At 36.3% G+C, this 57,671-nt stretch carries 52 protein-coding genes and 1 pseudogene (2 of these 53 cut by a window edge); 40 read left to right on the forward strand and 13 right to left on the reverse strand.

Annotation, left to right across the window (positions count from 1 at the left end):
- The 15 genes and pseudogenes from MHH71_RS17295 to tagU form a co-directional block, all read left to right on the forward strand.
- Nucleotides 1-920, forward strand: partial view of a polysaccharide biosynthesis protein gene (locus MHH71_RS17295; protein ID WP_033799243.1) — the 3' portion only. It extends 901 nt beyond the left edge of the window; the window shows 920 of its 1,821 coding nt (coding positions 902-1,821); the start codon falls outside the window, past its left edge; its stop codon occupies nucleotides 918-920.
- An 80-nt stretch (nucleotides 921-1,000) separates the two neighbouring features.
- Complete coding sequence (locus MHH71_RS17300) at nucleotides 1,001-2,470, forward strand: MOP flippase family protein (protein WP_033796574.1); 1,470 nt, start codon at nucleotides 1,001-1,003, stop codon at nucleotides 2,468-2,470.
- 14 nt (nucleotides 2,471-2,484) lie between these two features.
- Nucleotides 2,485-3,759 (forward strand): hypothetical protein, encoded by a 1,275-nt coding sequence (locus tag MHH71_RS17305; protein WP_003202190.1) that lies wholly within the window; start codon nucleotides 2,485-2,487, stop codon nucleotides 3,757-3,759.
- Between the two features lie 21 nt (nucleotides 3,760-3,780).
- Nucleotides 3,781-5,049: a glycosyltransferase gene (locus MHH71_RS17310; protein WP_018764980.1), complete on the forward strand. Its 1,269-nt coding sequence runs from the start codon at nucleotides 3,781-3,783 to the stop codon at nucleotides 5,047-5,049.
- Between the two features lie 19 nt (nucleotides 5,050-5,068).
- Nucleotides 5,069-6,184, forward strand: coding sequence for a glycosyltransferase (locus MHH71_RS17315; RefSeq protein WP_240516930.1), 1,116 nt, complete (start codon nucleotides 5,069-5,071; stop codon nucleotides 6,182-6,184).
- Between the two features lie 16 nt (nucleotides 6,185-6,200).
- Nucleotides 6,201-7,430, forward strand: a complete 1,230-nt coding sequence (locus MHH71_RS17320; RefSeq protein WP_006096599.1) for a glycosyltransferase family 4 protein — start codon at nucleotides 6,201-6,203, stop codon at nucleotides 7,428-7,430.
- Nucleotides 7,431-7,442: 12 nt separating this feature from the next.
- A complete protein-coding gene (locus MHH71_RS17325) occupies nucleotides 7,443-8,738 on the forward strand; it encodes a nucleotide sugar dehydrogenase (protein ID WP_033799242.1) in 1,296 nt (431 codons plus the stop codon).
- Nucleotides 8,739-8,756: 18 nt separating this feature from the next.
- Nucleotides 8,757-9,368 carry a sugar transferase gene (locus tag MHH71_RS17330; RefSeq protein WP_033799726.1) on the forward strand — a complete coding sequence of 204 codons (612 nt, stop codon included), beginning with the start codon at nucleotides 8,757-8,759 and terminating at the stop codon, nucleotides 9,366-9,368.
- On the forward strand, nucleotides 9,365-9,988 hold the full coding sequence (locus MHH71_RS17335) for an acetyltransferase (RefSeq protein ID WP_018781229.1): 624 nt from the start codon (nucleotides 9,365-9,367) through the stop codon (nucleotides 9,986-9,988). Before MHH71_RS17330 ends, MHH71_RS17335 begins: the two co-directional genes overlap by 4 nt.
- A 31-nt stretch (nucleotides 9,989-10,019) precedes the next feature.
- On the forward strand, nucleotides 10,020-11,180 hold the full coding sequence (locus MHH71_RS17340; RefSeq protein ID WP_006096595.1) for an aminotransferase class I/II-fold pyridoxal phosphate-dependent enzyme: 1,161 nt from the start codon (nucleotides 10,020-10,022) through the stop codon (nucleotides 11,178-11,180).
- Between the two features lie 54 nt (nucleotides 11,181-11,234).
- Complete coding sequence (locus MHH71_RS17345; protein WP_139358566.1) at nucleotides 11,235-11,363, forward strand: NAD-dependent epimerase/dehydratase family protein; 129 nt, start codon at nucleotides 11,235-11,237, stop codon at nucleotides 11,361-11,363.
- A 251-nt stretch (nucleotides 11,364-11,614) separates the two neighbouring features.
- A pseudogene (locus MHH71_RS17350) lies at nucleotides 11,615-12,040 on the forward strand (hypothetical protein); the annotation flags it as partial.
- 8 nt (nucleotides 12,041-12,048) lie between these two features.
- Nucleotides 12,049-12,678, forward strand: coding sequence for a class D sortase (locus MHH71_RS17355; protein ID WP_006096593.1), 630 nt, complete (start codon nucleotides 12,049-12,051; stop codon nucleotides 12,676-12,678).
- Nucleotides 12,679-12,841: 163 nt separating this feature from the next.
- Complete coding sequence (gene galE, locus MHH71_RS17360) at nucleotides 12,842-13,870, forward strand: UDP-glucose 4-epimerase GalE (RefSeq protein ID WP_006096592.1); 1,029 nt, start codon at nucleotides 12,842-12,844, stop codon at nucleotides 13,868-13,870.
- Nucleotides 13,871-14,135: 265 nt separating this feature from the next.
- On the forward strand, nucleotides 14,136-15,044 hold the full coding sequence (gene tagU / locus MHH71_RS17365) for a polyisoprenyl-teichoic acid--peptidoglycan teichoic acid transferase TagU (protein WP_003202214.1): 909 nt from the start codon (nucleotides 14,136-14,138) through the stop codon (nucleotides 15,042-15,044).
- Between the two features lie 315 nt (nucleotides 15,045-15,359).
- On the opposite strand, the gene MHH71_RS17370 is transcribed toward tagU, so the two are convergent.
- Nucleotides 15,360-16,124, reverse strand: a complete 765-nt coding sequence (locus tag MHH71_RS17370; RefSeq protein ID WP_003202215.1) for a LicD family protein — start codon at nucleotides 16,122-16,124, stop codon at nucleotides 15,360-15,362.
- Nucleotides 16,125-16,414: 290 nt separating this feature from the next.
- On the opposite strand from MHH71_RS17370, the gene MHH71_RS17375 reads away from it, so the two are divergent.
- The 9 genes from MHH71_RS17375 (at nucleotide 16,415) to MHH71_RS17415 (ending at nucleotide 26,652) form a co-directional block, all read left to right on the forward strand.
- Nucleotides 16,415-18,262 (forward strand): NTP transferase domain-containing protein, encoded by a 1,848-nt coding sequence (locus MHH71_RS17375; RefSeq protein ID WP_018764991.1) that lies wholly within the window; start codon nucleotides 16,415-16,417, stop codon nucleotides 18,260-18,262.
- Between the two features lie 14 nt (nucleotides 18,263-18,276).
- Complete coding sequence (locus MHH71_RS17380) at nucleotides 18,277-19,251, forward strand: DMT family transporter (protein ID WP_033799241.1); 975 nt, start codon at nucleotides 18,277-18,279, stop codon at nucleotides 19,249-19,251.
- Entirely contained in the window at nucleotides 19,248-19,943 is a 696-nt protein-coding gene (locus tag MHH71_RS17385; RefSeq protein WP_033799240.1) for a CTP--phosphocholine cytidylyltransferase, read from the forward strand. Before MHH71_RS17380 ends, MHH71_RS17385 begins: the two co-directional genes overlap by 4 nt.
- Before the next feature lie 251 nt (nucleotides 19,944-20,194).
- Nucleotides 20,195-21,187: a UDP-glucose 4-epimerase GalE gene (galE, locus tag MHH71_RS17390; RefSeq protein ID WP_006096589.1), complete on the forward strand. Its 993-nt coding sequence runs from the start codon at nucleotides 20,195-20,197 to the stop codon at nucleotides 21,185-21,187.
- Between the two features lie 111 nt (nucleotides 21,188-21,298).
- Nucleotides 21,299-21,970, forward strand: a complete 672-nt coding sequence (locus tag MHH71_RS17395; RefSeq protein WP_003202224.1) for a response regulator transcription factor — start codon at nucleotides 21,299-21,301, stop codon at nucleotides 21,968-21,970.
- 11 nt (nucleotides 21,971-21,981) lie between these two features.
- Nucleotides 21,982-23,412 carry a HAMP domain-containing sensor histidine kinase gene (locus tag MHH71_RS17400; RefSeq protein ID WP_006096588.1) on the forward strand — a complete coding sequence of 477 codons (1,431 nt, stop codon included), beginning with the start codon at nucleotides 21,982-21,984 and terminating at the stop codon, nucleotides 23,410-23,412.
- A gap of 66 nt (nucleotides 23,413-23,478) precedes the next feature.
- A complete protein-coding gene (locus tag MHH71_RS17405; RefSeq protein WP_006096587.1) occupies nucleotides 23,479-24,261 on the forward strand; it encodes a DUF3919 family protein in 783 nt (260 codons plus the stop codon).
- Nucleotides 24,258-25,292, forward strand: coding sequence for an ABC transporter substrate-binding protein (locus MHH71_RS17410; protein WP_033799239.1), 1,035 nt, complete (start codon nucleotides 24,258-24,260; stop codon nucleotides 25,290-25,292). The genes MHH71_RS17405 and MHH71_RS17410 overlap by 4 nt, the downstream gene beginning before the upstream one ends.
- Before the next feature lie 19 nt (nucleotides 25,293-25,311).
- The gene (locus MHH71_RS17415) at nucleotides 25,312-26,652 is read left to right on the forward strand and encodes an MFS transporter (RefSeq protein ID WP_006096585.1); all 1,341 of its coding nucleotides are present in this window, start codon (nucleotides 25,312-25,314) and stop codon (nucleotides 26,650-26,652) included.
- Between the two features lie 347 nt (nucleotides 26,653-26,999).
- On the opposite strand, the gene MHH71_RS17420 is transcribed toward MHH71_RS17415, so the two are convergent.
- Nucleotides 27,000-27,284 (reverse strand): hypothetical protein, encoded by a 285-nt coding sequence (locus MHH71_RS17420; protein WP_033799238.1) that lies wholly within the window; start codon nucleotides 27,282-27,284, stop codon nucleotides 27,000-27,002.
- A 619-nt stretch (nucleotides 27,285-27,903) separates the two neighbouring features.
- On the opposite strand from MHH71_RS17420, the gene MHH71_RS17425 reads away from it, so the two are divergent.
- From MHH71_RS17425 to MHH71_RS17450, 6 genes are all read left to right on the forward strand, one after another.
- Entirely contained in the window at nucleotides 27,904-28,350 is a 447-nt protein-coding gene (locus MHH71_RS17425) for a hypothetical protein (protein WP_006096583.1), read from the forward strand.
- A 221-nt stretch (nucleotides 28,351-28,571) separates the two neighbouring features.
- Complete coding sequence (locus MHH71_RS17430) at nucleotides 28,572-29,762, forward strand: efflux RND transporter periplasmic adaptor subunit (RefSeq protein ID WP_003202236.1); 1,191 nt, start codon at nucleotides 28,572-28,574, stop codon at nucleotides 29,760-29,762.
- Entirely contained in the window at nucleotides 29,759-30,439 is a 681-nt protein-coding gene (locus MHH71_RS17435; protein WP_033799324.1) for an ABC transporter ATP-binding protein, read from the forward strand. The genes MHH71_RS17430 and MHH71_RS17435 overlap by 4 nt, the downstream gene beginning before the upstream one ends.
- Nucleotides 30,436-31,635, forward strand: a complete 1,200-nt coding sequence (locus MHH71_RS17440; RefSeq protein ID WP_018765168.1) for an ABC transporter permease — start codon at nucleotides 30,436-30,438, stop codon at nucleotides 31,633-31,635. The genes MHH71_RS17435 and MHH71_RS17440 overlap by 4 nt, the downstream gene beginning before the upstream one ends.
- Before the next feature lie 267 nt (nucleotides 31,636-31,902).
- A complete protein-coding gene (locus MHH71_RS17445; protein ID WP_006096925.1) occupies nucleotides 31,903-32,598 on the forward strand; it encodes a Yip1 family protein in 696 nt (231 codons plus the stop codon).
- 214 nt (nucleotides 32,599-32,812) lie between these two features.
- Nucleotides 32,813-33,286 carry a sigma-70 family RNA polymerase sigma factor gene (locus tag MHH71_RS17450; RefSeq protein WP_006096926.1) on the forward strand — a complete coding sequence of 158 codons (474 nt, stop codon included), beginning with the start codon at nucleotides 32,813-32,815 and terminating at the stop codon, nucleotides 33,284-33,286.
- 62 nt (nucleotides 33,287-33,348) lie between these two features.
- On the opposite strand, the gene MHH71_RS17455 is transcribed toward MHH71_RS17450, so the two are convergent.
- Nucleotides 33,349-33,840: a competence protein ComK gene (locus MHH71_RS17455; RefSeq protein WP_003209016.1), complete on the reverse strand. Its 492-nt coding sequence runs from the start codon at nucleotides 33,838-33,840 to the stop codon at nucleotides 33,349-33,351.
- 340 nt (nucleotides 33,841-34,180) lie between these two features.
- Between MHH71_RS17455 and MHH71_RS17460 the strand changes: the two genes are divergently transcribed.
- A complete protein-coding gene (locus MHH71_RS17460) occupies nucleotides 34,181-34,579 on the forward strand; it encodes a DUF4359 domain-containing protein (protein ID WP_033799325.1) in 399 nt (132 codons plus the stop codon).
- Nucleotides 34,580-34,599: 20 nt separating this feature from the next.
- Here the strand turns inward: MHH71_RS17460 and MHH71_RS17465 are convergent, their stop codons facing one another.
- On the reverse strand, nucleotides 34,600-34,815 hold the full coding sequence (locus MHH71_RS17465) for a DUF2922 domain-containing protein (protein ID WP_003203134.1): 216 nt from the start codon (nucleotides 34,813-34,815) through the stop codon (nucleotides 34,600-34,602).
- 28 nt (nucleotides 34,816-34,843) lie between these two features.
- Entirely contained in the window at nucleotides 34,844-35,068 is a 225-nt protein-coding gene (locus MHH71_RS17470) for a DUF1659 domain-containing protein (protein WP_003203136.1), read from the reverse strand.
- A 109-nt stretch (nucleotides 35,069-35,177) separates the two neighbouring features.
- Between MHH71_RS17470 and MHH71_RS17475 the strand changes: the two genes are divergently transcribed.
- A complete protein-coding gene (locus MHH71_RS17475) occupies nucleotides 35,178-35,663 on the forward strand; it encodes a VanZ family protein (RefSeq protein ID WP_033799326.1) in 486 nt (161 codons plus the stop codon).
- Nucleotides 35,664-35,744: 81 nt separating this feature from the next.
- Here the strand turns inward: MHH71_RS17475 and MHH71_RS17480 are convergent, their stop codons facing one another.
- Both MHH71_RS17480 and MHH71_RS17485 read right to left on the reverse strand, forming a co-directional pair.
- Nucleotides 35,745-38,501, reverse strand: a complete 2,757-nt coding sequence (locus MHH71_RS17480; protein ID WP_033799327.1) for a DEAD/DEAH box helicase — start codon at nucleotides 38,499-38,501, stop codon at nucleotides 35,745-35,747.
- The gene (locus MHH71_RS17485; protein WP_006096931.1) at nucleotides 38,485-40,104 is read right to left on the reverse strand and encodes an SWIM zinc finger family protein; all 1,620 of its coding nucleotides are present in this window, start codon (nucleotides 40,102-40,104) and stop codon (nucleotides 38,485-38,487) included. The genes MHH71_RS17480 and MHH71_RS17485 overlap by 17 nt, the downstream gene beginning before the upstream one ends.
- Nucleotides 40,105-40,257: 153 nt before the next feature.
- Between MHH71_RS17485 and MHH71_RS17490 the strand changes: the two genes are divergently transcribed.
- From MHH71_RS17490 to MHH71_RS17500, 3 genes are read left to right on the forward strand one after another with little or no spacing between them, the layout of a single operon-like run.
- Complete coding sequence (locus tag MHH71_RS17490; protein WP_033799328.1) at nucleotides 40,258-40,749, forward strand: zinc ribbon domain-containing protein; 492 nt, start codon at nucleotides 40,258-40,260, stop codon at nucleotides 40,747-40,749.
- 5 nt (nucleotides 40,750-40,754) lie between these two features.
- A complete protein-coding gene (locus tag MHH71_RS17495; RefSeq protein WP_033799329.1) occupies nucleotides 40,755-42,293 on the forward strand; it encodes a zinc ribbon domain-containing protein in 1,539 nt (512 codons plus the stop codon).
- Between the two features lie 12 nt (nucleotides 42,294-42,305).
- Nucleotides 42,306-43,685, forward strand: a complete 1,380-nt coding sequence (locus MHH71_RS17500; protein WP_006096934.1) for a zinc ribbon domain-containing protein — start codon at nucleotides 42,306-42,308, stop codon at nucleotides 43,683-43,685.
- Between the two features lie 58 nt (nucleotides 43,686-43,743).
- Here the strand turns inward: MHH71_RS17500 and MHH71_RS17505 are convergent, their stop codons facing one another.
- Nucleotides 43,744-44,037, reverse strand: a complete 294-nt coding sequence (locus MHH71_RS17505; protein ID WP_006096935.1) for a DUF3910 family protein — start codon at nucleotides 44,035-44,037, stop codon at nucleotides 43,744-43,746.
- A gap of 245 nt (nucleotides 44,038-44,282) precedes the next feature.
- Nucleotides 44,283-45,179: a cell wall-binding protein EntA gene (locus tag MHH71_RS17510; RefSeq protein ID WP_003209025.1), complete on the reverse strand. Its 897-nt coding sequence runs from the start codon at nucleotides 45,177-45,179 to the stop codon at nucleotides 44,283-44,285.
- Between the two features lie 656 nt (nucleotides 45,180-45,835).
- On the opposite strand from MHH71_RS17510, the gene opuD reads away from it, so the two are divergent.
- Both opuD and MHH71_RS17520 read left to right on the forward strand, forming a co-directional pair.
- Entirely contained in the window at nucleotides 45,836-47,350 is a 1,515-nt protein-coding gene (gene opuD, locus MHH71_RS17515; RefSeq protein WP_006097495.1) for a glycine betaine transporter OpuD, read from the forward strand.
- Nucleotides 47,351-47,604: 254 nt separating this feature from the next.
- Nucleotides 47,605-47,739 carry a hypothetical protein gene (locus MHH71_RS17520; protein WP_003205060.1) on the forward strand — a complete coding sequence of 45 codons (135 nt, stop codon included), beginning with the start codon at nucleotides 47,605-47,607 and terminating at the stop codon, nucleotides 47,737-47,739.
- Nucleotides 47,740-48,095: 356 nt separating this feature from the next.
- On the opposite strand, the gene MHH71_RS17525 is transcribed toward MHH71_RS17520, so the two are convergent.
- The 4 genes from MHH71_RS17525 to MHH71_RS17540 form a co-directional block, all read right to left on the reverse strand.
- On the reverse strand, nucleotides 48,096-49,307 hold the full coding sequence (locus MHH71_RS17525; protein ID WP_006097494.1) for a NupC/NupG family nucleoside CNT transporter: 1,212 nt from the start codon (nucleotides 49,305-49,307) through the stop codon (nucleotides 48,096-48,098).
- A 663-nt stretch (nucleotides 49,308-49,970) separates the two neighbouring features.
- Complete coding sequence (locus tag MHH71_RS17530; protein ID WP_006097493.1) at nucleotides 49,971-51,683, reverse strand: C40 family peptidase; 1,713 nt, start codon at nucleotides 51,681-51,683, stop codon at nucleotides 49,971-49,973.
- A gap of 210 nt (nucleotides 51,684-51,893) precedes the next feature.
- The gene (locus MHH71_RS17535) at nucleotides 51,894-52,778 is read right to left on the reverse strand and encodes a D-amino-acid transaminase (protein WP_006097492.1); all 885 of its coding nucleotides are present in this window, start codon (nucleotides 52,776-52,778) and stop codon (nucleotides 51,894-51,896) included.
- Between the two features lie 430 nt (nucleotides 52,779-53,208).
- Nucleotides 53,209-55,137 carry an LTA synthase family protein gene (locus MHH71_RS17540; RefSeq protein WP_018781256.1) on the reverse strand — a complete coding sequence of 643 codons (1,929 nt, stop codon included), beginning with the start codon at nucleotides 55,135-55,137 and terminating at the stop codon, nucleotides 53,209-53,211.
- A 923-nt stretch (nucleotides 55,138-56,060) separates the two neighbouring features.
- On the opposite strand from MHH71_RS17540, the gene MHH71_RS17545 reads away from it, so the two are divergent.
- The 3 genes from MHH71_RS17545 to MHH71_RS17555 form a co-directional block, all read left to right on the forward strand.
- The gene (locus MHH71_RS17545; RefSeq protein WP_016112579.1) at nucleotides 56,061-56,426 is read left to right on the forward strand and encodes a YkvA family protein; all 366 of its coding nucleotides are present in this window, start codon (nucleotides 56,061-56,063) and stop codon (nucleotides 56,424-56,426) included.
- Between the two features lie 50 nt (nucleotides 56,427-56,476).
- Nucleotides 56,477-56,971, forward strand: coding sequence for a metal-binding protein (locus MHH71_RS17550; protein ID WP_003209033.1), 495 nt, complete (start codon nucleotides 56,477-56,479; stop codon nucleotides 56,969-56,971).
- Nucleotides 56,972-57,353: 382 nt separating this feature from the next.
- Nucleotides 57,354-57,671 carry the 5' end (the start) of a lactate permease LctP family transporter gene (locus MHH71_RS17555; RefSeq protein ID WP_006097488.1) on the forward strand. 1,344 nt of this gene lie beyond the right edge of the window, so only the first 318 of its 1,662 coding nucleotides appear in the window; it begins with the start codon at nucleotides 57,354-57,356; the stop codon falls past the right edge of the window.

Consider the following 57,671-nt stretch of genomic DNA (forward strand, 5'->3'; position numbering starts at 1 on the left):
CAGGTAAAATTGTATTACTTGGTCACGGTGAGAACAGCATTTATACAATTGAAATGGAATTGCGTTCACTATATAAAGATTCCATCGAAATTACAACAGAAATTGCAGATGTGCAAGACCGTAATAAAATGTTTGAAGTGATGAAGAAGCATAACCCATACATTGTGTATCATGCAGCGGCACATAAACATGTTCCACTTATGGAAAGGAACCCAGAGGAAGCTGTAAAAAATAATATTATTGGTACGAAAAATGTTGCGGAAGCATCGGCTACTTTTGGTATAAATAAATTTGTTATGGTCTCTACAGATAAAGCTGTTAACCCAACAAGTGTAATGGGGGCAACGAAGCGTATTGCAGAAATGATTGTGCAACATATGGACACAGTCAGTAATACTCGTTTTGTAGCTGTTCGTTTTGGCAATGTACTGGGAAGTCGTGGTAGTGTTATTCCTTTATTTAAGAAACAAATTCAAAAGGGTGGACCGGTTACTGTTACACATCCTGATATGATTCGTTATTTTATGACAATTCCAGAGGCTTCACGTTTGGTTATTCAAGCTGGATCTTTAGCTAAAGGTGGGGAGATTTTCGTTCTTGATATGGGAGAACCTGTTAAAATTGTTGATTTAGCTAAAAATCTTATTAAACTATCTGGTTATCAGGTCGAGGATATTGGAATTAAGTTTTCTGGGATACGCCCTGGGGAAAAACTTTTTGAAGAATTATTAAAGGATGATGAAGTGCATAAAGAGCAAATTTATCCCAAGATATGCATTGGTAAATCTAATCATGAATTAAGTGCCGAATTACCGTATTTAGTACAATATATTTCTAATTTAGAAGGTAATCATTTAAGAGATTTCTTATTAGATTTAACTAATAATCGTCAAAAAGTAATAGATAAAATGAATATTTAACAGCACTTGGTGGAAAAAAATATGATATTTATTAAAAAATTATTATCTTTGTGTTTAAGTTAGGTGAGAGGATACCTTGTATGATTACAAATTTAAAGCAAAAAGCATTTAGTGGAGCTAAATGGACTACAACATCAGCACTAATTGTTTCTAGTTTACAAATAATTCAATTGGTTATAGTATCTAGAATACTTCCGCCTGAATCATTAGGATTAATGACTACTATTATGGTAGTTGTAGGGTTTGCTCAATTATATTCGGATATGGGAATTACTAACGCTATAATTTATAAAGAGAATTTAACTAAAAAACAATTATCGAGTCTTTATTGGTTTAATATAATGTTAGGGTTATTATTAACTTTAGTTATTATTGGATTTACTCCAGTTATAGCATATTTTTATCATGAACCAAGATTAAGCATTTTATTATGCTTAATAGCAGTAATATTTTTGATTAATCCAATAGGCCAACAATCTATGGTTTTACATCAAAAAGAGCTTAAATTTGATATTCTAGCAAAGATAGAAATAATAGCGGCTATATCAGGTTTTTTATTAACCATAACTCTTGCTTATATAGGCTATGATGTCTACTCATTAGTTATTGGTCAAATATTTATTAACTTTATGAAAATGTGTGGATATGTTTTTATTAGTAAAAATGTATCGAAGCCTATGATGTACTTTAGATTTAGTGAAGTGAAATCTTTCGTAAGTTTTGGTTTATATCAATTAGGTGAAAGAACAATTCATTACATCAATTCTAATCTAGATTATATAATTATTGGAAGTCTACTTGGTTCAAAAGCCCTAGGTTATTATACTATTGCTTTCAATCTTATAATATTACCTATTTCAAAGATTAATCCCATAGTGACAAGAGTGGCATTTCCTATATTTTCTAAGATGCAAAATGATATATCTTTGCTAAAAAAATCATACTTTAAAATCATTCAGATTTTGAGTTGTATAAATTTCCCTTATTTTTTTGGTTTATTTATATCTGCTCCAATTTTAGTTCCTGTTATTTTTGGAGAGAAATGGATGCCTAGTGTATTACTTATTCAAATACTCTCTTTTGTTGGAATAACAAGAGCTATTGTCAATCCAATTGGGGCATTAGTAATGGCCAGGGGAAGAGTAGATTTAGGATTTAAGTGGCACTTTTTTATGCTGTTTTCTCAAGTGCCCTTAATTATCACCGGAGCATATTTTGGTGGAATAACGGGAGTAGCTATGGGATATTGTTGCCATCAGGTGGTATACATAATTACAAATTACACATTTGTGATTCGAACATTAGTGGGTTCTTGTTTGAAAGAGTTTTTAGAAAGTTTTATGAGTTCTATAAAAGCTTCATTAGTTATGATGGGAACTGTATTGGTGATACTGAATTTTATAAAGCAGTTAGATATGACAATTCAGCTAGTTTTAGTGGTTTCGTTGGGAGCCGTGTTTTACATAACGGCTTCTTTGGTATTTCAACGACAACTAATTATAGAATTAAAAGAATTATTTTTAAGGAAAAGGATAAAAAACGTTAGTTAAGAGGTAAATTATACATGCTTACAACATTAGTTTTTTTAGTATTTTTTTATCTTATAGGCACAATCTTAACCTTAAGATTAGGACGTAAAGAGGTTAAGTTATTTCATATTATCTTTATTTTTAATGTCTTAATAAGTATTTTAATGTACTACATATATATAGATAGATATGGAGTACCTTATTATATTGGTGGAAGTGATGATTTAGTTTACGAACAACAAGCAGCATATGCGTATGAAAGTTTAGGTATTTTTGATTATTCTAGTCTTAAAGAAATTTTTTGGATGTCTAACTCGTTAGGATACACATACTTGGTAAGTATATTCTTTCGAATTGCATCTTTTTTTGATGGATACCATACATTAGTTCCTCGTTTTTTTAATGGTTTATTGCTGGCTTTTATTTCTGTATTTGTATATAAAATAAGTATGAATTATATGGGGTTGAAACAAAGGTTTGCTTTTCTAGCAGCAGTAATAGTAGGGTGCTCACCCATAATGAGTTTTAATGCTGCGCATGTTTTTAGAGATATTGTAGTTACTTTCATAATGGTACTTGTAATATACCTTGCATTAGGTTTTTATAAATTTAATTTATGGGAAAAATCTATGGCTATTTGTGGAATGTTTATATTATTTGTAATACTTTATGAAATTCGTTATATGTCGGCTTACTTTTTAGTGATTCAGATAATATTTACAATGTGGGCAGCATACCGTAATTCGAAAAATAAACCATTAAAACTAAAAAATATAATGAGTATTTCTATAATTGTTTTGTTATTTATACTCATTTTTAATACTTCTTTAGTTAATACAATATTTAATTACTATGAAATTTATGCTGATTATAGAACGGAGAGAACTGATGGTTTAGCTCAATACGTTTTTAATGCTCCTTTATATGTGGGTTTTTTTCTAAGAGTTGTATATTTATCTATTACTCCTTTTCCTATTTTTTCATCTGAATTGGAGCGGAATTTTTTAAGTATAGGTACTATTGTGCAATTATTTTTGATGCCTTATGTATTAATTGGAATTAGGAAGTCTTTTTCAAATAGTAATGTAGCAACAATTATGTTTAGCTTTATTGTAGTTTATATTTCTGTAAGCATGTTATCTTTTACAATTAGACATATATGTTTATTCTATCCATTTATGATTTTGTTAGCTTTTTATGGGTATCAGAATGCAAATTTATATTTTAAACATAAGAAAATGCCATTGGCGATAGTTTATTTTATGATTTTAATTGGTATAACAATGTACAGTATTTTGAAATTTTATTGATATTTAAGGGGCTAAAGGGACATGAAGATTTTATTTATAGCAAATCACTTTCCGCCTATAAACAATTCTGCGAGTATTAGAATATTAAATTATGTTAATCATTTGCAGGTGATGGGGAATGAAGTGATGGTACTCACACCAGATTATCCTAAAGATTTTATAAATTATGATGAAGAGCTTTTATATAAAATAAATACAAACATTAAAGTAATTAGAGTAGATATGGGATCAATATATAAAAGAATTTATCCTAAGAAGAGTAGGCAGATTGGTAATGATTCTCCTGCGAAGGCTAGCAAAAAAAACATTTTAAAATCATCTATAAAAAGGAATTTAGCTATTCCAGATTCTTATATTGAATGGAAAAACAATGCCGTCAAGATAGGAGATAAACTAATAAAAAAAAATAAAGTAGATATCATTATTTCAACGCATGAAACCCCTTCTTGTCATTTAGCTGGCTTGAAATTAAAAAAAAATAACCCAGAGGTGAAATGGATAACATATTGGAGTGATCCTTGGACATTTGAATATTATAGATCCAGAGAAAGTTTATTAAAACGTAATGTTGAAAAGTGGTTGGAACGTAATGTTGTTAAAAAGAGTGATAAATTTCTATTTACTACTGAGGAAACAAGGGATTTATATATAAGTAGCTATAGTATACCTAAAAGTAGAACTGCTATTGTTTATAGGGGATTTGAAGAATATTCACGAGAAAACTCAAAGAAATTCATAGGTTTATTAAAAAAGGATAAAATTAATTTAGTGCATACTGGTGAAATATATACTGAGTTGAGAGATACTAGGCCTTTAATTGAAGCATTGAAAGCCTTAGAAGAGGAAGAGAAGGATATTTTTGATCAAATTAATATAGTTTTGGTAGGAGGAGTTGATAATTTAAAGATTAAAAAAGAATTAAAAGATATAAAATGTGTATCTCTTCTATCACGGGTTCCTTATGAAGAGGCGCAAGATTATATGCATAATAGTGATGGATTATTATTGTGGGGCAATAAATATGGTTGTCAGATCCCTGGAAAAGTCTACGAGTATTTCGGAGTTAAATCACCTATTTTAACCATATTGGCTAATAATCAAGATCCAGTTGGTAAATTAATGAAGGACGTCGATAAGGGACCCATTATTTATAATAATGCGCAAGAAATTAAAGAAATGATAAAAGAGTTCGTTAAAAATAAAGATAAAAAAGAATATTGGTATGAAATCATTCCTAAGTATAAATGGGAAAATGTAGCTAAAGATTTGTTTTCTAAGATTTCAGATTAAATAATGGAGGAGAATGCATATGAATCAAGCTAAGAAGGTATGTATAGTTTCTCCTATACACGATTATAAGGATATAAGGGTATACCAAAAACAAGCAAAGACTATAGAAAATAGTGGTTATGAGGTTAGTTTGCTTGCTAGAAAAGATTATGATGAGAAAATAGGTAATATACAAATCTTCGCAATTCCAAAATCAAAAAACTTTTTAAGTAGAATTATCTTGCAACCTAAATTACTTTGTAAAATACTTAAGACAAGGTCTAAAATAGTTCATTTGCATAATCCTGACACGATATTATTAGGATTTTTGTTGAAAATGTTTAATAAAAAAGTTATTTATGATACTCACGAAGATTTTTCAAAAAGAATATTAATTCGGGAATGGATTCCCTATTCTTATAGGAAACTTATTGCTAAAGTAGTTACAGGTTTAGAGTTAATGGCATCAAGGTGTTTTGATGGATTTATTGTTACACAAGAAGGTTTACTTGCCAAATATAAAAATGCATTGTTAATTGAGAATGCGCCAATTCATCAGGGTGAACTAATAACGAGGGCTTATGAATTAAGTAAGCTAATCTCAAAGAGTAACTATATAAGGGTGGTTTACGTTGGTGGAATCAGTGAGCAACGGGGTTTGAGACAGATAGTACAAGCTTTAGAAGAAATAAATAAGACTTATAGTTGCAGATTATGGCTAATTGGTCCAGATTCAAAAGAAATAAATGAGCTTCAGAAATTGAATGGTTGGAAATATGTAGACTATTTAGGAAAGCTTCCTCAAGAGAAAGCTTTTTCATATGTAATAAAATCAGATATAGGTTTATGTACAATATTAGATGTTGTTGATCATGCTGAGACAAGCCCCAATAAGATTTTCGAGTATATGACTTTAGGTATCCCATTTATTGCAAGTGACTTCCCGAAATGGGAAAAGAAAATAGGGTGTAGTAATGCGGGATATTTTGTAGATCCACAAAATATAAACAAGATTGCAGATCTGATATTGAAGATTGGTTCGGATGAAGATTTGAAAAGTTATTTATCTAATAATGGAAAGAAATATATTTATGAAAAATTTAATTGGGAAAGAGAATCAGAAAAACTTATAGAGTATTATAAAAAAATAAATTAGTAGGAGCATAAAAATTATGAGGGTTTTATTACTTCATCAGTATTTTTTAGGAAAAGATGACCCAGGTGGTTCTAGATTTAATCAATTTGTTAAGTATTGGGAAGAGCAAGGACATGAGATTACAATTGTGGCTGGGACTGTACATTACACTACGGGTAAAAAAGAAGAGAAGTATAAAGGAAAATGGATTGTAGCAGAGGAGTATTCCCCGAATGTAAAAGTACTAAGAACATATGTATCTGAAGCTTATAATAAGTCATTTTTTGGAAGGCTATGGGGGTACTTTTCGTTTACAGTTTCTTCATTAACAGCTATTCTTTTCAGGGTGAAAAGTCATGATATTGTAATTGTAACTTCTCCGCCGTTATTTGTTGGGGTTACTGGTATTTTTACAAAATGGTTTAAAAGAATACCGATGATATTTGAAGTTCGAGATTTATGGCCAGAATCGGCTATTGATACTGGGGTTTTAAAGAGTAAGCCATTAATAAAAATGGCTTTTTTTGTTGAAAAAATGTCTTATAAGTTTGCGAATAAAATCAATGTTTTAACTCCTGCGTTTCGTAATGTATTAATTGAGAAGAAACATATTTCTCCAGATAAAATAACTTTTATCCCAAATGGGGCAGATTTAGATATTTTCGAACCAGGTGAAAAAGATAACTGGGTTCGTGAAAAATACAGTTTGCAAAATAAGTTTGTCGTTACTTATATGGGGGCACATGGGCTAGCGAATAATTTAGATAGTCTTTTAAATCTTGCGAAGGCATGCGAAGAATATGAAGATATAGCTTTTCTATTAGTTGGAGATGGGATGGAAAAAGCACGACTGAAAAAAAGAGTTAAGAGTGAAAGGATACAAAATGTTATATTTATTGACTCGCAACCAAAGGCAGTTATTCCTGATTTTTGTAATGCTTCAGATATTTGTACTGCAGTTTTGAAAAAGGTAGATACATTTAAAACAGTATATCCTAATAAAGTGTTTGATTATATGTCATGTGCAAAACCGATTTTACTTGGAATTGATGGAGCTGCTAGAGAATTAGTAGAGGAAAGTGGATGTGGAGTTTATGTTGATCCTGAAGATATTATCCAGTTTAAAGAGAAAATATTAGAATTCTATCATAATAGAGAACGATTAGATGAAATGGGTCTTAAAGGTTATAAATACGTGCAAAGGAAATTTAGTCGAAAAGCTTTAGCACATAAATACATTCAAGAAATTGAAAGTATAATCAAATAGGAGGAAATAGCAATGAGTAAAAATTTATGCGTAGTAGGACTAGGCTATATTGGATTACCCACATCAGCAATGTTTGCAAAAGCTGGTTATACTGTAACAGGTGTAGATGTAAATCCAATTGCGATAGAAATGATTAATCAAGGGGAAATCCACATTGAGGAAGTTGGTTTGGGAGAATTAGTTAAAGAAATGGTTGGGAAGGGAAGATTAAAAGCTAGTCTTCAACCAACTCATGCAGATGCATATATCATTGCGGTACCAACACCGCATAATGCAGATCATACTGCAAACTTAGATTATGTAATTGGGGCGACAAAATCTATTGTACCCTTTGTAAAACCAGGAAATGTAGTTATTGTTGAATCTACAATTCCTCCGAGAACAATTAATGATGTAGTGGCGCCAATTTTCAAAGAACATGGATGGATTGTAGGAGAAGATATTTATCTAGCCCATTGTCCAGAACGAGTGTTACCAGGACGTATATTAATTGAGTTAGTTGAAAATACACGAATTGTTGGGGGAATCAATGATATTTCTACTAGCAAGGCTGCAGAGCTATATCGTAGCTTCGTTACAGGACAGATATTAGAGACTACTGCTGTTACAGCTGAAATGTCTAAGTTAATGGAGAATACATATCGTGATGTTAATATTGCACTTGCAAATGAATTGGTCAAAATTTCTCAAGAGTTAAATGTTGATGCATTAGATGTAATTCGTTTAGCTAATCATCATCCGCGTGTGAATCTACACCTACCAGGACCAGGTGTTGGAGGCCATTGTTTAGCAGTCGATCCTTATTTCATCATCGAAAAGGCACCAGAACAATCCGTACTAATCTCAAATTCTAGAGAAATAAACAATTCTATGCCGATATTTATTACAGATCAAATAGAAAAAATAGTTCCAAGTAATGGGAAGGTTGCTGTTCTAGGCATTACTTATAAAGGAAATATTGATGATGTTCGAGAAAGTCCTGCGATGACAATTGTAGATTTATTAACAGCTAAAGGATATGAAGTAGCGGTACATGATCCACATGTCCATCAACAACAAGTAGTATTTAATCTATATGACTTTGAAGAAGCGATTATAGATGCAGATTGTGTACTTGTTTTAACAGATCATAATGAATTTAAGCATCTAAATGAGACCAGTATTTTAGAACATGCAAAAAAAACTGTTATCCTGGATACACGTAATTGTGTGAAATGTAAAAACTCAGAAATAATTTATATTAATTTTAATAATTTATATGAAATTAAAGGTTTAGAAAGTGTCAAGAAGCAATTAGTAAATAATTAAAGGCGTGTGATGGATATTATGAAAAGGGCTTTTGATGCTCTTACAGCAGTTTTAACTCTGATGTTGTTGTCTTTTATAATTTTAATTGTCGCCCTTCTTGTAAGGTTCAAACTAGGTAGTCCTATTATTTTCAAACAACAACGTCCAGGCTTACATGGAAAACCCTTCTATGTATACAAGTTTCATCCAATGACAGATGCAAAAGATGAAGAGGGTAATTTCTTACCAGATAATGTTCGTTTAACATCATTTGGTAAATTACTTAGAAAGTTAAGTCTAGATGAATTACTACAACTTATTAATGTAATAAAAGGATATACTAGTTTAGTAGGACCTCGTCCATTATTAATGGAATATCTCCCACTGTATACCTCCCAACAAGCTAGACGTCATGAAGTGCACCCTGGTATTACTGGATGGGCGCAAGTAAATGGACGAAATGCAATTTCTTGGGAAGATAAATTTAAATTAGATGTTTGGTATGTGGATAATCAGTCCCTTTGGTTAGATATAAAGATTTTATTTTTAACAGTTGAAAAGGTTTTTAAATCAGAAGGGGTTGGTCAACAAGGTCATGTGACGATGCAGAAATTTACAGGATTAAACTCAAATAAAGAAGTGGTGAAATGAAAAAGATAGCTTTAATTGGTCAAGGTGGGCATGCGAAAGTTATTATAGATATGATTCATGCAAATACAGGTTATGAGATTGTTGCTATATTTGATGATAAATATGAATGTTTAAGTGAGGACCAGGGCATATGTTATGGACCAATCTCTTCTATTAAAGAAATAATAGAAGAGATTGGATTTAAAATTGTGCTTGCGATTGGACATAATGCTGTACGAAAAAGGATAGTTGAGCAGTTAGAATTGAAGGATGGAAGTTATGAGACAATTATTCATCCAACTGCTGTAGTGAGTGAGTCTGCTTCCATTGGGTTTGGAACTGTTATTATGCCTAAAGCAGTTATTAATGCGGATACTATAATTGGAAGGCATGTTATTGTTAATACTGCAGCAGTGATAGAACATGATAATCAGATTGGTGATTTTGCACATATTTCTCCAAATGCGACGTTAACGGGAACAGTCTTTGTTAATGAAGGTACACAAATAGGTGCAGGGGCAATTGTTATCCCGAATCGAAAAATTGGCCAATGGAGTATAATTGGTGCAGGAGCAACAGTCATTCATGATATACCATCTTCTTGTACAGCAGTAGGTTCGCCCGCAAGAGTTATAAAATAAGTTACGTTACCATAAGGAGTGTAATGGAAGCATGGAAAACAAAAGAATCTTTTTATCACCACCACACATGAGCGGAAATGAACAAAAATATGTAAATCAAGCATTCGAGCAAAACTGGATTGCGCCACTAGGACCTAACGTAGATGCATTTGAACATCAAATTGCAGAGTATATTGGAGTGAAAAGTGCCGCTGCTGTTAGCGCAGGTACTGCAGCAATCCATTTAGCACTTCAACTGTTAGGTGTTAATAGAGATGATACTGTATTTTGTTCTTCATTAACGTTTGCAGCAAGTGCAAATCCAATTGCGTATCAAGGGGCCGAACCAATTTTCATAGATTCAGAGCCTGATACATGGAACATGTCTCCAGTTGCACTTGAGAAAGCTTTTGAAGATGCAAAAGCTTCAGGAAAACTTCCGAAAGCAGTAATTGTTGTTCATTTATTTGGACAAAGTGCAAAGATGGATGAAATTATGGATATTTGTGATAAGTATGGTGTACTAGTTGTGGAAGACTCTGCGGAATCACTTGGAACAACTTATAAAGGGAAGCAAACTGGTTCATTTGGTAAGTTTGGTATTTTCTCTTTCAATGGTAACAAGATTATCACGACTTCTGGTGGTGGCATGCTTGTTTCTAATGATGAAGTGGCGATTCAAAAAGCACGCTTCCTTTCGACACAAGCACGTGATCCAGCAGTTCATTATGAACATAGTCATATTGGTTATAATTATCGTATGAGTAATATTGTGGCTGGTGTAGGACGAGCGCAGTTGGAAGTATTAAATAATCGTGTGCAAGCACGTCGTGATATTTTTACTCGCTATAAAACAGCTTTAGGTGAATTACCTGGAATTACATTTATGCCAGAATTCGAAGATGCAGTTCCAAATCGTTGGTTATCTACATTATTAATTGATGAAAAGGTAACAGGTGTTACGTATTTAGATGTGATTGAAGCTTTAGCGGCACAAAATATTGAAGCGCGTCCAGTTTGGAAGCCGCTTCATAGACAGCCTGTCTTCGCAGGTTCTAAATATTATACTCATGGTGATACAGATAGTATTTCTGATAAGCTGTTTAGTCAAGGTTTATGTTTACCTTCTGGTTCAAGTATGACAGTGGAAGATCAAGAAAGAGTTATCGCTACTGTTAAAGAGGTATTAGCAAAGCAAGTTGTAACGAAATAAATTATAAAAAGTGCATTCTTTTTTTGAATGCACTTTTTTATTTTAAGTAGGTAAGTGATACTGGTAATCGGCGGTGCGAGTTATATCGGGAGTCATGTTGTGAAAGAACTGCTATCACAAAAACATCGAGTTGTTATAAGGGATTTTACCACCGTTACTAACAATGATCACGTATCAAATTAAACATTTTGTTTTTTCATCATCTATATCAGAAAATGTTTAGTCTTTAGACCTTGTGTAAGAGGTTCATCTTGAGAAATTGTAATTAGGTTGTCTTACATAGGATTGCTTATGATATATTTAAATTAATAAATTGTTATAAAAAGGAGAAATAGCCATGAATTTCAAAGGTGTCATGAAAACAGGCTCATTAGCCGCTGCACTTGCTCACGGTTGAACAGCATTCGCTACACCGGCTGCACATGCAGCAAGGGTTAATGAGCTTAAAAACTGAGCAAAAAGTAGAAATGCTTCGCTTATTCTTGGATAGTGCGAAACTTGCATATCTACAAGTAACACTTGTAGATGAAAAAGGAAATTCGTTGGATCTTTTAAACTATACAATTAGTAAGGGTAATAACTTATTAATTCAATTAAAAGATTTAGATGGAAAGTTACTTGCGACAATTGACCCAACGAGAGGAATGGTACAAGCAGCTAACTTTAAAAGCTTGGTAAATTCATTGAAAGTTGCGATGGAAGCAAAGCGTGAGCTAAATGCAACTGGTCATTTTGTTCCAATGCCAAATACAGCATCTAATGAACAAACTTACATGCTAATTGGGGGATTAATTGTACTTCTAGGTGCAGCTGCATTAGTTCCAGCAGTACGATTAGCTCGTAAAGTAGAACAAGCGTAATACGCCCTATGGAAAAAAGAAAGAAAGTACATAAGCGTAAGTCAAAATGGAGATGGGTAATCATCGGGATTCCTGTTTCCGTTATTTTGTTAGGTCTTGGGATTATTGCTTTTTTCGGCTGGGAGCTTACAAAGCAAACAACATTGTTAGCTCATATAGTTGTTACACCGTATAAGCCTGCAGAGGCTGAAAAAGAGTTTAAACAAATTTGGTCTAAAATTCCTGATCCAGGAGAGAAGCTTGGTGAATTGAAGTTTCCTTCTCTTGCTTATGAGGTTCCTGTTGTAGAAGGGACGCACCCGAGAGAGCTGAAATCAGGAGTCGGACATTTTGCTGGGAGTACGTTGCCAGGACAAGGCGGGAATGTTGTGTTAAGCGGACACCGGAATACGAGTTTTCGTAAGCTGGAAGATGTGAAGAAAGGTGATCAAATCAAATTTGCAACGCCGTATGGTGAGTGTGTTTATGAAATAACAGATTTCAAAATTACGGGAGCGAATGATGAGACGATTATCGTTCCAACTGATTATGAGACATTAACGTTAACGACATGTTATCCGTTTGAGCATATTGGTGATGCTCTGGATCGCTTTATTGTGTATACGAAGCTTGTGTCTAAGCCGGATTTAGAGAAATAGTCATGCCCAATTCCCTTTTATGCAATTGGGCTTTCTTGATGCAAAATGAAAAATAGGAAGTACATAGATATAATGTGTTGGAACTCATTCTGTTTGGAATTCACAAAGAGAAGTAATGAAAAGCTAATAAATAAGAAATAAATAACCCTGGGAGGTCTTCATTATGGCGATACTTGTAACAGGTGGAGCAGGATATATCGGCAGTCATACATGCGTGGAATTATTAAATAATGGTTATGATATTATAGTAGTTGATAACCTTTCTAATAGCTCAGTAGAATCGTTGAATCGAGTGAAAGAAATAACAGGAAAACAGTTTAAATTTTATGAAGAAAATCTTCTAAATCGTGATGCAATCGATGTGATTTTTAAAGAAAATATAATTGAAGCAGTCATTCATTTTGCTGGCTTAAAAGCAGTTGGAGAATCAGTAGCAATTCCGCTTACTTATTATCATAACAACATTACAAGTACATTAATATTATGCGATGTTATGCAGAAGCATAATGTAAAGAAAATGATTTTTAGTTCATCAGCAACGGTATATGGTCTTCCTGAAACATCACCAATTACAGAAGAATTTCCTTTAAATGCAACAAACCCATACGGTCAAACAAAGTTGATGATTGAACAAATGATGCGTGATGTAGTTGTAGCTGATTCTGAGTGGAGTGTTGTATTACTTCGTTATTTCAATCCATTTGGTGCACATGAAAGTGGGCGTATGGGGGAAGATCCAAATGGAATTCCGAACAACTTAATGCCATATGTAACGCAAGTAGCAGTTGGTAAGTTAAAAGAACTAAGTGTATTTGGAAACGATTATCCGACAAAAGATGGTACAGGTGTCCGTGATTATATTCACGTTGTTGATCTTGCGAATGGACATGTGAAGGCTCTTGAAAAAGTATTACATACAACAGGTGTAGATACATATAACCTTGGTACAGGTACTGGATATAGCGTGCTAGAGATGGTACAAGCATTCGAGAAAGTTTCAGGAAAGTCCGTTCCATATAAAATTACAGAGCGTCGTCCTGGAGATGTTGCTGTATGTTTTGCAGATGCATCTAAAGCGAAACGTGAATTAGGATGGGAAGCAAAGCGCGGGCTTGAAGAAATGTGCGCGGACTCATGGAAATGGCAGTCGAATAATAAGGATGGCTACCAAGAAGCAGAATGTATGAAGTGAATATGATCTTGTAAATGCTTTCTTTATGATTTGCTAGACATATCATCAATTTTTTTGAAGAAATAATGTAAACGTGAAAAAGCCTCGTCTTATCCTATGCTAGATAAGACGAGGCTTTTTGTGTATGGTAAGGTATCTAATGAGAAAACATATATGTATGAAATTATAGAATAATTTGGATATAGAAACTAATCCCATGTATAATGGGTGTGGTACTTTATTCCTTAAAAACCTATAAAGCTGATTCAAGAAAGAAGGTTACATAATGAAAAAAATTCTATTTTGGATACTGGGTATTATCGGCGTTCTTGTCATTGCAGGAGGCGGTTATGCGTATTATCTGTACTCATCCGTTTCGGGGACAATAGATAAAGTGTATACGCCGCTTGAACGAGATCATTCTGAGAAACGTTCTACTGATGTGAAGTTAGGAAATAAACAACCTGTTTCTATTTTATTATTAGGTGCAGATGAGCGTGGGGCAGATAAAGGGCGTTCGGATTCGATTATGTTATTAACATTAAATCCGAAGCAAAGTTCGATGGAAATTGTAAGTATTCCTCGTGATACATATACGGAGATTGTTGGGAAAGGGAAGAAAGATAAAATCAACCATGCGTATGCATTTGGTGGAATTGATATGTCTGTGAAGACGGTTGAAAATTTTTTAGATATTCCAATTGATTATTATATTGAAGTAAATATGGAAGGTTTCCGTGATATTGTTGACGCTGTTGGCGGGATCGATGTGAATAATGACTTGGCATTTACGCTTGAAGGTATGTCATTTGAGAAAGGGAACATTCATCTAAATGGCGAGCAGGCACTGAAGTATACGCGTATGCGTAAGGAAGATCCACGCGGTGACTTTGGTCGTCAAATGCGTCAGCGTCAAGTGCTAGAAGCGGTTATTAGTAAAGGCGCGAACATATCATCTATTACAAAACTTGGCACGATGTTAGGTGCTGTTGAGAAAAACGTAAAAACAAATTTAAATCAAGATCAAATGTGGGATCTTCAAAGTAATTATAAAGCTGCGATGAATAAAAAAGAGGAAATTCAAATTCCTGGTGACGGTCATAAGCAGGATGGTGTTTGGTACTATTTCGTTCCTGATAAAGATCGTAAAGATTTGTCTAATAAATTAAAAGCTCATTTAGAGTTAACAAAATAGTAGTTGAGTATAAGGAATAAGCTTAATGATCCTGTAATGGGACATTAGACTTTTTTTGATGTCTCATATATAAGCTGCTAAGAACAGCAAAAGGTGACCTGCTACTTGTTTTCTCTCTCTGTTTTTCCTTGGCATGGGGCAGGAAAAGGGTCTGACCGCTTCTATGCATGGCTGGATGCTCTCTCCCACCTGAAAAGAAGGATTTTATGTCGGTTTTTCAATTTGTATTTATATAGTAAATAATAGGCGCTACCTATCCTTTATGTATAAAGGATAGGTAGCGCCTTATTTTTGTCCAAATCTTATATGTGTAGCCTATCCAACTTTTAAATTTTGCATATGAGCTTTTTGTTTACTTTCTTCTGGTATTTGCATGTAGTCTCCATACATTCCTGATAAGTAGCGATCTGCATCATTTGGAACAGGGAACATGTGTCCATCGAAAATTCCTTCTTTTAACGGGAAGATTTCACTAAGCTCGAAGTTATGCCATCTGTAATAGCCGGTTTCCATTCCGTATGTTACAGTGTTTGTTTTTTTAAGGCCTTTTACATATAGTTTAAAGAATTTCGATTTGTTTAGAATTCTTCTTGCTACATCTGCAGGACCGTTTATTTTTGAAGGATAATTGATTGCGGCAAGTTTTCGGACAATTTTTTCTAACGGCGTTGCCGATTCTGAAACGTAGTCAAATGGGAAAATATCAATGGATATTCCTTTTCGGTGTGTACCATCGCTTTCTTGCCATTCAAAATCATCTAGATAGAGAATTTTCGTCCAGTTATGTTTGCCGTGTGTGTTTACTTTTTCTGTTTCTAGTTTATATGGCTCTGGTAAATGGTTTGGAATAATGCGCAAAAATTTATCGTAATCTTCTCTTAGCATAGCAAGATCTGCATCATCATCCCAAGGGATAAATCCTTTATGTCTAACAGACCCTAGTAAAGTACCGTCTGTGATCCAAAATTTAATATTATGTTCTTTACAGATTTTATGAACCGTTATGAGCATATCCAGCATCACTTTTTGAGCTTGCTCTAAAGGTGTTAACTGTGTTGAATCCAAAATAAATTCCTCCATTGTTCTAATCGATACGACAAATTTTTTATGGTTCAGATTGCATGGAAAGAGATTACAATCATAAGTTTAAGTATACATCAGTGATAAATTGACACGCAACTACAGTCTTTTTATATGTTGTTCCTTATACTTTTATTGATTCTGTTTTTTCGTTAATATTATTCATAAAGGATGTTCTTTACAAAGCATACATTAAATTTACAAAATATTTACGTTTATGTCCATAGATGATATGATAATGACATGTTCAAAAAATGAACGGATGAAATCGGGTGATGGAGGGGAGCTCTATGCAACAAGTATTAAATATATTAGAGGTTATCAATCAAAATCCACAGATGAACCAAAAAAAGATTGCAGAGCAGTGCAATATATCTGTTGGTAAAGTGAATTATATTATGAATGATTTAACGAAGAATCAATACATCTATAGCAAAAAGTCAGGGAAGTACATGAATTATTATTTGTACCAGAAAGGCTTTGAATACATGCGACAGGAGCTAGCGGCTTACCAAGGGAAGAAGCTTAGAGTCCATCGCAAAGAGGGCAAGAAGGTTACGCAAGCTGTTGTTCTTGCGGCTGGTAAGCGTCATGAGTTTGGAAAACCATCTGGTTTGTTAACGGTTGGGGAAAAGCTTTTGTTAGATCGTAGTTTAGAAATCCTTAAAAATAATGGCATTGAAAAAATTGTGGTGGTTGTTGGCTATAAGAAGGAGCAGTTTGAAGGCTGGACAGGTCGTCATAATGTGCACTTTGTGGAAAATCCGAAATATAAGTGGACAGGATCAATGGCATCGCTAGCAGAGGTTCAGGAACTGATTACAGATGATTTCTTATTAATTGAAGATGATATTTTAATCGAAGAGAAGGCACTTGTGCAAGTGTTACATCATCCAGAACCGGACTGTGTACTCATTACAAATGAGAGCGGATCTGGTGATGAAGCGTTTGTTGAGATTCAAGATGGCTATCTGTATAAAATTTCAAAGGACATTCATCAGTTAAATCGTATTGATGGTGAGATGGTTGGGATTTCTAAAATCTCGTATGAAGTGTTCATGAACATGTTAGCAACATTCCGTCATAATCAAAATCCATATGTGAACTATGAATATTTACTTCTTGATGCTGCAAGGTTGTACGATGTCGGCTATGCAAAGTTACCAGATGTTGTATGGGCAGAGATTGATACACCGAAGCAATATGAAGTTGTGAAAAATAAAATCTATCCTCGCTTAGTGAAAAAAGAAGCAGAGTTTAAAGAACGACAAATTAAAAAATATGTTTCGGAAGCACTTTCTATTTCAAAAGATGAAATTACAGATATTCAGCCATTTGGTGGTATGACGAATACGAATTTCAAAGTAAGTGTTGGAAAATCCGAATATGTGCTACGTATTCCAGGAAGCGGTACAGAAGATATGATTAGTCGCCGTGATGAAATGGTAACTTCTAATTTAGCGAGCCAATTAGGAATTGATGCAGAACTTCTATACTTTAATGAAGAAACTGGTGTGAAATTAGCAGAGTTAATTCCAAACGCAGAAACATTAAATCCGAAAACGGCAAAACGCAGTGATAATATGAAGTTAACGGCGAATATATTAAAACAATTACACAGTTCAAATGCCGAAATGAATAATACTTTCAATGTGTTTGAAAAAATAGAGCATTATGAAGGGCTTTTAAATAAAGTAAACGGCTCTAACTTTGATGATTATGCAGAAGTGAAAAACAAAGTAATGCGGTTAAAGGATATGTATGAGGCGATGGATGTTACGTTAACAGCTTGTCATAATGATACGGTTCCTGAAAACTTTGTTAAGAGTGGAGAAGACAAAATATACTTAATCGATTGGGAATATGGCGGTATGAACGATCCGATGTGGGATATTGCAGCACATAGTTTAGAGTGCGACTTTTCTTCAGAAGAGGAGGAGTTATTCTTATCCTACTATTTTAACGAGGAAGTAGAAGAGTCTTACCAGAGAAGAATATTGATGAATAAGATTTTCCAAGATTTCTTATGGAGTATTTGGACGAAGATTAAAGAAGCAACAGGCAGTGATTTTGGGACATATGGAATGGATCGCTATAATCGTGCGAAGAAAAACTTACAGCTCTTCTTAGAGTTGTAGTGGGGGATATAACGATGAGAAAAGTGCAAAGTAAAGGCATATTTTATGGAATATTTTCTGGTTTTGCTTGGGCTGTAGATACGGTATTGATTGGGATTATTTTATCTTCACAACTGATGTTAGCAACAGAACAAGTTGTGTTTCTTGCTCCTCTAGTTAGTACGTTTTTACACGACTTTATGTCCACATTATGGATGATGATCTATATGGCGATAAAGGGTCAACTCAAAACGGCCCTTTCTAAGCTGAAAACGAGAAGTGGACGGTTCGTTATGTTAGGAGCACTTATGGGTGGACCAATTGGGATGACGTTTTATGTATTAGCTGTAAAGTATATCGGGGCTTCTTATACAGCAGCGATTTCAGCTGTATATCCAGCAGTGGGTGCATTTTTTGCATTTGTGTTTTTGAAAGACCGTCTTCGTTCATGGAATTGGCTTGGACTTATCATTAGTATTGCATTTATTATCGTACTTGGATTTACAGGCGATGGATTTGCAACGGAAAACTATATGTTAGGATTTATTTTTGTCCTTATTTGTATCGTTGGCTGGGGCTTAGAATGTGTTATCTGTGCATACGGTATGAAAGATGAAGAAGTATCTCCAGAAGAGGCACTTCAAATTCGTCAGCTTGTTTCAGCAGTCACATATGGACTTGTTATTTTACCTTCAGTTGGAGGGCATTTCTTAACAAAAGAAGTTGTGATGAGCAGCGAGTTTATTTTAATCATTGTGGTTGCATTAGTTGGAACAGCTTCCTATGTGTTTTACTATAAGGCAATTCATGAAATTGGACCGACAAAAGCGATGGCGCTTAACATTACGTATTCTGCATGGGCGGTTGTCATTTCTATGTTAGCATTAGGATCACCGTTTTCATGGAAGTTAATTATTTGTTGTATTGCGATCCTTATAGGAGCTATATTAACAGTTGCAGATATAACTGAATTTACAAAAGCGAAAAAATATAGAGGTGAAGTAACATGAGAGCGATTTTATTAGCGGCGGGTATGGGAACTCGTTTACGTCCATTAACGTTAACGACTCCAAAATCATTAGTAGAAGTAAATGGCAAGCCGATGCTAGAGCGGCAAATTGAATATTTACAGGAAATTGGTGTAGAAGAAATTATTGTCGTAACAGGCTATTTAGCAGAGAAATTTGATTATCTTGTTGAGAAGTATAATGTGAAGCTTGTGCACAATGACAAATATAATGTGTACAACAACATTTATACGATGTATTTAGTTCGTGAATATTTACAAGATGCATATGTAATGGATGCGGATGTTTATTTACACCGTAATATTTTTATAGAGAACCCAGAGTCATCCCTATACTTTAGTGCGAAGAAGGAAGATTTCCGTAATGAATGGATCATTAAGCATGACGAAAATCGTAAAGTATATGATATTGAAATTGGTGATGGTAACGATGACTACATCTTATGTGGTATTTCATACTGGTCAAAAGAAGATGGCATCCATATTGTGAAGAAACTAGAAGAAGTAGTAAATCAAGAAGATTTCAGTGAACTGTACTGGGATAATATTGTAAAAGATAACATTCAAAATTTAAATGTTCATTTGTACAAAATTGGTAGCAATGATAGTTTTGAGATTGATTCTGCCCTGGACTTGAAGAAAGTAGAAGAAAAACTAGCTGTTTTAGCGAAATAATCATTGTTGATGGTTTTATGAAATAATTGGAATTTAACTTGCCCTATAAAATAAAAGAAGATAAGCTATATTTTATAGGTTAAAAAGTACTATAAAGTGAACCTTCCATCAGTGGGGCGCTTTATCCCCAAAATGATGGAAGGTTCTTATCGATCAGGCAGTGCTCCTCTACCTATCTTCTTTGATGTAGAGGTTTTTCTGTCCGCAGATAGCAGGGTAAAATAATTCATTAAAAGTTGGGTGTGGAGAACATGGGTTCTATTTTAGTGTGCGGCGGAGCTGGTTATATTGGCTCTCATGCTGTAAAAAAGTTAGTTGATGAAGGACAATCTGTAATTGTAGTTGATAATTTACAAACAGGTCATGAAGATGCTATTGCAGAAGGCGTGAAATTTTATAAAGGTGATCTTCGCGATAAAAGTTTCTTAAGAGACGTTTTTAAGCAAGAAACAATTGACGCAGTCATGCATTTTGCAGCGGATTCTTTAGTTGGTGTAAGTATGGAAAAACCGCTTCAATACTATAATAACAACGTATACGGTGCGCTATGCTTACTAGAGGTGATGGATGAGTTTAAAATTGATAAATTTATTTTCTCATCAACTGCCGCGACATATGGAGATGTAGATGTTGAGTTAATTTCAGAAGAAACACCAACAAATCCTACGAACACATATGGAGAAACAAAATTAGCGATTGAAAAAATGTTGCATTGGTATAGCCAAGCTTCTAATTTAAAATATAAGATCTTCAGATACTTTAATGTAGCTGGTGCAACGCCAAGCGGTATTATTGGTGAAGATCATCGTCCCGAGACGCATTTAATTCCCCTTGTACTGCAAGTGGCTTTAGGACAACGTGAGAAAATCATGATGTTTGGTGATGATTACAATACACCAGACGGTACATGTATTCGTGACTATATCCATGTTGATGATTTAGTAGCGGCTCATTTCCTTGGACTGAAAGATTTACAAAATGGCGGAGACAGTGACTTTTATAACTTAGGAAACGGTAACGGATTTAGTGTAAAAGAAATTGTTGAAGCAGTTCGCGAAGTAACAAATCATGAAATCCCAGCAGAAGTTGCGCCAAGAAGAGCTGGAGACCCAGCGCGCCTTGTTGCATCGTCTCAAAAAGCAAAAGAAAAATTAGGCTGGAGCCCGCAATATACAGATGTGAAAACAATCATTGAACATGCGTGGGATTGGCATCAAAGTAAGCCGCATGGATATACGAAGTAAGAGTGATTTATAAAAGAGAGTGTATTGTCGTTCAACATATGTTCGATAGTGCACTCTTTTTTTGTATGGGATATTTGCTATACTAAAATGTACTGCGAAAGGAGGGGAACCATGAAAATACTTGTAGTCGATGATGAGTCGAGCATTCGGAATTTAATTCGGATGCAGCTAGAGATGGAAGGATATGAAGTGCTTACGGCCGCTGATGGAAAAGAGGCGCTGCAAAGGTGGGATGAAGAGCCGAATGTATTGATTTTAGATGTGATGCTTCCGGATACGGATGGTTATGAGCTGCTTCGGTTGTTCAGGGAGAAGGACCGAGATATTCCAGTACTCATGTTAACAGCGAAGAGTCAGATGAATGATAAGTTGCTTGGTCTTCAGCTTGGGGCTGATGATTATGTGACGAAGCCATTCAATTATGCAGAGTTGATTCTTCGGGTGAAGAATATGGCACGGCGTGTAATGAAGCACGGGGTACCTAAGGATGATAAGGTCATTCGGGCCGGTGAGTTAGTCATTTATCCGAAGGAACGAAAAGTGCATGTGAATGGAGAAGAAATTGATTTAACGTACCGTGAATTTAATTTATGCCAGTTGTTTGCTTCTAATAAGCAGCGTGTGTTTATGCGCGATGAGCTATTAGAGAAAGTATGGGGCTTTGAGTATAGCGGAAATACGAGAGCAGTTGATATTATGGTGCAGCGCCTTCGGAAGAAGCTTGGAGCAAGCGGAGAACATATTAAGACGATTTATGGCGTTGGTTATAAGTTGGATTGTTAAAAGGTGATAAGATGTCGTTAAAAAGAAATATGGTACTTGGTATAGTAGGATTATTGATTCCGATTTTGTTTCTTCTTTATACGGTGATTTACATTGCACTGGAAAAGAATATGTATCATAATGCAGCAGGTTCTTTAGAGAAGTTAAGTGTAGAAGCACAAATTTACACGATGAATTATTTAGAGAAGGAAGCAGAAGTGGAGACACTAGGGCCGAATTCACTCTTGATTGCTTCTTATTTAGCGAAGCGGATGGATGTTCGTGTGCAGATGATTGGAAAGAATGGAGAGGTCGTTGCCGATACAGAGAAAGGGGCCTTGCTTCATAAGAATATTGATATTGATCAGTCCTTACGAGGAAAGAAGGCATATGTGTTTGAAAATGATGATCCAGCACCACTTCTTTTATTTTCGAGTCCGGTTTATCATGGAAGCGATGTCATAGGGGCAATTCGCTTTATTAATGAATTACAAGATGAGAAAGAAGTTTTAACGAATGTGAGCTGGACATTTCTTGTTACATCGATTTGTTTAGTAGCAGGCGGCATTTTCTTTGCGATTCGTTTAGCGAAGTCTCTTCATAAGCCAATTGATCAGTTAAGACAAATGGCAAAGCGGCTCGCAAATGGGGATTATAAAAGTAAGATTGAGCTAAATGAGTATGTGGAAATTGCCCAGTTATCAGCATCTTTCAATGCAATGGCTGATGCGATTGAGCTGCATATGAGGCAGTTAAAGGAGGAGAAAGAGAAGCAAAAAGATTTCTTGGACCGAATTACACATGAACTAAAAACACCGCTCACTGCAATTATTGGATATGTAGATTTAATTCCGAAACTGCAATCTGCGCGAGATATAGAGGAAAGTCTTCATTATGTTTCGATTGAAAGTCAGCGTCTATTATCACTCGTTGAGGAGTTATTACAATCTTCGAAGTATGGAACGAGTACGTTTGAAGTTTCTCCGACGATTGTGGATATAAAGCAAATTGCAGAAGAGGCAATTTCGATCGTGAAGCCTCGTCTTCAGCAATACGAGATAGAAGTTATAAATGAATTAACAGAGGCACATGTTGTTGCAGACTTTGATAAGACGAAGCAGATTTTCTTGAATGTGTTTGATAATGCGATTAAATATAGTGATGCCACGCAACTGAGGATGAATGTCGCTAAAAATGAAGAGGAAGCGAAAGTCTTCATTCATGATGATGGGATTGGTATGGATGAAGCGATACTTGCAGAGTGGAATCGTTCTCGGGAAGGAAAAGTACTCTCTTCTAGTTATGGAAATGGATACGGTTTGTTCATTTGTCAGGAGATTATGACGAAGCAAGGCGGAAGCATGCGAATTGAAAGTAGTGAGGAAATGGGAACGATGGTGATGATCACGTTCTTATTACCAAGACGCATGGAAGATATAAAAAATTTGAAAGCGATTAAATGATACATTTATGAAACAATTATGCGGTATTTTCGAAACAACGTTTTTTTATCTTGGAGGTAGGCAGAAATGAAAAGGCTATCATTTCAAATTCTCTTGTTTGTCTTTTGCACGATTGCTGCTTTTGTATTGTTTTTTGCCATAGAGAAGCAATTGTATAACCACGTTACAACCTTAGATGACAAGCAGGCTGTTTTAGAAAGAGCAAGTGAATCTCTTCCTACTAAAGTGAAAGTAAGACATGAGAAGTGGGGAGAAGTAGTTGTAACAGATGAAGTTCGTCTGCATGCAATTGTTTCATTCTTTGACCAGATTCGAATGAAGCAAACAGAAGCGAAGATCCACGAACAAGTATTTACTGGAGAAGTAACGTACTTGAATGGACATAGGCGTACTTTTGCAGTAGGTGACTTGTTCCAGTACGAGGCAAATGTATATGGGAAGAATGGTACAGATCCGATGATTTCCGCATTTCAAACATATTTGCTGGGCCTATATTATACGCCAGAGCGTATTAGCGATTTCTTTGCATCAGCAAAGGAAGTTGTTTTGCGAGAAGGTGATGTAGTGCGTACTACGAATCTTACGCCGATACTTGATTCGATTCGGCAAGCAAAGCAAATTACGGACTATGGAGAAATTCAGAAGTTGCTGCAATCGCAGAAGGATCCAATCGCTTATATTACTGCTTATCAAAATGGTAAACATGTAAAGAATGAACGTGAGGATATTTTAACGATTTCTATATATCCTTCTTACTTTGTCGTGCAATATCTTGGCGATAATAATGGGAATGTGATGTATATGAAAGGCTCCCTAGCAAATCTATTTGTAAAGGAGAATGTTTCATGAGAAAGATAGCCTTTTTCTTCTTTTTGCTAGTAATTGGAGGAGCGATGTCTAGTTGCTCTCGAGATACTACCTCTATCAAATATAGTAAAAATGGTCTTCCAATTTTGAAAGATCGCCATCTTGTCGCGTATGTCGCGGCCCGTGAAGAAGTTGGTGAAGCGCTTTTATCATCGTTTTGTAAACCGCGCGGATGTACGTATGAATTTATTCGTCTTTCTACAGAAGAGCTGCTTAGAAGAGTGGAAGAAGAAGCGGGAAACCCGAAGGCAGATATTATCATTGGCGGTACATTGGATGCGCATCAAATGATGAAGCAAAAAAATCTATCTATTCCTGTTACAAGCCAGCATGCAAGTAGCATTTCAAAAGCCGTTAAAGATAAGGATGGCTTTTGGTATGGTTATGAAGTAGAGAAGCTTGCCATCGCGATTAATAAAGAGCGATGGAATAAGGAAATAGCACCGCTAGGACTTTCATATCCAACGAAGTGGAAAGACTTATTACATCCAGCGTATGCCGGAAAGATTGTCATGCCTGATCCGAATGTTTCAGGAACAGCTTATACGTTGTTCCAATCACTTATTGATACATTTGGTGAAGAAGAGACGAAGGGGTATGTAAGGAGCCTTGCCAAGCAAGTTGCAGAGGTAACGGTGAATGGTTATATGCCTGCTGAGTATGTGGCAAGCGGTGAATATATGATTGGTATTAACTTCATGGGAGACCAACGGATGCTTCAAAAACAAGGCTTTCCGATTTTGAGTAAAGTGCCTGAGCAAACGGGGTTATCTGTCAATGCAATTTCGAAACTGAAACATGCACCGAGTGGTATTATAGCGGATTTATTTATTGATTATTGTTTATCAGAAGAAGCAGGGCATATTTTAGAAAAAGTTTCGTTTGGCGTACCAACAATGCTTGCGAAGAATCAGAAAGAAATAGAAGGTCAGCCTGTTAGAAGAACGAACAAAAATGTATCAGATAGTGGAGTAATCGAGATATGGAATAGACAACGTCTCTTTCAAAAGTGAAAAAAGGAGAAGAGATAATATGTTTAATTGGCTTAAGCCTGCACCAGTAATTGAGCGTTTGCCAGCGAATATGATTGACAAAGTATACAGACTACTACGTCTTCGTGTGCTGCTCGGAATTTCAGTTGGATATGCAGCGTATTATTTAGTTCGTAGTAACTTTACGTTATCTAGTACGTATTTAATAAAAGAATATGGTTTTAGTACAACGGAATATGGTTTATTAGGTTCCGTTACGGCGATTGTGTATGGACTAAGTAAGTTCTTTATGGGAAATTTATCAGATAAAGCGTATGCGCAGCGTTTTATTGCGGTTGGTTTATTCTTATCAGCAATTATAAATATTTGTTTTGGTTTTGCATCTTCATTTGGCATGATTTTAACGTTATTAGTTTTCAATAATATTTTCCAAGGAATGGGAGCGCCTCCTTGTAGTACCGTAATGACGAAGTGGTTCTCGAAGAAAGAGCGCGGTACAAAAACAGGACTTTGGAATATTTCACATAATATTGGTGCGATGCTTGTACCACCGCTTGTTGGAATTGGTGTTGGTATTTTCGGTGAAAGTCATTGGCAAGCCGGCGTGTTTATCTTCCCAGCGATAATTGCAATGGTCATTTCAGTTCTTATGTGGGTGAATGCGAAGGATACACCAGAATCTGCAGGTCTTCCACCAATTGATGAATATCGCAATGATTATGAAGATCTTGAGAAGGCAGACAATGCCAACAAAATGTCACCAAAAGAAATTTTGATGAAATATGTAGTGAAAAACAAATTTATTTGGTATTTATGTATTGCGAATGCATTTGTATATTTAATTCGTTTCGGTGTTATTAACTGGGTACCGATTTATTTAACAACGGTTAAAGGATTTACAAAAACAGAAGCGCATGCAGCATATTCAATTTTTGAAGCAATGGCAATTCCAAGTTCATTAATCGTAGGTTTGTTAAGTGATAAGTTATTCAAAGGGAAACGTATGCCACTATGTGTGTTTAGCATGGTTGGTGTTGTTATTGGAACGGTGGTATACTGGCAAGCATCGAATATACTTGTTGTGAGTGCTGCAGTTTCGATTATTGGTTGCTTAATTTATGTACCACAATTTTTAATTGGTTTAAGTGCAATGGAATTAGTACCAAAATTTGCAGTAGGTACAACAGTTGGTATGTGCGGCCTGTTCGGTTATTTAGGAGGAAGCTTAGTTGCAAACGCAGCGATTGGTGTTATCGTTGATCGCTCTGGGTGGGACGGCTGTTTCATTCTATTATTAGCAGGCGGTATTTTATCTACGGTATTCTTATTTATCGTTCAATTTGGTCATGAGAGAAAAGGTCCTAAGAGCAAAATAGCATAATCGTTTATTTAAGGGAGCTGTCCAAAAGTACTACTTTTGGGCAGCTCCTTTTATGTACATCTTATCAGTATAGATTTATATAAAATGAAAGAGATAAGGTGTAGTTTTTGAAACTTAGTAACAGTTTATCAAAAAGGCACTCGTTTTCGGATGCACTTTTTATTTGTGAGCAGTAAGACCTTTACCTTAAGATTTAGAGAAAAGCAAGGAGGATAGGTAGAGGCTTTCCATCATTGAGGGATGAAGAAAACCCTCAATGATGGAAGTTTCGTTTTATTTTCCCCATCTTGGTGAGGGGATTTTTCGATGACAAAAGAGGGGGATAGTTAGCTAAAATAAGAAAGATTTTAAACTATTCTCTGAAGGTTCCCTGCAAAATATAAATTAAGAATTTCACAACTCCATGCTGAATCTGAAACGCCTAGCGCTGGGGACTGAAAGTTAGTAATGATAACGCAATGCTTGTTATCGAGCCAATCTATGCTATCTACAAAATATGTTAAAGGTGCTGCTCCTGAAAAAGGTATGATAACATCAAAGCTTATCTGCTGAAACCCTGCTGCTGCTGCTTGCACATAGAATGCACGTATTTGATTATATGCAGGGCAACAAGTACGTGGTTTTGGTGGCATATTCTATCACCTCACTTTTAAATAGATTTAATATATTAGTATTCAGACAAGCGTGAATTAGCTTGGGCGAATGTATGAATATTTGATTGCAATGCAAAATATAATATATCTTTCTTTACAGCCTTGATTTATCCCGTATTAACGGGTAGTAAGTAATACTCCTACCTCAAAATTCGGTGAAAGAAAAGAAGTTAGGTGGGAGATAAACTGCCCGTAAAAGCCTGATTGGTCGGGCTAATAATCAGTGGGGGATGAAGAAAACCCTCACTGATTAAAGTTTCACTTTATCAAACTGTTATATATTTCAATGTATCTTTATAGTTGGTTTAACGGATATTATATGTGAATGTGACTACTGGAATAGTAATAGTATCAAAATTATTTTCTTGTAATCTTTTTTGATGCACTTATTACATAATGTTATTTCTAGTACATACAGTATTATGGTTATAAATTAATAGATTATATGTGATATCTATTAAGAATGAGTGAACGGATAGAGTGAAAGTACATTATATATAGAAAATTAACATTCATTTTACAATATCTTCAAAAACAAATGTTAAAATTCAGTAGGAGTTAGCAAGACAAATTATATGTATGAAGGAGATGCTGGGAAGTGGGAATTTTTGTATCAGAAGTAGAAACGTTTTTGTTCTGTTCCGCAACAGTCACACAGCGAGATTGTACATTTGATTTTGTCGTTCGTAGTACGCCGATAGGGATTGTAATTTGTTTAGTAGAGGATTATGAAGTAGAGTGGCTTCCGATGAGAATTGAAACCTATTTGAAAGTGAATGGAAGCATGTTTCCAGATGAAGATGCAAAAGAGGAATTTCGTAAACAGTTAAATAGTGAAAATGGCTGGATGTTAGACAAGCAAGGTGATAACCCAGAAGGCATTGTTCAAAGAGCAATGCGAGCTGATGAATATGAAGCGTTTCAAACGGTAGAAAAGAATATTCCGCGCGAGATGAGAAAAGACGTGACAACTCTTCCATTTGAGCATGATTTGGATCAAGCGAAATGGAGTACTTGGAGGAAACGTCCAAACCGCCTTATGTAAGGTGGTTTTTTTAAGTCTTTTCATGTGGCTTTTAAGTTTCTTAAAACTTGCTTAAAAGATAAAACGTCATATTTCTAAACATTGGTATTTTTGTTACAATATAAGTGATAGTGTAAAACTTTGTAAAGAAAGCGTAATAATTTAAGAGATGCGGGTATCGTTTTCTGAAAGTTTTACATAATTGAAGAACTACTATATAAAGATATAAAAGGAGCGAGAATATGTTACCAAATACGGTTCGTACTCCAAACAAAAAGAAGAAATGGATTATCATTGGGGTTATTGCATTAATTGTCGTCGTTGCAGCCGTCAATATTTTTATCATGCAAGGAAAGAAAAAAGGCGCGGCACAGGGAGACGCTGTTAGCTTTGAGAAAGTAACAGAACGTACATTGAATAATACGAAATTGATTTCCGGACAAGTAAAGCCTGGAAATATTGAGAGCTTCTACGCAGATCCGACAAAAGGAAAAGTGAAGGACATTGCGGTGAAAGAAGGACAGGAAGTAGAAAAGGGCGCGAAATTATTCTCTTATGATAATGAAGAAATCAATTTACAAATGAAACAAGCTGAGCTTGATCAAAAAATGGCAAGTATGCGCTATGATCAAGGGAAAAAGAAAATAGATTCAGTAAAGAACCAGATTAAGAAAGCGAAAGATAGCGGTGCTGGGAAAGAGGTAACAGATCCGTTAGAAGAGCAAGTAAGCGAATTAGAAATAGGGCAAAAAACAATTGACCTTGAGAAAGAAAAAGGTCAATTACAATCACAACAATTAAAGAAAAAACAAGATGAACTCACAATTTATAGTAATTTCGCTGGTGTTGTGCAAAAGTTAGATAAAGATGCAGCACAAAGTTCAGCGCAAGCAATGGGTGGACAAGGAAAATCATTTTTACAAATCGCTTCTAAAGATTCATTCCAAATTCAAGGGACATTAACAGAACTTCAAAAATCACAAATTCAAAAGGATCAACCATTTACTGCAACTGCAAAAGCAAATAGTAAGAAGAAATGGACAGGTAAAATTACAGAGGTAAGCGAGTTCCCGACAAGTGCAGAAATGGCGCAAGCAGCCGGTGCTGGTGAGGGAGCACAAAACATGTCTCAGTATACATATAAAGCTAGTTTAGATGGACAAGAAGGCTTATCTCCGGGCTATCATGTATCTCTACAAGTAAACCTAGAAAACAAGAAAATGATTGCTGTTCCTAGTAAGAGCATTGTAGAAAAAGATGGTGAACCATTTGTTTATGTAGAAGAAAAAGGAAAACTTCGTAAACAAAATGTGAAAAAAGGTTCTACTGATGGAGACTGGACAGAAGTTCTTGAAGGCGTAACAGTGGGGCAAAAGGTGGTTAAAAATCCTTCCGACAATGTATATGACGGAATGGAAGTGAAAGAAAAATGATTACGTTAAACAATATTCATAAAACATATTATCAAGGGAAACTGGCGGTACCGATTTTACACGGTATTAGTTTAACGATTCAAAGTGGTGAGTTTGTTTCCATTATGGGACCGTCTGGTTCAGGGAAATCAACGCTCATGAATATTATCGGTTGTTTAGATCGTCCAACAGAAGGCGAATATATGTTGAACGATGTGAATATCTTAACAGCAGACGAGTCAAAGCTTGCTCTCATTCGCAATGAATATATAGGCTTTGTATTCCAGCATTTTAACTTATTGCCACGTCTTTCAGCGGTAGAAAATGTAGAACTTCCGCTTATATATGGCGGCGTGAAGAAAGCGGAGCGCCGTCAGAGAGCTCTTGAAGCACTTGGGAAAGTCGGATTGTCTGACCGCGTGCATCACTTGCCAAGCGAACTTTCAGGTGGGCAAAAGCAGCGTGTAGCCATCGCACGTTCCATCGCAAATGACCCAACGTTCATTATGGCCGATGAACCAACAGGTGCTCTTGATACAAAGTCTGGACAGCAGGTTATGGATATTTTCACAAAGTTAAACGCAGAAGGTACAACGATTGTTATGGTTACGCATGAAGAAGAAGTTGCGGCATATTCTTCGCGCCGAATTGTGTTAAGAGACGGGAAAATTACAGAAGATAGAAGGTGTGCGGTATGAGTTTACTAGATAGTATAAAAATTGCCCTATCTTCTATTCTAGCTCATAAACTGCGCTCAGCGCTTACGATGCTTGGGATTATTATAGGCGTTGGTTCCATTATTACTGTTGTTGCGATTGGGCAGGGCGGAGAAGCAGCGTTAAAGTCACAATTCGTTGGAGCTGGTAATAACGTAATCCCAATTCACTATAGTGCGGATATAAATGATCCGTATGGTATGGAAATGATGGAACAACCAAAGTTAACTGAGGAAGATATTTTTGAAATAAAAAAACTTCCAGAGATTGCGCATGTTCTTACAACCAATTCAAGTATGGAGCCACTCGATATTGAAGATAAAAAAGAGATGGTGAGTATTACAGGATTAGATAGTGAGTACTTCTCAGTAAATAAAGTGAAAGTGTTAAAAGGCCGATCCTTACAAGAATCGGATATTGCGCAAGGTAATAACGTCGTGATGATCAGTAAGAGTATGGAAGAAAAGGTCTTCAAAAAGGAAAGTCCAGTCGGAAAAATTATTGAGATGAAAGGACAACCGATGCAAATTATCGGTGTCTATAAATCAAATAATGAGTTTATGGGAATGGGGCCATCGGAAGCTTTAATTCCAATTACATTGTGGCCAACAATATATGGAAAAGATGAGATTCAAAGTATTTCTGTTCAAGCGAAAAATGTGGATGATTTAGAAAAAGCGGGTAAAAAAGCTGCTGATGTATTAAATAGTCGTAAGCCAAGTGATGCATCTGGTAAATACGAAGTGATGAATTTAAAAGAAATTCAAGAAGGTATTTCAAAAATGACGGGCATTATGACAATGATTATTGGTGGTATTGCTGGTATTTCATTAGTCGTTGGTGGTATTGGTGTTATGAACATTATGCTCGTATCCGTAACAGAACGTACACGTGAAATTGGGGTACGTAAAGCACTTGGAGCAACGCGCAGTAAAATCTTGCTACAATTCTTAATTGAAGCCGTTATGTTAACGCTTCTTGGTGGATTGATCGGAATCGGTCTTGGTTATGGTGGTGCATATATTGTTTCTACATTTGCGAAATGGCCACCGCTCGTTTCATGGGAAGTTGTCGTTGGCGGCGTGTTATTCTCGATGACGCTCGGTATTATTTTCGGATTAATTCCAGCGAATAAAGCAGCGAAACTAGATCCTATTGAAGCACTTCGTTATGAATAGATTGGTAGTGTAGTAGAGGGGCGTTCCTCTACTACACATACAAATAGAAAAAAGATATAAAACCATTTCTTTTAGGTGGGAGAGGGAATCCGCTCGAGGATAGAAGCGGTCAGAGCCTTTTTGGCCCCATGCTAAGTGAAACCAAAGAGAGAACAAGAGTGCAAGTCGATTTTTATATTATTCTAGTGGGCGGTTCACAGTCTCTGGGGAAGAGGAAGTGAACCGCCCGTTAGAACGGGTGAGAAAAATACAAGGAGGTTTTTTAGAATGGAACCGAATGTTAATTCGCAAAAGGTTAGTGGAGAAAAACCATCTTTACTAGGGATGATCACATCTCCTGGCTTACAGTTTGAGAGAATGAAAGCGACTGATAAGGTTTGGGGTATGTTCTTTTTGGTTGCGTTGTTACAAGCACTTGTAAATGGATTATCTACATATGTGGTGCAATCATCGCCTGAGATGATGGAAATTCAGAAGAAATTTGGCACAGGCCAAGAAGAATCTATCGGATATTTAGTTGGTAAGTCAATCGGTTCAGGTTTTATTGGGATAATAATTGGAACTCTTATTGTAGCAGCTGTCTATAAAATCTTTATGATGTTTTTTGGAAATGATACTCCTTACAAAAAATTGCTAGCTATTATTGTATATTCAAGCATTGTTGTTGTTATTGGTGGACTTATTAATTCTCTTTTAGGTTTAATTTTTGGAAGTGGTGCAACTGGGTATACAAGCTTAGCACCATTATTTGACCAAGGTACTACAGGGTATGCAATTGGTAGTGTAGTTGAGATATTTTATTTATGGAATATCGTATTAATTTGGATTGGATTACAAATTACAGCTGGGTTAGGAAAAGTAAAAGCTGCGGTTCCAGTTGTTGTTCTCTTCATTATTAAAGCAGCGTTCTTAAGTTTAATTGTTATCGTATTAGCAAAGTTTATGCAAAGTTTCAATGGATAAGAATATGTGCAGAAAACGGCTCGAGAAGGAGCCGTTTTTTATTTTTGTATGTATTTGAAATACTAGGCCTCGTATTTCAAATTTCCTCTACAGATATTTGAAATTTCCCTATGCGGAATTTCAAATAACTCACCATGAAATCCTCTTTATCTTCTTATATTGTAAAGGTACCGCGGAATAACAAAGAGGTATACCTTTTAGAAATAGGTATAATATGAAACCGGCTACTTTTACAGAAACAGTTACGTTGTATGAAAAAATGATTAAAAATCAAATGAAAAAGCTTTATCTGTACCGGGATTATGAAGAGTACTATCAATGCGGTTTAATTGGACTTTGGATGGCATATGAAAAGTATGAGGAGGAGAAAGGGACTTTTTCAGCTTATGCACTTGTAACAGTACGTGGATATTTGCTAGAGAAATTAAAGAAAGAAAATCGATTTCAAAAGCGGCATACATTCGCCGGACAGGAAATGTTACAAAATGTATGCGGAGCAGAAGTGTCGTCAGAAACTCAGGATTATATGAGTTTGTTAGATGAGAAAGAGAAACATATTATTTACGAACGTTTTTATGCAGGAAAGAAGATACATGAAATTGCGGAAGAGATGGAGATGACATATCATCAAGTGAGATGGGTATATCGGCAGGCGCTGGGGAAGATGCGCAGCAGTATAAGAGAGTGAAAAAAAGAAAAATGGAAGGCAGGAATATTCTGTGTCTTCCATTTTTTTATAACAAATTTGTACTAGCAAGGAAGTAATGGTTTGTCTAGGAGGCGCATGACTTTATAAATATCTCGAAATTGTTGTGAATCTTGCATGTTCATGCGGCACAAGAGAAATCCAGCTTTCAAAAATTGTTGTTGCATTTGATAAAAACTAGTAGCAACAATTATGGTTGTACCATTATAAAAATGAAGTTTGGATTGCTTGCGATTATTATAAATTTCTATTTTGTTTATATGACTATAGAAAACCCAAATACAGTCTGGAGATGCAGGAGATTTCGTTGGAATGGCGCAAATATAATGACGATGATCAATTGGGATCGGGATATTTTGTTTAAAGTAATAATTTTCTTGAATCGCATCTCGCCTTCCTTTATAGGTAGAATGGTTATGTAATAGGCAAGATAGCTGTACCAATTGTAATGATGTTTTAGATGAAAACTTAATATTTCCGTCATTTTCTGTTATTTTAGTACGGTGAAAAGGATGGGCGTAAGGCTCAAGTATCATTGTAGAACTAGAGATAGTATCATGACTAACTAGGTCGTCCAAAGGAAAAGCCTCCTTAAAAGTATTTGTTTACATATTTTAGTATATAGATGGAATATAAAAATAATTTTAAATATTTGTAAATGTTTGTAAAGTTTACTTTATTTTGTAAATAGTAAGCTTTCTATATAAATTCATTTTAATTTTTCGACATATAAGCTGTTTTGCATACAAAAATGAATCTACACTCTTTTCCTCCTTAAGAAGAAAGGGTTTCTATCGCTTTTTCAATTTAGGTTTATATAATTTGCATCGCTTGTACATATATATGAAAATAGAAACAGTTAGGCGGTGATAGAATATGAAACGGAAGTATATAATTATGGTACTTGTTGTCCTTCTTTTCGTATATTTAGCAAATAGCAACCCGAGTAAAGGGGAGTATACAGAATGGGCAGCAAAGCAATTTATGAATCGCAACGATATTAGTAAGAAGTTAACAGAGGTTGAAAAAGAAGACCCAGATGGGCTTGTTGGTGAACTTGCCACAATTGGTAAGAAGTTAGCAAAGAAATATGTAGAGCCACAAGTTGACGTGTTGATTAACCATTATACAAAGCGAAGCGATTATATTTTCTTCTCGACGTATAAGACGGAATTTACAATTGGGAAAGAAAATTATAAATATGTTTCAATCGGATTCTCTCATATTTTTATTCCGATTGAGATGCCGAAGAAAAAAGACGAAGCTGCAAATTGATGCAGCTTCGTCTTTTGCGTTTAAGGAGCAACTGTTACTTCTGATACTGTCTTTTCAACAAGGCGTGCCCCTTTTTTACGAGTGTTCCCACTAAGTGATAAGAAAATTGCAGAGGAGAGAATTGTGTCCATCACTTGGCTTATGGTTTGTTCATTCACAGGTGTAATAGGATTGTCGATAGAGAAGACGACTGTTTTTCCATCCTCTTTTAAGAAAATCAGTTCGAGTACTGTCATTGTCATTTACCTCCTTGTCACTAAATTTTTACGGATTTGAGATGTCAGATGTACTTAAAAGTTGAACTGCATGAAGCTTTAATCCTTGTAATGAAGCAAGGGCACGTCCCACTTCATGGACCTGTGCTACATCAGCATTTGGCTTTACTCGTTTAAATTGTTTGTTTTTCAAAATAGTTTTCCCATTTTTGTCTGTGCCACCGTTTAGGACAAGGCGCAAGCTTAAGTCAGTTACAATCGTTTCAATCGCCATTTTTTCACCCCCTTTTCGTCATATATATAGGAGGCAACGGTCATATTTTGGCGTGAAATTTTTTATTTTTTTTGGTACGCTTAGAAGAATAAGAGAGGAGTTTCAAAAGATGAATCGTAAATGGTTAGTTTGGATTCCCGTTTTACTATGGATGGGGATTATTTTTTATTCTTCAGCACAGCCGTATAAGAAGCAGGATATGCGTTCAGATATTGAGAAGTATATTCCGTCTCAATTTGTAGAAGAAAAATTCTCCGGTGTATCGATTGACTATGGCGGGGGAACACCGGTTAGCATTGAAAATAAAGGCGTTGGTGGTTTTGTTGAGTTTTTCCTTCGTAAAGGAGCTCATTTCACAGTATTCTTGATTCTTGGTGCGCTTTCGTATCATGCATTGCACCGTTCTGGTTGTTCAAGAATGCGTTCCTTCGTATTCGCACTTCTGATTGTCGCTGGATATGCAACATTCGATGAAATTCATCAATCGTTTACAGGTGACCGTACACCGATGTGGCAAGATTCAGTTTTAGATACGTCGGGCGGACTGACAGGAATTATAATAAGCAATTGGTTTTGGCATAGAAAAAGGAGCTAACCCTTCGGGATAGCTCCTTTTTTGTGAATATATCGACGCCTCGATAATATGCGACACAGCATCTCATTATTAAAATGGATTTTATATACCGAGTAATTCCTTCAACTCGTCTGTTGAGAGTTCTGTCATCCAGCTATCACTTGTGATAATAGCGCTACTCAGCGATTGTTTACGTTCTAGCATTTCATCAATTTTTTCTTCAAGTGTACCTGTTGTAATAAGTTTATGGACGTGTACAAATCGCTTTTGACCGATGCGATATGCTCGGTCTGTCGCTTGATTTTCTACAGCTGGATTCCACCAGCGATCATAGTGAATGACGTGGTTTGCGGCAGTTAAATTTAGACCTGTGCCGCCAGCTTTTAATGAGAGGATGAAGATGTCATATGTTCCATTTTGGAACTGTTCGATCATCTTATCACGTTCTATTTTCGGTACACTACCGTTTAGGAAGAGAACACGCTGACCGAATTTCTCTTCTAATATTTTTTGTAACATATTCCCCATTCCAATATATTGCGTGAAAATTAAGCAGCTTTCATTTTGATCTTTTATATTTTCAATAAGATCCATTAATGTTTGCGTCTTCATGGAGCGCTGCACAATATCTTTCGGCGCTTCTTCTTTTAAGTAAAGAGCGGGATGATTACAAATTTGCTTTAGCTTACTGAGCATCATTAAAATAAAACCGCGTCTTTCAATGCCTGTTAAGCCTTCAATGTTTTGTAGTGTATCTTGTACGAGTTGTTCATATAGTGATGCTTGCTCACCTGTTAGCGGACAGTATTCTTTTTGTTCTTGTTTGTCCGGTAAGTTTAATGCGACTGTTTGATCTTGTTTTGTCCGGCGCAGTAAGAACGGTGAGATGAATCTTTGTATTTGCTGAATTTTCGCTTCATCACGATCTTTCTCAATGGGTGTTACGAAGCGGCGCTGAAATTGTCCTAGGCTACCAAGATATCCGTGGTTCAAGAAGTCGAAAATAGACCATAGCTCTGCTAACCGGTTTTCCATCGGCGTACCTGTTAAAGCGATTTTGTGATTTGCTTGCAAATTACGAACCGCTTTCGATTGTTTCGTTTGCGGGTTCTTAATATTTTGCGCCTCATCCAGGATGATCGCATCCCAGCACTGCGCGTTTAACTCTTCTTCATCAAGTTGTGCTAATGCATAAGAAGTTAATACGACATCCGTACTCTGAAGAAAGTCCTTAAATGAATCGCCTTTCGAACGGTTGCTTCCATAATGTAATTGAACCTGTAAATGCGGCGTGAAGCGTTCAAATTCCTTCTGCCAATTTCCAAGAACAGACGTCGGTGCTATGATTAGTGCCGGACCTGTTTGGAGGCTTCTTTCTTTCACATATAATAAGTAAGTAATCGTTTGGATACTTTTTCCAAGACCCATATCATCCGCTAACAACGCTCCAAATCCGAGCTCTCGTAAATATAAGAGCCACTCTACACCGTGTTCTTGGTATGGGCGAAGTGTGGCTTGCAAGGAAGATGGTATTGGAACTTTTGGAATGTCTCCGATATGCAATAATTTTTGGAAGAGCTCTTCGTAATAGCCATCTAGCTCAATTTCAATGTCTGTAAATGGATTATCTTCTTCTACAATTTCTGCTTCGGCAGAGTTTGATAAGTGCTGCTGCAAAACATCCTTCATTTCAAGGCCATATTTATCTGCACGTTTCATTAGTTTTTTCACTTCTTCAATAAAGGCAGGGTCGAGTCTCATCCATTGTCCATTTAAATTGAAGAGTCGTTTGTTTTGTTCGACAAGATCGAAAAACTCACTCTCTGATAGGTCGATGCCATCTGTGGAAACGCGCCAGTCGAAATCGACGAGAGTGTTCATGCCGAAGAAGGATTGTGTTTGATTCGTACTTTGCTTCAATTGGACGCGTAACTTTGGTTTCGTTGCTTTTAAGTTTTGCCACCAAGACGGTAGTAAAATATCAACGCCGGCTGCTAATAATTCGTTACTCGCCTCTGTTAAGAAGTTCCATGCTTCTGTTTCATATAGCTCAGTTCGAAAGTGATCATCTTCCTCAAGCCATGGAACTAGCTTACCGAACCCTTCCTGCGTTTCTTGAATACGCTCTTCGTAGTTATGCCATCTTTTTGGTAGTGAATCGATGTCATTATAGACGTATATCCGGTGTGCTCCGCGTTTTGTGGTGATAATCGTTTCAAGTTTCCACAGTTCAAAATCATTGTGTGGTTCTTGGAGACGAAGTCCAATTGTGAAGGGAAGATCATCCTCGATGTAGCCAATTTTCCGGAGCCAATCTTCTTCATGCATTGCTGTTACAAGCTGTCTTTTCGTAAAATCATAGTGCTCATATAGTCGCTTCGCATCTTCCCAGCCATCATTAGAGTGAGCATCTTGAAGGATACTCTCATTAACTGCCTGAGAGAAAAGGGATGCTAACGTATCATCTTGAATTGAAACATTGCTAACTTTCCATGACGGATAATCGGACCAGCGCTTCATATCAGGTATAAAGCTTCCAGTTACAAAGGCATCCCATAGTTCTTTTGCATTTGGCGTAAGTGCGGTAATGGGATCATTCATTTGCAGCCTGGCAAATGAATTCATTGGTTTATTGGCGATATATTCAAATGCTTGAACGCTCGTTAGCATAATCCCGCTTCTTCCTTCGTATGTAGCTTCTTTCAAGAAGGTGCCATAGAAGGAAGTTGAATGCCATGTGAAGGCATGTTGTTTCCAATCTCTTGCAGGTAAGAGATTGCCGGTTTCATCTTCTCCCCAAAGGAACCAACCTTGACTTACGTGCTGGAGCCGAATTGTTACTTCAGTTTGTATGATCATCGATTAACTTTCCTTTCCGCAGTTCTTCCTGTAGTGCTCTTAGACGTGAATATAAGTTAGCGATTTGGACAATGAAAATGTGCCATTCATCTGTTCGTTTGAGCCGTTTATAGAGCATACGCAATTTCTTTAAGTAACGGACTGCACGGCGGTATGACTTGCGATTCCGTTCCTCAATTGCTTGCATCGTTGCAAGATGATAGAGCGGAAGAGCTGCTTCTGGTGCTTCTTTTTCAATTTCTTTCAGTGGTTCTTTTAGCAATTCAATTGCTTCAAATCCATACAAGAGATGAAGTTCTGTCCATGCATGATATTGTTTTTTTGCTAGTACATATTGCTCGTAGTTTGTGAAGCTATATGGCAATAGTTCTTGCAAAATCATTTCAAGACCTGCTTGTTCATTTGTGTGTGTTGCATATGTTTCATACATCATGACAAACAAACGAACGATATCTTTTACAAAAAGGGGATCGGCCTGATCATTCATTGTCTTTTTCACTTGTTTATATGTGAAAGACAGCCAGTTTTTGGCGCGCTCCCATTGCATTGTACTCAGTAAATCTTCGAGCCAGTCGAAATAAAGACCGACAACTTGAGCCGGTTGTGTTTCGAGTAAGACCATAGCTAAATGATCCTCTTCTTTTAAAAAGAAGAGGTGAGAAGAGGCGAGTGCTTTCGAAAGTGGATTCATCTTCGCATCAATTCGTTTTTCTTCTTCTTGTATCCAAGATTTTTCTGCTAGCAACTCTCCCCATATATGCCGGTAAATAAAGAACCTCTCCTGTGTATAGGAATCGGTAGAGAAGAAAATATCATGCACTTGGCGAGCTGTTTCTTGCAAAATTGGTTCACATTCAGCAGGAATCGATTCTGATTTCAAGTCACGTACAAGTGATTCAACTTTATCAACAAATAGCCGGACAACGTTAATAGGTTGGTGATAGGAATACGTTTTGTTTGTCTCAAAGTCAAGAATTTCTTCTAATAGCTTTTGAAAGCAAAAAAGTGCGCCATGCAATTTGAACAATTCATGTATAGCAACGACACGCGGCGCTTTTCGTTCTAATTTCATGTAAAAGTCTGTAAAGATGCTCATAAGAAAATACATTTGTCTATACGAGAGTCGTGTTTGTTCTTTTTTAAATGCGTCATATTCAGATTCAAAATATGCGTGCCAACTTGTAAAGTCCGTTTCTTCAAATGCAGACGATTGTAATACTTGTCGTGCTGTTCGAATCGGAGGGAGTGATGGTTTCGTTTTATTTTTAAATAATGTTAATACTTCTCCCACTTGTCCGAAGCTAGAAGCAGCAGACAGTAGAACAGCAAGCATGTGCTCGCACTGCGTCGGCGCGAAGCAATCACAATAGCTTTCCGCGATATTACGCATTGGAATATGGACGCTATACACATTTCCTTCAGCATCTACGGTACCTGATAACGTATAGCCATCAAAATCAACGTTGTAGACAAGACCGCTGCGATATAAATGACGAGCAGTGGCAACATGCTCTTGATCGGCTACTTGCTGCGGATCGAGTCCTTGAACAAATTCATTCGCGATCATCATAATTTCATCTTTCGTAATTGAATGTTGCAGCATAGTTTTCCTCCGTACAAAAGATTTATTTCCTCTACCATTATAAACAAAAAGAGGCAAAAACAGAAAAAATGAATTTGCTCGTATTCAATCTAGAAAAATATGGTAATATATATAGTTAAATACGTGACTTTTTTGTTTAGGAGGGGATTTGATTTGTCAGATTTGCAGACGAAATTAGGAAGCGGTATGAATAAGCTACAAGAAGGAATTGAACAGGGAAAGATAAAGTTGCAAGTGGCACAAGAGATTGCGCAATTAAAAAAGGAAATACAAGTGCAGCTTCATAAGAAGACAGAAATTTTATTAGAGCTTGGCCAACAGGTATATGTTCAGATTCGAGATACTGGGGTCAAGGAAGAGGTATTAAAGCAATTAGTTGCTCCGATTCAAGAATTTGACGTTTTAATTTATCAAGCACGAAAACGAATTGTTGAACTGCAAAAACAACAAGGAGAGAAAGTAACGTGTGAGTGTGGAGGCTCTTTATCAATTGGTGATAAGTTTTGTGGGACATGCGGAAAACCAAATCCAATGCTATTTGTAGAGAGCAACGTAGAAAAGGTTACGTGTGTATCATGTAATGAGCACATTGCAAAAGGCTCCATTTTTTGTCCAGTTTGTGGAATTAAGCAAGGTGGGGAGTGAACGAAATGTACTGTCGCATGTGTGGGAATCAACATGGAGAAGAAGTGAACTACTGTCCAAATGAAGGAAGTATGACAATGGTGTATGGAGACAGTGTCGTTCTTGAGCAAGACAACTCTAAATATTGCCGTGATTGTGGGAATGAAAATGCAGAGCAGAACCTGTATTGCCAAAAGTGCGGACATTCTTTATTTACAGTGAAGAAAAAAGAACATATCGTAAAGTTACCTAGTATGGAAAAAGGTCATAAAGTTGAATTAGGCTTACATAAAGGTGGTCTGAAGACAGGGATAATTGGCGGAGCAATTGCAAGCGTTCTTATGTTACTTGCGGGATGGCTTGGAAGTTTAGCAGTTTCAGAGATGATGAAAAAGATATTCCATGAATTTGCTAGGGAATTAACAATGTTACCTGATTTTTATGCGAGTACAACCTCTACACTATTAAGCTATCATTTACTTGGTTTTTCAGCAGGAAATGAAGGCGGAATTGTTATGTCGTTATCTTGGCATACTCCATTCTTTTTACTATTAATTATTCCATTTGTTATTTTATGTGGAGTAGGGATTTGGATAGGAAAACAACGTGTTGCAAAGACGATTGGAGAACAAATCGTACTAGCGGCAACAGTCGGTATTATGTATGGATTATTCTTATTTGTAATCAGTTTTATTGCCTCACAATCAGTTACATTCCCAGAAGTAGGAACGATAACAGTTGGATACTCTTCGTTGAAAAGTTTAGTAAGTGGTTTTATCTACGGAACTTTCTTTAGTTTATTTGGATTGATTGCGCATACAAGCCGAAACAATATAGCAGATGCGTTTCAGGAGCTACTTCCATACGGGGCATCGCTATATCATGGAATGGCAGCGATGGTGAAAGGTCTTTTACTGACAGCTGCTATTTTTTGTGTGACGACATTCATTACACTATCCGGTAGTAATGCAAAGCCTTTCGAACATGTAGCACCGACAATTTCAGCGCGTGCAATGATGGCATTGCAACTCACACCAAATGTATGGAGTATGACTCATTTTGCACCAGTAGAAATAAAAGTTCCAGCGTTACAAAAGGAAATGTCTAAAGTAATGACAACAGGTGACAAAAGTATGATAGAACTTTCATTCATATCAGGTGTATCTGCTGGTGGCGTTAAAATAAAAGATATTTTAATTGCTGAAGGTGCTCCGCTATCAGCAATGGAAAGTTTTGATGAGATAAATGGTAAATTCCACCTTGGTTTGTTGCTCCTTATGATCCCAGTATTCTTTATGTTTAGAGCGGGACAAAAATTAGCGAGGGTGCCATTCTCTAATATGTATGTAACGTTAGCTGTATGTAGCGGTGCTTATACAATTATGATGATTGTAATGAATCTTCTTTCTAAAATTGAAATTAATATTGCAGGAAAGCTAACAAAGGAATTTGGAGTAGGTGGAACAGTATTTTCTATGCAGGGCGGCTGGATCTATTTAATACTCGGTAGTTTTATTCTGACATATGCAGCTGCCTTCGCTGGAATGAAATTGGCAAGGAAGTAGGGGGGAAGTATCGTGAAGTTTTGTGGAACATGTAAAAAACAAGTCGCAGATTACTTAAATTTTTGTTCTGAATGCGGAAGTAAAGTAGAAGTGATTGAAGAAAATGTAGCGGCTTCGAGAGCAGATGTACAGAGGGAAATGCAACCAAAGAAGAGCAAGAAAAATATTGTACTCCTCATTGTATTCGTCGTACTCGCTGCTTTACTATTTGGAGCATATAAATTCGGGGCATATAAATTCTCGAAAGAAAAGCAAATCAATGCATTAATTGATGCTTTCAATAAAAAAGATATAAATACAATTGATTCTCTTATAAAATCGGATGACCCAGGTTTGAAAATTAAAACAGAAGATATTAAATCTTATTTACGTTATTTAAAGGATAGTCCTTCATACAATAAAGAATTGTTATCTTACTTACAAAAGCAAACGGTAGATACAGAGCTCGTTAACAAAGAAAGCTTTGTGGACGGACAAATTGTAGAGGATGGAAAAGAGTGGTTCTTATATCCAAAATATAAGTTCAGCATTAAGTCGTATTTTATGACGGTCAGCACAACTGCAAAAAATGCAGAAGTATATGTAAATGATAAAAAAACGGCTGATATTTCTAGCGAAAAATCTTCTAAAGAAATCGGACCTTATTTCCCTGGGACGTATGTTGTAAAAGCAAAGGCGAAGGCAGAGCTTACTGAACTAGAAACGGAAAAGGAAGTTGAGTTAGCTGGAGAAAAAGAAGGGAAAGTGGATGTGAAATTACCACTTGAAGGAAAATATGTTACAATCTCTTCTGACGAAAATAGCGCTAATGTCTTTGTAAATGGTAAAAAACGTGGGAAACTAGAGTATGGAAGCTATAAGCTCGGACCAGTACCAACAGATGGGACGGTCGAAGTTCATTTAGAGAAACAAACTGATTTTGGTGTTGTGAAAACCGAAAGTGTAAAAATTGGTGATGAGGGGAGCTCCTATTATTTGAAATTCCCAAAACAAACATCGGATACGGCAGTTGGTGACTTTGTTCGCACTCATATTTATAACAACGTGCGCGCTATTTCTTTAAATGACTTTAGTCTAATTGAAAATGACTATGATAAGAGCGGGAAATCATATAAAGAAGACCGTGATTATCTGCAATATTTAAAGAAAAAAGGAATTACTGAGGATTTATTAAAATTTGAAGTCCGTAATGTTGAACGTCAAAGTTCTACGAAATATAAAGTAACGACATATGAAGAATACAATATTCGCTATGGTGATGGATCTGTAAAGTTTAAGAGCTTTAGCAATGAACATATCGTTACAGTAAATGCGGATGGGAAACTAATGTATCATTCAATCAGTGCGAATAATACATTGAAAACAGAAGACGTATCTGGCCCAACGCATTAAAATGTGAAAAGACTATCTCTTTACAAAGAGGTAGTCTTTTTTTGATATATCGACTTCTCTACAAAATACGACAAGCCTGTACATATGGATCTTGTAGAATTCTTTCTACTAACGGAAGCATTTCTTCTTGAAAGGGTATATCAATTGGAAATGGTTTTTGTGATCCCGGTTTTGTGCCGTATTGCACAAATTTATATTGAACGGATTGATCGTGCTTGAGCACAATCAGCTTATAGCGATTGTCATCATGTTCAAGTGAAAAATCAATTGTAGCCCCGTCGTATGTTACATCATCTTTGTAGATGTATGGCTTCGGTGTGCCGATCCAGTCTATTTTTGCATGTGGGTTCATGGTATAGCCTCCTTATCGTCATTATATATATATCCATTTTGGTTTTCCAACATATAAGTCGCTGCTAGGAGACTTGCGCTCGTTTTTACTTTGCATGGGGTTAAAAAAAGGCCCTGACCGCTTCTTTCCATGGCCGGCAGCTCTCTCGCATCTAAAAAAGGATGTTTTTTCATTTGTGTTTATATAAAAAAGTAAAAGCCAGCTCTCAATATATGAGAACTGGCTGAATTTTTAGCAGTCATTGGTTATTTTAAAATTTTCACTTTAACGGATTTACGTCCCCATTTGTTAGCGGCTGAATCAGAGCCAACTAGAACGTCGATACGGTTACCTTTAATTGCGCCGCCAGTGTCACCAGCGATTGCTTCTCCGTAACCTTCTACCCATACTTTTGATCCAAGTGGAATCACTTTCGGGTCAACAGCAATCATTTTCATGTTTGGATTCGCTGTTAGGTCATGACCCATTGCAGTTAATACACGACCACCATATGTGCCGCCATTTTCACTCGGATGAGCTGTATATGCTGTAGCTTCAACTGTTAGTTCACGACCACCAGAAGGAGTGTTTGTTTCTGCTGCTTTGACAGCAGGTTTAGCAGCTGGTTTTTCTTGTGCTGCTGGTGCTTTTGCCTCTGCTTTAGCAGGTGCTGCAGCTTGAGCAGGAGCAGGCGTTTCTTGTTTTTCAATAACAGGTGCTGTACCTGTTAAGAAAGGAACATGAACGTAAGCCGTTTTCCCATTATATTCGAATTGTAACCACTCATTTTGTACTTGGTTCGTTGTTTCGATCATATCGTCTTTCTTAAGCGTACCAAGAACTTCTGAGTTTGTGTTTGCTTCAGCACGTACGTTTAATACGTTTGCTGTTACGTAATAGATGCTTTTTGTAAATTCTGCGTTTACGAATGCGTCTTTACCATCTAATTTGATTTTTGACCATCCGTTTTCTGTATTTGTAACATCTAATTTATGACCATTTAATAATTTGCCTACAACTTGTGATTCAGTAGTTGGGTTCTCGCGTACATTTAATACGTCTGTTGTTACAACAGTTTCTGCTTTTGCAGAAGTAGTGAAAATCCCAAGACCAAAAACCGCTGCCGTTGCTATACCAATTAATTTTTTCATGATAGCCTCCATTGCGTTTGTTTTCGTGTCCTCATTATAGCAACAGTTTTTTTCGGAATTTGGGAAATCACACAATTACAAACCATTCGTAACAAATCATTAATACTCTGTAATATAGAAAGAAATAATAGAAAGCAGTTTTCATTCCGTGTTTTTAGGAGGTTTGATAGATATCTCTATTACTTATAGCATAGAGGATATTTTTCAACTGAGATAATAATGTTACGCAGTTATTACGATAGGGTTACTAAATGGTTACAATCCTTGAGTAATTCGTCGATTTGTGACTAAAATAGTTATATAAACATAAATAATTTGTTTGTGTATTCACAAAGAAGTGCTATATCCTTACAAAAACAACCGCATAATTGTTACAAAAAGAAAGAGCTGCTATCCGTAAATTTGGCTTTTTTCCAACTGTAACACACCTTTTTGGGGAAACACACTCCCATCCGCATCTATCTCGCACGATTTGGCGGTAGCATCTCCATTTTATAATCCGAACGGTTATATGGAGGCTCAACTGTCCATAAGAATTCTAATTGGTGAAGGCTGATTTTAGAGAGCTGAAAGAAAATCACCGCAAGAAATACTTCACTTTATCCGATTTAACATATCGGAATTAGAGTCATTTTACGAAAAAAAGAAACCTACAAAAGGGGGATTTTATGAGGAAACTGACAAAAACATTTATTGTCTCATTAACATTATGTATTGCATTTACAATTTGGGGGATTATTCCCGAATCTATAATCGGAAAAGGTAATTTAGGAAATGTGACTACTGCAATTCAAACTGCATTAGTTAGTAAATTTGGTTGGTTCTATATCATTTCTGTTTCTGTTTTCTTAGGTTTAGCTATCTTTTTAATCTTTTCAAAATATGGTTCGATCCGTTTAGGGAAAGATGATGATAAGCCTGATTATAGTTATATGACCTGGTTCGCTATGCTCTTTAGTGCCGGCATGGGAATCGGTTTGATTTTCTGGGGAGTTGCGGAACCATTAAATCATTTATACACACCGCCATTTGGAGAGAGTGCAACAGAAGAGAGTGCACGTCTTGCACTTCGTTTTTCATTCTTCCATTGGGGATTACATCCATGGGGTCTGTATGCACTTGTAGCACTTTGTATTGCTTATTTTACGTTCCGAAAAGGGAAACCAAGTACAATTAGTGCAACAGTTGGTTCTTTATTTAAGAGTGGTGAGCACGGACGGATCGCACATACGTTTGACGTGTTAGCTGTATTTGCGACAGTATTCGGTGTTGCAACTTCATTAGGACTTGGAGCAAAACAAATTGCAGGTGGCGTTAGTTACTTAACATCTATTCCAAACTCATTAACAACGCAGTTAGTTATTATTGGGGTAGTAACGGTCCTATATATGTTATCTGCACAAACAGGATTAGATAAAGGGATTAAATATTTAAGTAATATAAATATTATTTTAGCCTTTGCACTTATGGCAATCTTATTATTTGCAGGTCCAACGAACTTTATTATGAATTACTTTACTTCTACAATCGGTTCGTACATTCAAGAGTTGCCAAGTATGAGCTTCCGTTTAAGCCCATTAAATGAGGGTGGTAACCAATGGATTCAATCATGGACGATATTTTACTGGGCATGGTGGATTGCATGGTCCCCATTCGTTGGTACATTCATTGCCCGTATTTCACGTGGACGTACGATTCGTGAGTTTGTTATTGGTGTGTTGCTCGTTCCAACAATTATTGGTGCGCTTTGGTTCTCTGTATTTGGAGGAACAGGTATTCACATGGAGATGTTTGATGGAGCAAATATTTATGGACAAATTAAAGAGATGGGCACAGAAATTGGATTATTCGCTATGTTAGATCATATGGGCAGCATAGGACCAGTTTTATCTGTTCTTGCGATTTTACTGATTTCAACATTCTTTATTACTTCAGCAGACTCTGCGACATTTGTTCTTGGTATGTTAACGACAAATGGTAGTTTAAATCCACCAAATCGTATTAAACTGGTTTGGGGTCTTGTTCAAGCAGCATTGGCAGCGATTTTATTATATGTAGGTGGATTAGAGGCATTGCAAACTGCTTCGATTATCGCAGCATTCCCGTTTGTATTTGTTATCTTCTTTATGGCTGCTTCCCTATTTAAAGAATTACAGAAGGAAGTTCGTCATCACCATAAATAATAGAAGGAAAGAGCTGATTTTGAATCAGCTCTTTTTTGATAGGTTGTGCGAATTCCTATTGATTAGCAGTTGTCGCAGGTCGTCGAATGGTCGATAAGTTGTGTCGAACCGCCGATATATTGTCAAAAGTAATCCATATTTTTGACAAAAATTTGTCGGAAATGTGTTGTCACTTTTGCGTATATGTGCTATATTATTTCCTGTAAGCGATTTCAAATGGTTTTTAAGCGTATTCAAGGGGGACAACTAGAATAATGAAGCGTTACGAAAGAAAGTGGAAGCATATTTGTTTGAAACGTGTGGCACATCGTAGTGTCCAAGAAAACACGGAACCAAAGACTGAAGTGTCTAAAGAACAGCAAGAGAAGCAATTGGTTTTACAAAAATAGCAGTCACTTTTTCGTATATAAATGAAAGTAGATCGTTCGTTGGGGGATGGACGTGAAAATTACTTTCGACTAAGGGGTATTGTCCGATATATAGATTTAAAGTAAAAATAAGCACAGAGCATACGGCGCTCTGTGCTTATTTTTTTAATCAAACGTTTGTTTAATTTTGAACGAGCCGCTGCCACTTTTACTTTTTAAACCTGACTGTCTTGTCACATCCGATAATTTGTTTTTTATTTTTAGCGCGTAAGTATAGGAAGAGGCTTCTGATAAATAGGTACGTAAAGAGCTGGGCGTATGCGAAATACATTCATAAAAAAAAGCTGACCCGAAAATTCGGATCAGCTCGATTTTTATTATAAGAACATCATACCTGCAACTGCTGCATTTAAGAAGTTCGCTAGTGTACCAGCGATTACTGCTTTAATCCCTAACTGTGCAATTTGTTTACGGCGAGAAGGAGCAAGTGTCCCTGTTACACCTAATTGAATTGCGATAGAAGAGAAGTTTGCAAAGCCACAGATTGCAAATGTTAAGATCATATTTGTTTTATCAGACAGCTCTGACATGTGTGGACCTAAGTTTGCATATGCAACGAATTCGTTGATTGCAAGTTTTTGTCCGATAAAGCTAGCTGCTTGTACAGCTTCGTTTGGTGAAACACCGATTAGGATAGCAAATGGAGATAGAATATATCCAAAGATTAAATCAAGGCTAAGTTTAATATGGAACCAAGATCCAACCCATCCTAATAGGCCGTTTAATACAGCGATTAATGCGATGAACGCCATTAACATTGCTGCAACGTTAATAACAAGCTGCATACCTTCAGATGCACCGCGTGCTGCTGCATCGATAACGTTAGCATCTTCACGCTCTGTAGAAAGTTGTACATTGTTATCCGGTTTTTCTGTTTCTGGCATAATTAGTTTTGCAATTAATAAGCTTGATGGTGCTGCCATAATTGCTGCTGCTAATAAGTGCTCTAGCGGAATTCCCATTGCTGCATAACCAACAAGAACTGATCCTGCAACGGCCGTCATACCGCTTACCATAATTGTGAAGAATTCACTGTTTGTTAGACGAGTTAAGTACGGTTTAATTAAAATTGGTGCTTCTGTTTGTCCTAAGAAAACAGTTGTTACTGCATTTAAACTTTCTGCTTTAGAAGTGCCAAGAAGTTTGCTTAATGCACCACCAACGATACTAACGAACCATTGCATAATACCCAAATAATATAAAATTGCTACTAATGAACTAATAAATACAATTGGAAGTAGTGCTTGAATGACAAAAATGAATCCCCAAGGACCATCTTTATCTAATAAGTTACCAGCGACGAATTTAATTCCCTCATAAGAAAAATTGATTAAGCCTTGAACGCCGTCAGAAGCAACTTTTAAGCCAGCTTTTCCGGCATCCCATCGTAACACGATGAAAGAAAACGTAATTTGTAATGCTAGCGCAATTAAAATTGTGCGCCAATTAATAGCTTTGCGGTTGGAAGATAGTAGAAAAGCAACTGCTAAAATTCCAATCACGCCGCCAATTCCCCATAAAACATTCATGCAGTATAAATCTCCTCTCTCATAGTAAAAAAGTATACATAACAGATGTCTATACTCAACGAAAATAACATCTTAAGTAACGTATCATACCGGACATCAGAGGTCAAACGTCTATTGAAAAGTTTAAATAGAAAGAAAATTATTTAAGAAAACACATATCAATCTTATAGAGGTTAGGTTATGTTATTTTAGGGGAATATATTCATTATTATAACGTTATGAGCTGTTTTTATAGAATACAGTGTATGAAATAAGAGGAGAGAAACATATTTGTAGCAATATGAATTGAAAATATGATAAAGACTTTTCTTTTATAGGTAGGGAGAGAGCATCCGACCATGGATAGAAGCGGTCAGGGCCTTTTCTCGCCCCATGCCGAATTGAAAACAAAAGGAGAAAAAGAGAGCAGGTCACCTTTTGTTCTTCGTAGCAGCGACTTATATGTGAAAAATCAAAAAGGATTTATCCCGCATTAACGGGCAGTAATACTCCCACCTCAAAATTCGGCGAAAGCAAAGAGGTTAGGTGGGAGGTCAACTGCCCGTAAAAGCCCGATTGGTTCAGCTAATAATCAGTGGGGGATGAAGAAAACCCCCACTGATTAAAGTTTCACTTTATATAAAAAGAGTCTTCTAGTAATCTAGAAGACTCTGAAACTATGACTTAAGGTGCTTTTGTATATCCTAAGAAGTGGCTGCTCCAGTAAGAGTTATTCATTGAAACAATTTTAACTCCGTTGTCACCAGCTTGAATAAATGATCCGCCGCCAAGGTAGATACCCATATGAGAAGGACCTGGCTTATAAGTGTTTTGGAAATAGATTAAATCGCCTGGTTGTGGATTTGAAGTTTTTGGTAGACTGCTCCAATATCCTGCTACAGTTTGACGGCTAATGTTGTGACCGAATTTGTTAAATACGTGGAAAATGTAACCACTGCAGTCAACACCATTAGCAGAAGTGCCACCCCATACATATGGTACACCTTGCATTGATTTTGCATATGCAAGAATAGATGATGTATTACCACTTGTGTTGCCTGCGTTATTATTATTATTTTGGTTGTTGTTATTGTTACTGTTGTTAGGTTTATTGTCTACAGCGCCACCGACTGGTGTTTTAGATAGGAAACGAGTTCCTACATAGCCAGTGCGACCGTTGTAGTTAATTTTACTCCATCCATAATGTTCAGAAATAACTTGTACTTTTTGACCTTGTGGAAGAGCACCGATTACGCTGTAATTTGTACCTTCGCCGCTACGTACATTTAATGCTGCCGCATTAATGTAGTATTCACCAACAGATGTTTGTGGTTGCTCAGGCTGGTTTGGTTGTTCCGGTGTCGTTGTGCCACCTTTAACAAATTTCACAAATTCGCTACTTACATAGCCAGTTTTACCGTGATGATTAATTTTGTACCAACCATTTTCTACACCAGTTACATTTAATGTTTGACCGTTTAATACGCCACCAAGTACACCGTGGTATGTAGCTGGGCCTGTACGAACACGTAATGATGTTGTATTAACAACATAAGTACCGCCAGTTTGAACAGTTACATTATTATTGATTTCTTGTTGTTGATCATTACCTTGGACAACATCGTTACTAGAACCACCTTTTGTTACGTAGTCCTTGCTAAGGTAAGCAGTTTGTCCAGCATAGTTAATTTTGAACCAATCTTGAACTTCGCCAACAACTTGTACAACTTGTCCTTTATGAACAGATCCTAAAACTGTATGAGAAGCGCTAGGGCCTGTACGGACGCGAAGAGAAGATACATTTACTGTATAGTTTCCGCTTGCTGCTTGAACATTGTTGTTATTTGAAGAACCAGCGTTTGAAGAAATGCCAGATATGAATTGTCCACTAACGTAACCAGTTTTGCCGTTATGGTTAATTTTAACCCATCCGTTTTCTATGCTAATAACTTGCAATGTTTGTCCTTCATATACACGTCCCATAATGGAACTAGAAGTATTTGGGCTTGTGCGAACACGCAATACATCAGCAGTAACTTTGTTTTTGCCACCTGTGCTTACGTTTGGTGTTGTACCATTTTTTGATACGAATTGTCCACTAACGTAACCAGTTTTACCATTATGGTTAATTTTAACCCAACCGTTTTCTTCACCGATTACGTTTAATGTTTGACCCTCATATACGCGAGAGATGATGTCGTGAGAAGTGCTAGCTCCTGAACGAACGTGTAATACGTCAGCAGTAACTGTGTAGTTTGAATTGTTTTGTGGTGCAGCTTGAACAGTTTGTGTAGCAGGCTTTTGTGTATTTTCAGGGGCAGCTTGAACGCTATCTAATGTCGGGGCTGCTCCTCCTGCTACAGACACTGCCGCAAGACCGGCAAGATATTTTTTCATGTTTTGTCGATTCCTTTCTGTCTGTAATGTAGTGATGAAATATTTACCAACTGTTAAAAATTCTAAAAGGCATGTCGATTACTGTCAAGGCTTATGCGGGAATCTGAATATGTCAAAAATATTACGAAAAAAAATCAAGGTGCATGCTCCACCTTGATTTTGAACGAAAATACATACATTGTTTTATTGCGAAATTTAAAATGTTCGTGTTTAAGGTAATGAGATATTAGAAGTTGAAAAACTTTGGACAAATGTTTTTTGTAGTAGTTTGGTGATTGGCCCAACTTGACCATTTTGGATGGCAGTTCCATCAAGATGTGTCATAGGCAGCACTTCTACAGTTGTTCCTGTAAAAAAGCACTCGTCAGCGTTATAGACATCACGAATACTGAATAATTCTTCTTGAACAGGAATCTGTAGTTTATGGGCTAAGGAAAGAATATATTGACGAATAATCCCGTTTAGGATTAGGTGATTAGCAGGGTGGGTATAAAGGATCCCGTTTTTTACAAGAAAAAAGTTCGAGTGACTACCCTCTGTAACTATTCCGTTACGAACGAGAAGGGCTTCTTTACATCCTTTGCGTTCTGCTTTTGTGGCAGCCAATACATTTGGCAATAAATTTAAGGATTTAATATCACAGCGGAGCCAACGTGTATCAGGTTCTGATATGGCACGTATTCCGTATTCAATCCATAAAGCGGGTCGTTCTTTTTTTGAGATATAAGCATAAATCGTTGGGGTTACATCAAAAGAGAATGCGTGCGCACGATGCTGTACTCCTCGAGAAACTTGCAGGTAGATGGTACCATCTTCTTGGAAGTTATTATTTTCGAGTAATTTGTAAAGTAGTGTAATGAGTTCTGCTTTAGAGAAAGGTAGTGTTAGTTCTATTTCATCCATTGAACGGTATAACCGAGTTAAATGTGGATCTAATAAGTGGATGTTTCCTTTATAAATACGAATTACTTCATAGACACCATCTCCAAATTGTAAACCACGTTCTTCTAATTGTATGTACGGTTGTTTGTTATTTGTATCAATAATTGTGTCATTCCATAATACAAATCTTTCGTATGCCATTTTACTTCCCATCCTTTCTTAATTGTTTTAATGATGAGTGGTGAGAGCCCGTATGGAAACGCCAATTTATTGTATTTCGCATATACAAATTCGCAAATGAGAAATGAGAATCCTGCTTTTTAGAAATAAAAAAAGCAACATTCATATAGAACGTTGCTTGTAACAATGTTGCATAAGGAGGGTAGCTTGTTTCATAGGGATATTGTCTTGGTATAGCTTAGAAAGGTGACCAGTAAACCAAACGGCTTTACTAAGACAATGGATGTTACTTCCCGGTAACGTCAGGAAAATTGTTACAAAAATGATACTATTATTCCCCATGAGGAATGAACAGAATACTGTTTACAAATTCTATTATAGAGATGTTTCATGAATTTTATGTAAATATTTGGTGAAGATTGTGTAATTTTATCATACTAATGTAGAGAAAAAGACGCTGAGATTACTCAGCGCCTTTTTTGTCTTCTTTAATAATTGTTTTTACTTCGCCCGTTTTAATTTTGTTGCTTTCGGAGAAGCGAAGTAAGTCTCCCTCAATGAGTTTATCAGACATGTGCAGTTCATTTTGTGCCCGATCAATCATCGCTTGAGCTTCTTCTTTCGGTACTTCTACAATTTCGCCTGTTTCGCGGTTATAGAATGTATTGTTTGTATATATATATTGTTCTGTTATAAAACTTCCATCACGAAGAACAACGAATGATTTATAATCTGGTGAGAATACATCATGACCGAAGCTAATGTCATTGCTTGAATCAACACCAAGTAAGTTTAGAATTGTTGGTTTAATATCAATTTCACCTGTTGGTTTTGAAATTGTTTTACCTTCTTTTTGACCTGGAACGTGAATGAACATTGGTGTACGTTGTAAGTTCATATGATCAAATGTTGTAATTTCTTCTTTTCCTAAGAATTGTGCCATCGCACGGTTATGGTTTTCAGAAATACCATAGTGGTCACCGTAGAATACGATAACCGAGTTATCATAAATACCTTCTGCTTTTAGACGTTCAATAAAGTTTTTCAGTGCTTCGTCTAAGTAACGAGCTGTTACCATGTAACGGTCAAATACACCATCACCAGAGTTGTAAGGTTCGATTAATTTTGTACCGTCATCATAAGTAAATGGATAGTGGTTGGTTAAACTAAGGAAGCGAGTATAGAATGGCTTCTTCACTTGTTTTAACATATCCACGGATTGATTAAAGTACTCAATATCTTTTAATCCCCAGTTTAACTTTGTTTCTGGTGTGATTTTGTAGTCAAGTTCGTTATAGTAACGGTCGTAACCAAGTGCAGGATACATGATGTTACGGTTCCAGAATGTTGCGTTGTTCGCGTGGAATACAGCTGTGTAATACCCTTGCTGACGCAGGATTTCTGGTGTTGCAGTATATTCGTTATTACCATGTGTAAAGAATACAGCACCTCGGTCTAACGGATATAGTGATGTATCTACTAAGAATTCAGCATCCGATGTTTTTCCTTGTCCAGTTTGGTGGAAGAAGTTATCGAAGTAATAGCTTTCTTTTGTAAATTGGTTTAAGAATGGTGTAACTTCTTGACCATTTACTGTCGCACCAATTAAGAATGTTTGCAAGGATTCAAGAGAAACGACGATTACGTTTTTCCCTTTCGCAACGCCAAACATATTTGGATCTGGTTTCTCTTTGAGTGTCTTCACATAGTTTTCTGTTTCTTGTAATTTGCTACCATCAGCAAATGCTTTTTGTGAACTTGATTTCGCTTGTAAGCCAAGATCATATAATTGGTGAGTATATAAACCTAAGTTTTTTACGAGCATAACACGGTCAAATGAACGCGTTAATAGTTCCGGACGCTCAGTCTCTGCAAGACCTAAGTTTGCGAAGAAAATAGCAACCGTTGATACGAAGTATAAAGAACGCATTGGACGTGACACACGCTCCGTTTTTGCAAAGTCTTTCTTCTTTTTTAATAAAACGAAGAAAAGAATAATATCAGCAAATGCAACAATGATTTTGTAGTTGAGTAGTTCTTTTACACTAGAACCTAACTGTCCAAAGTTGGACGTTTGCCCAAGTACCGGTAAAGTAACGAAATCATTGTAGAATCCGTAGAACATTACGTTACCAACAAGAACGATTGTTAAAACAAAATCAATTCCAAGTGCTATATAATTACGTTTTTTTCCTTTTGCGAATAATGCAAGACCCACAAGCAGTAATGATGTTGCCAATGGACTAATGAATAAGATAAATTCTTGCATGAAAGATTCAAGTTTCAAATCAAAGCTCGTACGCGTTATGATGTAAGTTTTTAGCCATAAGGCCAAAGCGACGAACAAAGTAAAACGCACATTATGAAATTGTGATTTTAAAGATTCCTTCATCCATTTCCACCCTTTCTCTATCAGGCTTGGTCGATTTTTGAGAGAAAAATGCTAAAATAAAAAATACATAGTTTTCTTGGCCATGAGCAGGGTTTTCTATATCACCCATATACGACTTTAACTATGCATACCCTTTTGGTTTCCTGCCATTTCTTTTGTTGATCCATAAGCATAACGTCATTTCTGTATTATACAACAAAATTCAATTCTTAGAAACACTATAACATTTTACAGTTTTTGTATTTTCGTTGTTGCTGCCAGAGAAAACTTTAACATTGGTTTATATGCTCGTCAACTAGAAAATATAACAAAGATAAAAGAGAATGTTAAGAGAAATAGAACATTTTATATTGAGAAATATTGATAGGAAATATATAAACCCTTTCTTTTTAGATGGGAGAGAGCGTCCGGCTGAGCATGGAAGCGGTCAGGTCCTTTTTTCGCCCCATGCCGAATTTAAAACAAAGGGAGAAGGAGAGAGCAGGTCCATTTTGTATGCAAAGCAATTTATAAGTGAAAGAACAAAAAGAGTGATTTAGCAAAATTTTGATTGGTGATGGAAATTTTAATGTATACCCCCCTCTTTTTAGGTGGGAGAGAGCGTCCGGCTGAGCATAGAAGCGGTCAGGCCCTTTTTTCGCCCCATGATGAGTTTAAAACAAAGGGAGGAGAAGAGAGCAGGTCTTCTTTTGTTCCCGAAGCCGTGATTTATATGTGAAAAATTTTATTATAATTAGAGTAAATAGCGGGAAATAATTGCGAACACTTGTTCTTTTTGGTGTTGTCTGTTACAATAAGTTTTCATCGATCGGTTATGTGTATATTTGATGAGCTTTTTATTGACTAATGAGGCTAGTTTTTTCTTTTTGAAGGCACATCTACTTTTGCGTATAGTGAAAAAACAAAATATGGGGGCTCTTTATATGGAACGAAAATTTTCAGTTGAAGCGTTTTGGAATAAAGTGAAACATGTAGCGAAACAAGCGGGACAATCGGTTATTTATGCAAGTTTATTGCTGTTTTACGTTATGCAAAGACCGGATGTTCCAAAACGAGTAAAGGCAACCATTATCGGAGCACTTGCTTACTTTATTGCGCCAATTGATGCGATTCCGGATTTTATAGCTGGAATTGGTTATACGGATGATTTAGGGGCATTAACAGCTGCACTTTTGCAAGCATCCATGTATGTAAATGAAGATGTAAAAGAAAAAGCGCAGATGAAATTAGCGGATTGGTTTGGTTCGGATATAGACACATCGTTTATCGATCAAAAATTAGATCAATAGCTGAGAACTGTCATGTGCTGGCAGGGCAAACATAAGCGAGGAAGTGTACTATGCCATCAGGAAAAACACATACGAAAATAAACTTACTTTCTCTTCCGATTGTTTTATTTATGCTTGTTTCGTATGGATTAACAAATTTTGATTTTTTACTCACTTTTGCGATAGGCTTTTTAATCGGCACGTTTTTCTTAACACCAGATTTGGATATTCATAGTAACGCCTATAATAAATGGGGATTACTTCGTATTTTTTGGTATCCGTATCAATGTGTGATGCCGCATCGTTCTTTTTTAACGCATACGCTTGTAATCGGTGATCTCATTCGTATATTGTATATGCTTCTTGTCTTTTCTCCATTCCTATACATAGTAAATAAAATGGTGCTAGACGGAAGGTTACTTGAGATTGCAAAGGAACATGATGTTGCTTTAACGACATTTGTAATTGGAGTTATCGCTGCGAGTGCACTCCATATTATAGCGGATCGATTGAATACGCGCCGGAAAAAGCTTATGAGAAAAAAGAAGAAAAGAAGAAGAAGGTAGGGCACTTGCGAATTGCGAGTGCTTTTTCTTTTTTAGTTGTGCTGAACGAGGCATAAGGCTTTTAATCAAACGTTTGTTTAAAGTGAAATACGCCAGAGTGACAGTCTTTTCTTTTGTTAATCAAACGTTTGTTTAAAATAATGAGGGAAGAATGAAACTTACTTTTTTCCTATTTATAGAAAGTGCAATTAAACGAAAAAATGGAAAAAATAATCAGAAAAATCTTTTTAAAATAAAAATGGTATGGTAAAGTATAAATACAATAATTGAAAACGTTTTCTTAAACGTTTTTTATTTTGGACTTAAAGGTATGATGACCGGATAGTCTATTGATAGGATTATAAGGATTTTAAAACAGGGGATTACAGAAAGGGAGAGGACAATGGGCACATGGACACAAGTTTACGATCCGTTCGGTAACATTTGGATTTCCGCAGCGGTAGCACTTATTCCAATTATCTTTTTTTTCTTGGCTTTAGCAGTCTTTCGTATGAAGGGCTATGTAGCAGGACTTATTACAGTTGTATTAACAATTTTAGTTGCGCTATTTGCGTATAAAATGCCGTTTGCAATGGCGATGGCAGCAACCGGATATGGCTTTGCATACGGGTTATGGCCAATTGCATGGATTATTGTGATGTCGGTATTTTTATATAAAATTTCTGTCAAAACAGGACAGTTTGATGTGATTCGTGCATCG

The organism is Bacillus sp. FSL H8-0534 (assembly GCF_038005885.1).
In the GTDB taxonomy this organism is placed as follows: domain Bacteria; phylum Bacillota; class Bacilli; order Bacillales; family Bacillaceae_G; genus Bacillus_A; species Bacillus_A pseudomycoides.

Coding starts and splice junctions, on each gene's coding strand:
- MHH71_RS17445 (WP_006096925.1), top strand. CDS start 31,903: ATGGAACCGAATGTTAATTCGCAAAAGGTTAGTGGAGAAAAACCATCT.
- MHH71_RS17385 (WP_033799240.1), top strand. CDS start 19,248: ATGAGAGCGATTTTATTAGCGGCGGGTATGGGAACTCGTTTACGTCCA.
- MHH71_RS17305 (WP_003202190.1), top strand. CDS start 2,485: ATGCTTACAACATTAGTTTTTTTAGTATTTTTTTATCTTATAGGCACA.
- MHH71_RS17460 (WP_033799325.1), top strand. CDS start 34,181: ATGAAACGGAAGTATATAATTATGGTACTTGTTGTCCTTCTTTTCGTA.
- MHH71_RS17475 (WP_033799326.1), top strand. CDS start 35,178: ATGAATCGTAAATGGTTAGTTTGGATTCCCGTTTTACTATGGATGGGG.
- MHH71_RS17340 (WP_006096595.1), top strand. CDS start 10,020: ATGGAAAACAAAAGAATCTTTTTATCACCACCACACATGAGCGGAAAT.
- galE (WP_006096589.1), top strand. CDS start 20,195: ATGGGTTCTATTTTAGTGTGCGGCGGAGCTGGTTATATTGGCTCTCAT.
- MHH71_RS17335 (WP_018781229.1), top strand. CDS start 9,365: ATGAAAAAGATAGCTTTAATTGGTCAAGGTGGGCATGCGAAAGTTATT.
- MHH71_RS17540 (WP_018781256.1), bottom strand. CDS start 55,137: ATGAAGGAATCTTTAAAATCACAATTTCATAATGTGCGTTTTACTTTG.
- MHH71_RS17455 (WP_003209016.1), bottom strand. CDS start 33,840: ATGATACTTGAGCCTTACGCCCATCCTTTTCACCGTACTAAAATAACA.
- MHH71_RS17320 (WP_006096599.1), top strand. CDS start 6,201: ATGAGGGTTTTATTACTTCATCAGTATTTTTTAGGAAAAGATGACCCA.
- MHH71_RS17545 (WP_016112579.1), top strand. CDS start 56,061: ATGGAACGAAAATTTTCAGTTGAAGCGTTTTGGAATAAAGTGAAACAT.
- MHH71_RS17465 (WP_003203134.1), bottom strand. CDS start 34,815: ATGACAGTACTCGAACTGATTTTCTTAAAAGAGGATGGAAAAACAGTC.
- MHH71_RS17330 (WP_033799726.1), top strand. CDS start 8,757: ATGAAAAGGGCTTTTGATGCTCTTACAGCAGTTTTAACTCTGATGTTG.
- MHH71_RS17395 (WP_003202224.1), top strand. CDS start 21,299: ATGAAAATACTTGTAGTCGATGATGAGTCGAGCATTCGGAATTTAATT.
- tagU (WP_003202214.1), top strand. CDS start 14,136: ATGAAAAAAATTCTATTTTGGATACTGGGTATTATCGGCGTTCTTGTC.
- MHH71_RS17525 (WP_006097494.1), bottom strand. CDS start 49,307: ATGAATGTTTTATGGGGAATTGGCGGCGTGATTGGAATTTTAGCAGTT.
- MHH71_RS17310 (WP_018764980.1), top strand. CDS start 3,781: ATGAAGATTTTATTTATAGCAAATCACTTTCCGCCTATAAACAATTCT.
- MHH71_RS17415 (WP_006096585.1), top strand. CDS start 25,312: ATGTTTAATTGGCTTAAGCCTGCACCAGTAATTGAGCGTTTGCCAGCG.
- MHH71_RS17375 (WP_018764991.1), top strand. CDS start 16,415: ATGCAACAAGTATTAAATATATTAGAGGTTATCAATCAAAATCCACAG.
- galE (WP_006096592.1), top strand. CDS start 12,842: ATGGCGATACTTGTAACAGGTGGAGCAGGATATATCGGCAGTCATACA.
- MHH71_RS17400 (WP_006096588.1), top strand. CDS start 21,982: ATGTCGTTAAAAAGAAATATGGTACTTGGTATAGTAGGATTATTGATT.
- MHH71_RS17495 (WP_033799329.1), top strand. CDS start 40,755: ATGTACTGTCGCATGTGTGGGAATCAACATGGAGAAGAAGTGAACTAC.
- MHH71_RS17470 (WP_003203136.1), bottom strand. CDS start 35,068: ATGGCGATTGAAACGATTGTAACTGACTTAAGCTTGCGCCTTGTCCTA.
- MHH71_RS17505 (WP_006096935.1), bottom strand. CDS start 44,037: ATGAACCCACATGCAAAAATAGACTGGATCGGCACACCGAAGCCATAC.
- opuD (WP_006097495.1), top strand. CDS start 45,836: ATGAGGAAACTGACAAAAACATTTATTGTCTCATTAACATTATGTATT.
- MHH71_RS17405 (WP_006096587.1), top strand. CDS start 23,479: ATGAAAAGGCTATCATTTCAAATTCTCTTGTTTGTCTTTTGCACGATT.
- MHH71_RS17510 (WP_003209025.1), bottom strand. CDS start 45,179: ATGGAGGCTATCATGAAAAAATTAATTGGTATAGCAACGGCAGCGGTT.
- MHH71_RS17325 (WP_033799242.1), top strand. CDS start 7,443: ATGAGTAAAAATTTATGCGTAGTAGGACTAGGCTATATTGGATTACCC.
- MHH71_RS17410 (WP_033799239.1), top strand. CDS start 24,258: ATGAGAAAGATAGCCTTTTTCTTCTTTTTGCTAGTAATTGGAGGAGCG.
- MHH71_RS17435 (WP_033799324.1), top strand. CDS start 29,759: ATGATTACGTTAAACAATATTCATAAAACATATTATCAAGGGAAACTG.
- MHH71_RS17300 (WP_033796574.1), top strand. CDS start 1,001: ATGATTACAAATTTAAAGCAAAAAGCATTTAGTGGAGCTAAATGGACT.
- MHH71_RS17440 (WP_018765168.1), top strand. CDS start 30,436: ATGAGTTTACTAGATAGTATAAAAATTGCCCTATCTTCTATTCTAGCT.
- MHH71_RS17535 (WP_006097492.1), bottom strand. CDS start 52,778: ATGGGAAGTAAAATGGCATACGAAAGATTTGTATTATGGAATGACACA.
- MHH71_RS17380 (WP_033799241.1), top strand. CDS start 18,277: ATGAGAAAAGTGCAAAGTAAAGGCATATTTTATGGAATATTTTCTGGT.
- MHH71_RS17315 (WP_240516930.1), top strand. CDS start 5,069: ATGAATCAAGCTAAGAAGGTATGTATAGTTTCTCCTATACACGATTAT.
- MHH71_RS17485 (WP_006096931.1), bottom strand. CDS start 40,104: ATGCTGCAACATTCAATTACGAAAGATGAAATTATGATGATCGCGAAT.
- MHH71_RS17430 (WP_003202236.1), top strand. CDS start 28,572: ATGTTACCAAATACGGTTCGTACTCCAAACAAAAAGAAGAAATGGATT.
- MHH71_RS17355 (WP_006096593.1), top strand. CDS start 12,049: ATGGAAAAAAGAAAGAAAGTACATAAGCGTAAGTCAAAATGGAGATGG.
- MHH71_RS17550 (WP_003209033.1), top strand. CDS start 56,477: ATGCCATCAGGAAAAACACATACGAAAATAAACTTACTTTCTCTTCCG.
- MHH71_RS17420 (WP_033799238.1), bottom strand. CDS start 27,284: ATGCCACCAAAACCACGTACTTGTTGCCCTGCATATAATCAAATACGT.
- MHH71_RS17450 (WP_006096926.1), top strand. CDS start 32,813: ATGAAACCGGCTACTTTTACAGAAACAGTTACGTTGTATGAAAAAATG.
- MHH71_RS17530 (WP_006097493.1), bottom strand. CDS start 51,683: ATGAAAAAATATCTTGCCGGTCTTGCGGCAGTGTCTGTAGCAGGAGGA.
- MHH71_RS17370 (WP_003202215.1), bottom strand. CDS start 16,124: ATGGAGGAATTTATTTTGGATTCAACACAGTTAACACCTTTAGAGCAA.
- MHH71_RS17520 (WP_003205060.1), top strand. CDS start 47,605: ATGAAGCGTTACGAAAGAAAGTGGAAGCATATTTGTTTGAAACGTGTG.
- MHH71_RS17480 (WP_033799327.1), bottom strand. CDS start 38,501: ATGATCATACAAACTGAAGTAACAATTCGGCTCCAGCACGTAAGTCAA.